The organism is Streptomyces sp. NPDC046985, from assembly GCF_040644415.1.
In the GTDB taxonomy this organism is placed as follows: domain Bacteria; phylum Actinomycetota; class Actinomycetes; order Streptomycetales; family Streptomycetaceae; genus Streptomyces.
On record NZ_JBEYWK010000016.1, the window covers coordinates 43,520 to 100,413 of the forward strand.

Sequence of the window (56,894 nt, forward strand, 5' to 3'; positions counted from 1 at the left end):
CACGCCCTGGGCGCCGGTGGTGCCGGTCGCGCCAGTGGCACCGGTCGCGCCGTTGATGCCAGGCACGCCCTGGGCGCCGGTGGTGCCGGTCGCGCCAGTGGCACCGGTCGCGCCGTTGATGCCAGGCACGCCCTGGGCGCCGGTGGTGCCGGTCGCGCCAGTCGCGCCGGTGGCACCGTTGATGCCGGGCACGCCCTGGGCGCCGGTGGTGCCGGTCGCACCGGTGGCACCCGTGGCGCCGTCGGCACCGGTGGCACCCGTGGCGCCGTTGACGCCGGGCACGCCCTGGGCGCCAGTCAAACCAGTGGCACCAGTCGCACCCGTGGCCCCGGTGGCACCCGTGGCGCCCGTGGCGCCGTTGGTGCCGTTGACGCCGGGCAGGCCCTGGGCACCGGTGGCGCCCGTGGCACCGTTGGTGCCGTTGACGCCGGGCACGCCCTGAGCGCCGGTGGCACCGGTCGCGCCGTTGACGCCGGGTACACCCTGAGCGCCGGTGGCGCCGGTCGCGCCGTTGATGCCAGGCACGCCCTGGGCGCCGGTGGCACCCGTAGCGCCCGTGGCGCCGTTGGTGCCGTTGGTGCCGTTGACACCGGGCACGCCCTGGGCGCCGGTGGCGCCAGTCGCGCCGTTAGCACCCGTGGCGCCGGTCGCGCCGTTGGTGCCCATGGCGCCGGTCGCGCCGTTCTGACCGTTCATCCCCTGGGGGCCGGTCGCACCCGTCGAGCCTGCCGGGCCGGTGGGACCCGGCGTGCCGGAGCCCCCTCCGCAGTAGGGAACCCCCCTTGCGGCGACGTAGTAGGAGGACACCCACCCGGAGTGGTTCGACAGTCGGTACCAGACGGTCTCTCCGTTCACTGGCGTGCCCACGTCCCAGCACTCGATGCTGACTTGAGCGTGGTACGGGTACGAGCCCACGATCGCCGAGTTGGTCGACGGGTACTCGCGGACGTTGACGCCGATGCGGGCCGTGACCGTGCCCGTTACCGCCGCTCGCGCCTTTTTCACCTCCACTTCGGGAGCGATCTGAGCAGCCCGGGAAGCGGCGGCCCTGGTCTGCGCGATGCCGGCGACGGACTGCGCCTGCGCAGAAGCGGGGGCGCACAGCCCCCAGGTAAGGCCGAGACTCACGGCTCCGAGGACCAGCGAAGAGATCCCGCTGGTTTTAACAGCCCCACGCACTAAACCCACCGTGCCTTTCTCAAGGGAACTGCGAGGAATGACGTCGGAGCAATGACACCGCATGTGCCAACGACATGCCCCGCAACACGACCGGGTTTTCACGGAGTTTTTTTAAGTCAACCAAAGAGTCTAAGAATAGTCTGACCATCCGCTCGGTCGGCGGCTTGACGGATGCGCGGCCCGATGAGCCAGGACGACCGCTTTTCCGTCAACACAACGCGTACTTTCAGGAGTTGAAAGTGCTCGCACAAAGAACGGCGGCGGGCCGACCAGCACCTGGTCGGCCCGCCGCCGTCGGTCCCTCCCGCGTCAGCAGGGCTGCATGCGCGTCTGCCGCGTGAGCCGGAAGGTGGCCGGCACGTCGCTGAGCGAGGCGTCGGCGAGTCCGCGGACGGCGAACTCCCGGTTGGCCACCGTCTGGCTGCGATAGGCGGCGGGCAGGTCAGGCAGGGCCAGCAGGCGGTCGCAGGCGTCGAGCGAGGCCCGGTAATCGCCCACCCAGTAAGCCGTGATGGAGAATTCCGCCAGCAGTCCCCATCGGTACACCCAGGGCTGCGTGAACAAGATGTCATCGGGCTGCTCGGCGTTCAGCACGGTGGACACGAGCGCGTGCGCCGCGTGATAGCGGCCCATGGTGCGCAGTCGCGACACCAGCTCGTAGCAGGCTTCCAGCCGCCGGGGGCGGCACTCCCAGGCCCGGGTCAGCGTGTCCATTCCGTTCGGCCAGTCACCGGTGTCGGCGCGCAGGACTCCGGCTTGCAGCAGGGAGACGTAGACCTCCTCCTGCCAGCCGCCCATGGCGGCACGCTGTTCGTACAGCTTGACGGCCTCCTTGCTGTCGCCCATGTCGCGCATGGTCTGGGCCAGGTAGAAGACGGTGCGCGCGTTGGCGGGATCGCGTTTCCTCTCGGCGCGCAGCAGGCGGGCGTCCCGCTCGAACTTGTCGTGGCGTGAGCCTCCGTCGGCGTGGTCCTCGATGACCAGGGCGTCGAAGTTCTCCTGCGTGTCGTCCCGGTCGGCGGTGAGGTATTCGTGGGTGACGCCCTCGTACCGCCACGGCAGGTCGCCTCGGACCAGCCGCTTGATCCGGTACTCGGTGGAGAGGGCGTGCCGGAGCATGTACGAGTCCGCGGTGAGTCGCGGAAGCGCGCCGGCGCGTCTGAGGACGTGGTCGGCGTCGAGGAGCAGGAGGTAGTCGGCCCGCCCGCGTGCCTTCTGGATGTTCAGCGTGCGGTTGTGCCCGAAGTTCACCCAGGACTGCTCGTCGAGTTCCCCGGGGATTCCGTCGAGCGCCCGGCGGATCGCGTCCTGGGTTCCGTCGGTCGAGCCGGTGTCCGTGATGACCCAGGTGTCCACCAGATCGCGCACGGACGCGAGGCATCGCTCGATTACGTCTGCCTCGTTCTTGACGATCATGCAGAGGCAGATCGACTGCTTCATGAGGGTGCCGCCTTTCGCTTTTCTCTCCGGTGTGAAGCGGCTGCTCGCGCCCGCGGGGCGGCCTCGGCGCTCGTCACCGTTCGTGCCCGACGGAGCTGTGGTAGCCGCCGAGGCCGGTGAAGCCGGCGCCGGAGCCGTGCGTCAGATGGAGGAGGACGAAGCCGCTGCGCTCGGCCGCGGTGTCGTATCCCTGGCGATGGGCCAATGCGAGGGCGTCGCGCTCGGCCTCGTAGCTCAACGGCCAGCGCAGGCGCTCCGGCACCCAGGTGTCCACCATGATCCACTGCGGACTGGGGCGGCTCGCCGGGAAGCCGAACAGGCTCACACTGGTGCGGTCGGTGAGCTGGGGGACCAGGTACGTGGAGGCCTGGACGGTGGCCCCGTCGGGGATGGTCCGCATGACGCTGTGGGCCACGGCGACGCGTGGATCGGTCCGCCAGGCGGCCGGGGAGACGAGCTGCCAGAAGGGGAAGTTCGGCAGCGTCAGCAGGGTGACCGCCGCTGCCCCGGCCAGATACCGGCGGACGCTGCGCGGCGCCGTCCCCCGCCGGACCAGAGCGTCGATGAAGGCGCAGAAGACCATCGGCATCAGCACCAGGGAGTAGTGGTAGCCGGTCCCCCAGTGCACGTAGTCGTTGGAGAGGAACCGCCACACGAGAGTCGGCAGCGCGGTCAGCAGCAGCGGAGACCGAAGGGCGAGGAACAGCGACGGCGCCAGGACGCAGACGAGCGTCTGCATCTTGGCCTGCGGGGAGAGGAGGCCGACCGTCCCCTGGTACAGCACGTCCAGCACTCCGCCGCCGTGCGCGCCGACAGCGCCGGTGGACCCCCCGAGGAAGGACCAGTAGGCGAACGATCCGCTCGGACTGAAGGCCGGCAGGATCACCAGCAGCGCCAGCAGGGCGCCCGTCAGGCCGACCGCGGCGGTCACGAGCCCCAGCGTGCGGGCCCCGCGCCAGGCGATGAGCAGGCCGATCACCAGGACCGTGAGCCCGAGGTCTTCCTTCACCAGGAGCAGCGGATACGCCCAGACCGCCGCGGCGGTCAGCCGGTCCTGTCCGAGGGACGAGAGCGAGAAGGCGAGCAGCGGCACGGCGAACGCGACTTCGTGGAAGTCGAAGCCGACAGCGCTCGCGATGCCCCAGGACAGGCCGTAGCAGACGCCGATCACCGCGGCTGCCCTGGAGCCCAGCGACCGCCGCGCCCAGAGTGCCACCGGGATCACGCTGGAGGCGATCAGCGCGGCTTGCACCACGAGCAGCGTCCCAGCCGATCGCCAGATCAGGTAAAAGGGCGCGATCAGCGCCAGGACCGGGGAGAAGTGGTCCCCGAGAACGGGGAAGCCCGGTCCTTTCAGCTCGGAGACGGGCAGGTGTCCGTCCGCGTAGGAGCGTACGACCTGATCGAAGATTCCGAGGTCGTAGCTGTTGGAGAGCAAGCGGTGATGGATCCGCAGGGACAGGGTCGCGTAGACGCAGAAGAAGGCGCCGGACATCGCCCAGATCCACCAGGCGTCGTGAAAGGGTCTCTTGGTGCGGTGGTCGTCAGCGGAGTGAGCGTCGGCAGGCCGCCGCTGCGATGAAATGGTCACGTCTTGGCTGGCGGAGGTGAGGGGCATGGGCGCCTTCCGGCATGGCGGTACACGGTCGCCCTCAAGATGGCAGCAGCGTCCGTCGCGCGCGCATGCCGAAACTCCGAAGCACCGACAATCCACCGAATGGCCGAGCGCAGGGACCGGCGTGCCGGATCAGACCCGTTCGAGCCTAGAACGGACTCGCGAGAACGGAGTATTCGGATCAGCGTCCAAATCGTGGCCGCGACGCTCCCGAGGAGGGGAGTCAGGGCGCCCAGCGGCCGTCGGTCTGGCGGTGGTCGTGCTGCTGACGGCGGTTCGGGAGCTGGCTCTTCGCCTGCCGGGCGGCCGCCTGGGGGATCTGCGTGTGGTAGTAGAGCAGCTTGCCCTGTCCGCGGGCGCCCAGACCGTGATGCCCCTTCACGGGCGAGTTCTTCCGCATGGCACGTCTCCTTGCCTCAGGTCTGCGCCGTCGGCCGGCCGCGCGTCGGCCCGCCAGGCCGTCCGTGGCTGTCCGTCCACCGTACGCCGGGCGGACCTGGGCGGCGACCGGCCTGCGGCGGCCGCGACCGGGCCTTGACGCACCGCTTCTCCGAGGTGCGTGCGCCTGGGCGCGATGCGACGCTGACTTGGTGCATACCTCCGACATGTCTCCCGAAATCCGCGCTGACCTGAGCGAGCCGCGGCCCTACCCCGCCGTCACGCTGGTCATGCCCACCGATCCGGACTTCCCCCACGGCGAGAAGGACCGCATCCTGCTGCGCGACCTCGTCACGGAGGCCAAGCGGCGGCTCGCGGAGGACCCGGACGTGGCGCGGGAGACGAAGCTGGAGTTGCGGGACCGGCTGCTGGACCCCGCGGTGATCGAGCGGTCGATGGACTCCCTCCCGCCCGACGACGCCATGGTCGTCTACCTGGCGGTGAACGAGCCGGTCCAGGTGTGGCAGATGACCTCGCTCGCCCCGGTGAAGCCGCGCGTGGAGTTCGCCGCGTCGTTCCTGACGCGGTACCTGGTGGCCGCCGAGCAGCGGTCCCGGCCGTTCCTGGTCCTGGTCCTCGACCAGGAGATGTGCCGCTTGTACCGGGGTTCCGCGCGGCGGCTGACGCAGGTGGAGGAGCACGGCTTTCCGTGCGCCCCGCAGATCCCCTCGCCGGAGGACGCGATTCCCGGTGCGATCCCTCGTTCGGCGCCCTACGAAGGCCACAAGGAGCGGGTCGAGCAGTACCTCCGCACAGTCGACAGGCGGCTCGGCGAGGCGCTTCCCGAGCACTCCGGGCTGCCGCTGTTCGTCATCGGCGGCGACAAGATCTTCTCGACCTTCAAGACGATCACCGCGCACGGGAACACGATCGCGGGCACCCTGCCGCTGACCGGCATGGACAAGGACGCGCCGCGCGACCTCATGAAGCGGCTCCAGCCCGTCGTGGCCGAGTTCCACGCCCGGCAGGACGCCGACGCCGTGTCCGAGCTGAACGCGGCGAAGGGGCAGGGCAAGTACGCCGGAGGCCCGGTCGACGTGTGGACCGCCGTCACCGACAAACGGGTGCGGCGACTGCTGGTCGAAGAGGGCCTGGTGCTGGGCGGCCGGATCACCGGCGAGGGGCGGGAGCTGGAGATCGCCGAGGCGCCGCAGCCGGTCACCCTGCCCGACCCCAGGAAGGACATGGCGCCGACCGCCGACACGTACGGCGTGGCCACCGACATCGTCGAGCAGCTCGTCGACCGGGCGATCGACGCGGACTCCGACGTGCTGTTCGTGCCCGAGGGGACGCTGGAGGAGGCCGGCGGCGTGGCCGCCGTGCTGCGCTACTGAGCCGCCGTCCAGCGATCCCACGGTCCTGCGATCCGCGGGCGCCTCCGCCGGGACGTCCGTCCTGTCCCCGGGGAGCACCGGCGCCCGCCCCGACCGTCCCGTTCGTCCCCTCAAGCCGCCCCGAACGCCGAGAACGCCCAGCCCGTCGCCCGGTGCGCCGCGTCCCCCGGCAGTGCGGACCGGGCGTCGCGCAGCGCCTCGGCCAGGGACAGACCGGCGCCGAGTCCCTTGTGCAGCGCCAGCATCAGCGGCACCACCGCCTCGTCGTTGACCGGCGCGCTGCACGCCACCACGCCCGCCGTGCCCAGCGGAAGCAGCGCCGTGACCAGACCGAGGAGCTCGTCGGCGCCGACGGAGGCGAACCGGGCGGTGTCGCAGCAGGAGAGGACGATCCGGTACGGGCTGCGGTCCAGCCGCTCGAAGTCGTGCACGATCAGCGGACCGTCCGCCATCGCCAGCGACGAGAACAGCGGGCTGTCCGCGCGGAACGTGCCGTGCGCCGCGAGATGCGCGAGCGCCGCCCCGTCCAACTCCCGCAGCACCCGCGCCACATGGGCGTCCCCGCCCTCCAGCACGGTCGGCGCGGCGTACCGGTCGGCCAGCCGCGGCACCTCCGCGCCGCCGGTGGCCAGCCCCGGACCCCGTACGAGCACCTGGCGGCTGTCCGGCGGCGGCGCCGTCTCCCGGGCCCGCAGCCAACTGCCCGCCGACGGCGACACGCTCAGCACCCGGTCGCGCAGCGACGGCAGCAGCGCCCACGGCACCCGGTGCAGCGAGCCCGGCGGCACCACCACGACGGGCCCCGCGCCCAGGCGCCGGGCTGCCGGACCGAGCAGCAGCTCTTCCAGACGGCGCCCGGCCGCCTCCACCAGCGGCAGCCGGGCCGCCGCGCCCGGATGCGCCAGCCGGCGCAGCCCCGCCTGCACGTACTCGGCCTCGGCCACCGCGTCCGCCAGCCGCCCGGCCTCGAAGCGCCGCACCCGGCCCTCGCCGCACAGCAGCACGTGCACCCGCCCGTCCAGCACGGCCAGCTCCACCAGCCACCCGTCGGCGAGCCGTTCCAGCAGGCGGCCCGGCTCGAACCGGTCGCCGCCGCCGGGGGCCGTACCGCGCAGGCGCAGCGTGCGGGAGCGGATCTCCCGCTCCAGCCGCCGCTGCTCCCGCTCCAGCGCCGGCACCGGGCGCCCGTCCCGGCGGGCCTCCTGCGCGCGGGCCGCGATCTCCCGGAACGCGGTCAGCGCGCTGACCAGCGCCGGATCGGCGGGCGGCCGGGCAGGCGGCGCGGACAGCACCGTCGCCCGCCACCGCTCGCTCCACACCAGCAGCCGCCGCGGCCGCCCGGACGCGAGAGCCGCCTCCTGCGCCAGCGCGGCCAGCTCGGCGCCCTGCGCGGTGGCCCGCGCGCGCAGCTCCGAGGCGCCCAGCGTCATCCGGTGGTCGTCCAGCAGGTCGAGGCCGCGCCGGCACGCCTCCAGCACCCCGCGCCCCGACCCGGCCGCCCGTGCCCGCAGCGCCTGCGCGGCCCACCCGGTGATCCGCGCCAGCGGCGGCCCCGCGCTCCGGCTGCGCGCGGCGACCGCCAACTGCCTCTCCGCCTCCGCCGTCCGCCCCAGGGCCAGCGCGATCCGGCCCGCGAGCAGCGACGCCTCCGGCGCCGCGGGGGCGCCGAAGGCGGCCAGCCGCCCGGCCACGTCGGCGGCGTCCGCCACCAGCCGCCCGGACCGGGCGCCGGCGGCGGCCCGTGCCTCGATCAGCACCAGCCGGGCGTGCGCCTCTCCCCAGGGCCGCCGCTGCCCCGCGAACAGCTTCACGGCGGCGGCCGCGCGCGCCGCCGCCGTCGGCGCGTCCCCGGCCGGCCGCGCCGCGCGGGCGGCGGCCAGCAGCAGCTCCGCCTTGCGCGTCGGCTGACCGCCGAGGCGGTCGAGTGCGGCGATGGCGCCGTCCGCCTCCGCCAGCGCCTCCGGAGCGAGCCCGGCCGCCATCAGCACCTCGCAGCGGCGCACGCTCAGCATGAACGTCGGCGTGCCCAGCTCGGCGTACCGCTCCTCGGCCTCGCCCAGGAGGCGCAGCGCCGCCGGGATGTCGCCGCGCCGGTACGCCGCCAGGCCCCGGCTCTCCACCGCGTCGGCCTTGTCGTGCTCCTGGCCCGTGGTGTCCCACAGCTCCTCGGCGGCCGCGAAGTCCGCGTCCGCCCGCTCCACCGCGCCCAGCGCCAGGTGCACGGTGGCCCGCAGGGTCAGCGCCCGCGCCGTCCAGATCACGTCGCCGGCCCGCCGCAGCACCGGCACCGCCCGCCGCACGTCCGTCAGCGCCTCGTGGTGCCTGCCCAGCACCCACCACACGTACGCCCTCCGGTACAGCACCCGGGCCCTGGTGTGCCCGCTGCCGCGCGCCACACCCCGCTCGAAGGCCGCGAGCCCCTGCGGGGTGCGGCCCGCGTGCACCAGCGCCACCCCGAGCGTGGCCAGCACGTCCGCCTCCCGCTCGGCGGAATCGGCCCGCGCCGCCAGGTCGCGCGCCCGCCGCAGATGCCGCAGGGCCAGCCGCAGATCGCCGAAGTCCCGCTGCCAGATGCCGATCACCTGGTGCGCCACGCAGGCGTGCGACGGCGGCGGACCGGAGTCCAGCAGTGCGCGGGCCCGCGCCAGCGCGCCGCCCGGATCGGCGAACACCATCGGCAGCAGTTCGAGCACCGACTCGCTTCCCGACGTCACCTGCTGGATGGTAGTGGCGCCGAAGTGCCCCCGGAACAGCGTCACATGTCCGGTGCTGTATCAACCGGGGGCGCGGGGGCTCTGACTGTACGACCACCCGTCCCAGGGGAGGACGCACGCCATGGCGCCGCAGCGATTCCACGAGCAGTTCGGCCAGACCCAGCGCTCGATGCCCGACGTCCCGCTGGCGATGGGCCCGGACGACTCGGCCGAGTTCTTCTACGAGAAGGGGGTCGTCCTCGCCCGCGACGGCGAGGAGGCCCGGCTGGTGGAGGACGCCGTGCGCGCCCACTTCACCGAGGCCGACGACCTGACCCCCGACCACGTCCGCCGTGCGGGCCCGGAGACCAACCGGGGCGGCGCCACCCGGATCCAGGTCGGCGACCCCGGCCACGGCGACCACCGCGGCGACCTGTCGGTGGCGCACGCCCTGCGCGCGCTGCGCCCGCACGAGCAGCGCGCCGGACGGCGGCTGGTCAGCCGCAACCACGTGGTGTCCCTCGCGGTCAACGCCTGCCCCGGCGACGAGCCGGCGCCCGTCCCGCTCAGCCAGGGCGCCAACCCCGCGCCCGACGGCGCCGCGTACGACGCGGCCACCGCCGTCGGCGTCCTCGTCATCGACACCGGTCTGACGCACGACTACCGGGCGGCGCCGCTGCTCGCCCACACCGCGGGCGACGGCCAGGTCCGCGAGAGGGACGAGCACGGCGTGCTCCAGCAGTACGTCGGACACGGCACGTTCATCGCCGCGCTCGTCGCCGCCGTCGCCCCGAACACCGACGTCACCGTGCGGGGCGCCCTCGACGACGCCGGCGCCGTCCTGGAGTCGGACTTCGGGCGCCTGCTGAGCGAAGCCGTCGAGCGGGACGGCTGGCCGGACGTCATCAGCCTCTCCGCCGGCACCTCCAACGGCCGCGCCGACGGCCTCCTCGGCCTCGACGCCTTCATGCGCGAACTCCGTTCCCAGAGAACGCTGTTGGTGGCCGCCGCGGGCAACAACGCCAGCGCCGCCCCGTTCTGGCCCGCCGCCTACGCCGGGCTGTCCGAGTACGCCGACTGCGTGCTGTCCGTCGGAGCGCTGCGCGGCGACGGCGAGTTCGGCGCCTGCTTCACCAACCACGGCCCCTGGGTGCGCGCCTACGCCCCCGGCGAGCGGCTCGTCAGCGTCCTCACCGGCTTCGGCGCCCCGATGCCCTACGTCTACCAGCACTCCACCTACGACGCCTGCCGGTACGGCTTCCGCTACGCCTGCACCTGCCAGTCGCCCCGGCACACCGGCGCCCTGAGCGAGGGACGCGACGGCGACGGCAAGGCGGACCAGGTGATGTTCGACGGGTACGCGCACTGGAGCGGCACCTCCTTCGCCACCCCCGTGGCCGCCGGGATGGTCGCCGCCCGCATGACGGCGCACCGGGAGCGCGACCCGCGCGCCGCCGGACGCCGGCTCCTCGACACCGCCGCCTACGCGGAGGTGCGCGGGGCGCATGTCACGGCGCTGCGGCCGCCGACCTGGCGGCCGGTTCCCGTCGTCCTGCCGGAGTCGCCCGCATGAGGACCGGCGCCCTCCCCCGCACGGCGTACGATGACCTGCCGTACGCGAGGGGTGAGTTCGTGGAACGTGCAGATGTCGGCGCCCTCGTCCGGTCCGCCGTCGACGGCGACGCCGCGGCCTGGAAGGCGCTAGTCGAGGGGCTGAGTCCGCTGGTGTGGTCGGTGGTGCGCGCGCACCGGCTCTCCGACGCCGACGGGCACGAGGTGTGTCAGACGGTCTGGTACCGCTTCGCCCAGCACCTGGGCCGGATCAGGGAACCCGAGAAGGCGGCCTCGTGGCTGGCCAGCACCGCGCGCCACGAGTGCCTGCGGACGCTGCGCGGCCTGAGCCGGCTGACCGTGACCGACGACCCGCGGCTCCTGGACCGGGTCAGCGAGGAAGGCTCCCCGGAGCAGTCGCTGCTCGACTCCGAGGAGGCGGCCGAGCAGAGCGAGCGGACCCGGCGGCTGTGGCAGGAGTTCGACCGGCTCGGCGACCGCTGCCGCCAGTTGCTGCGGGTGCTGATGGCCTCTCCGCCGCCCAGCTACCAGGAGGCGTCCGCCGCGCTGGGCGTCGCCGTGGGCAGTATCGGACCTCTGCGCCAGCGCTGCCTGCGGCGGCTGCGCGCACGACTCGACGCACAGGGGATGTCATGACCGGCCACGACCGCGCGCACCACGACGGCGACCGCGCCCCGGGCGGCGACGGGTTCGACGACGCGGCGCTGGAGGAGGAGCTGCGGCAGGCCGCCGCCGTCCTGGACCCGGTCCCCGCCGCCCTGCGCCGACTGGCCCTCGACGCCTACGCGTTGCACGACCTCGACGCCGAGATCGCCGAGCTGACCTTCGACTCGCTGCTCGACGCGCTCCCGGTCCGGGGCGCCGCGGACGTCCCCAGGATGCTGACCTTCCAGGCCGGTGACCTGACCGTCGACGTGGAGCTGGGCGAGGACGGGCTGCTGGGCCAGCTCATGCCGCCGCGACCGGCCCGCGTCGAAGTGCTCCGCGGTCCGCGGCCGGACTCCTGCCTCACCGCCGACGACCTGGGCCGCTTCACCGCCCCGGCGCCGCCCGCCGGGCCGTTCGCGCTGCGCCTGCGCACCGACGGCGCCGTGGTGGTCACCGAGTGGCTGCGGGCCTGACGGCGGCCGATCTCGTCGTCCGGGCCTGACCGTGGCCGATCCCGCCGTCCGGGCCTGACCGTGGCCGATCCTGCCGTCTGGGCCTGACCGTGGCCGATCTCGTCGTCTGGGCCTGACTGCGGCCGACCGCGTCGTGTCAGGTGACGCATGCGCTCCGCGGGCCGCGGAGCGGCGTTCCGCCCCGCCGGGCGCTCCGTGCGGCCTGTGCGGCCGGGACGGCCGCGCCCCGGTCGGCGGGAGGCCGGCCGGGGCGCAGCGGGAGCGGGCCGTCAGGCCCGGGGAGCGACCGGGGTCAGCTCAGGTCGGCCAGCGCCTGGTTCCAGGTGGCCGACGGGCGCATGGCCTGGGCGGCCTTGGCCGGGTCGGGCTGGTAGTAGCCGCCGATGTCGGCCGGCTTGCCCTGGACGGCGTTCAGCTCGTCGACGATGCGCTGCTCGTCGGCGGCGAGCCTCTCGGCGAGCGGCGTGAACGCCTTGGCCAGGTCGGCGTCCTCGCTCTGGCGGGCCAGCTCCTGCGCCCAGTACAGGGACAGGTAGAAGTGGCTGCCGCGGTTGTCGATGCCGCCGACGCGACGGGTGGGGGACTTGTCCTCGTCGAGGAAGGTCGCCGTGGCCCGGTCGAGGGCGTCGGCGAGCACCTTGGCGCGGCCGTTGCCGGTGGTCTGGGCGTACTGCTCCAGGGACGGGACCAGGGCGAAGAACTCGCCGAGGGAGTCCCAGCGCAGGTAGTCCTCCTTGACGAGCTGCTGCACGTGCTTGGGCGCGGAGCCGCCCGCGCCCGTCTCGAACAGGCCGCCGCCCGCCATCAGCGGGACCACCGACAGCATCTTGGCGCTGGTGCCCAGCTCCAGGATCGGGAACAGGTCGGTCAGGTAGTCGCGCAGCACGTTGCCGGTGACGGAGACGGTGTTCTCGCCGCGGCGGATGCGCTCCACCGACAGCTTGGTGGCCTCCACCGGGGACAGGACGCGGATGTCCAGGCCCTCGGTGTCGTGCTCCGCCAGGTACCGCTCGACCTTGGCGATCAGGTGGGCGTCGTGCGCGCGGGTCTCGTCCAGCCAGAACACGGCCGGGTCGCCGGTGGCGCGGGCACGGGTGACGGCCAGCTTCACCCAGTCCCTGATCGGGTCGTCCTTGGTCTGGCAGGCGCGGAAGACGTCGCCCGCGGACACGGCCTGCTCGATCACCACGTCGCCGGCCTGGTCGACGAGGCGGACCGTGCCGGTGACCGGGATCTCGAAGGTCTTGTCGTGGCTGCCGTACTCCTCGGCCTTCTGCGCCATCAGGCCGACGTTGGGCACCGAGCCCATGGTCGACGGGTCGTAGGCGCCGTTCGCCCGGCAGTCCTCGATGACGGCCTGGTAGACGCCCGCGTAGCTGGAGTCCGGCAGGACGGCGAGGGTGTCGTGCTCCTGGCCGTCCGGGCCCCACATGTGGCCGGAGGTGCGGATCATGGCGGGCATGGAGGCGTCGACGATGACGTCCGAGGGGACGTGCAGGTTGGTGATGCCCTTGTCGGAGTCGACCATCGCCAGCTCCGGGCCCTCGGCCAGCTCGGCGTCGAAGGACGCCTTGATCTCGGCGCCCTCCGGCAGGCCCTCCAGGCCCTTGTAGAGGCCGCCCAGGCCGTCGTTCGGGGTGAGACCGGCCGCGGCGAAGGTCTCGCCGTACCGCGCGAACGTCTTCGGGAAGAAGGCGCGCACCACGTGACCGAAGACGATCGGGTCGGAGACCTTCATCATCGTGGCCTTCAGGTGCACGGAGAACAGCACGCCGTCGGCCTTGGCGCGGGCGACCTGCGCGGTGAGGAACTCGCGCAGCGCGGCGACGCGCATCACCGAGGCGTCGACGACCTCGCCGGCCAGCACCGGAACCGACTCGCGCAGCACCGTGGTGGAGCCGTCGTCGCCCTTCAGCTCGATGCGCAGCGCACCGTCCTCGGCGATCACCGTGGACTTCTCGGTGGAGCGGAAGTCGTCGGCGCTCATCGTCGCCACGACGGTCCGCGACTCGGGGCTCCAGGCGCCCATGCGGTGCGGGTGGGTCTTGGCGTAGTTCTTCACCGAGGCGGGGGCGCGGCGGTCGGAGTTGCCCTCGCGCAGCACCGGGTTCACCGCGGAGCCCTTGACCTTGTCGTAGCGGGCGCGGATCTCGCGCTCCTCGTCGGTCTTCGGGTCGTCCGGGTAGTCCGGCAGCGCGTAGCCCTGCCCCTGAAGCTCGGCGACGGCGGCCTTGAGCTGCGGGATGGACGCCGAGATGTTCGGCAGCTTGATGATGTTGGCCTCGGGCGTCTTGGCCAGCTCGCCCAGCTCCGACAGCGCGTCGGGGATCCGCTGGTCCTCGCTCAGGTACTCCGGGAAGACGGCGATGATGCGCCCGGCCAGCGAGATGTCGCGGGTCTCCACGGCGACGCCCGCCTGCGAGGCGTACGCCTGGACCACCGGCAGGAAGGAATACGTCGCCAGGGCCGGGGCCTCGTCAGTGTGTGTGTAGATGATGGTCGAGTCAGTCACCGGGTGCTCCGCTCCACGTCTGCAACATTGCTCGACATCAAGATATCTCGTGAGCGGGCCGGGCTCGACAGGGGTCCGCACCGGATCGCGGCGGGCCGCGCGCGGGCCCGCGCCGGGGCGCCCGGATCGCGAGGATCGCGCACGGGCCGCGCCCGCTCGGGCGAGGGCGCGAGCGGCCGCGCGGGGCGCGGGGGGCGCGGGGAGCGCGCGGGGGTCAGCCGCCGGACGCCTCGGGCCTCGCCGCCCGCCTCCTCCCGGATCAGCCCGCCGCTGCCCGGTCGGCGGCTTGGACGTCGTCGCCGCCGCGCTGCTGCGGGATGACGATCTGCCCCTGCTGGAGCGAGACGTTCCGGATCGGCGCCGGGACGCTGATCCCCTCCGCGCGGTAGCGCCGGTGCAGCCTTTTGACGAACTCGTGCTTGATCCGGTACTGGTCGCTGAACTCGCCCACGCCCAGGATGACGGTGAACCCGATCCGGGAGTCGCCGAAGGTGTGGAAGCGGACCGCGGGCTCGTGCTCCGGGAGGGCGCCGGTGATCTGGGTCATCACCTCGCCGACGACCTCCAGCGTCACCCGCTCCACGTGCTCCAGGTCGCTGTCGTAGCCCACCCCGGCCTGCACCAGTACCGTCAGCTCCTGCTCGGGCCGCGAGAAGTTGGTCATGTTCGTCTTGGCGAGCTGCCCGTTGGGGATCACGACCAGGTTGTTGGAGAGCTGGCGGACGGTCGTCTGCCGCCAGTTGATGTCCTCGACGTAGCCCTCCTCGCCGGTGCTCAGCCGGATGTAGTCGCCGGGCTGGACGGTGCGGGAGGCGAGGATGTGCACCCCGGCGAACAGGTTGGCCAGGGTGTCCTGGAGCGCCAGGGCGACCGCCAGGCCGCCCACGCCCAGGGCGGTGAGCATGGGCGCGATGGAGATGCCCAGCGTCTGAAGCACCACCAGGAAGCCGAGCGCGAGGACCAGGATCCGGGTGATGTTCACGAAGATCGTGGCCGATCCGGCGACCCCGGAGCGGGACTGCGTCACCGAGCGCACCAGACCGGCGACCACCCGGGCCGCCGACAGGGTGATCACGAAGATCAGCAGCACCGTCAGAACCTGGTCCAGGTGGTGCTGGACCGTCCGGGTCAGCGGCAGCACGGCTCCCGCCGCCGCCAGGCCGCCCGCTGTGGCCGCCCACGGCACGACCGTGCGCAGCGCGTCCACGACGACGTCGTCGCCGCTCCAGCGGGTCCGCTTGGCGTGCTTGGCCAGCCAGCGCAGCAGTCCTCGGGAGAGGAACGCCGCCGCCAGGCCCGCGGCCACGGCGATGCCGGCGAGCACGAGATCGTCCAGGGTCACGGCGCGGTGCGTCACCGGTCGCCTCCGGGAAGACGAAGGGCGGCGCGGGGGGCCGCCGACGGCCGGACGGGGAGTTGCGTCACGTGGTCACCTGCTCGATTCCGTACGGTGCGAACGCCCCGTCCGCCCGGCCCTCGCCAGGGAGGACCCGCATCCGGCGCGAGCGCTCATCCTGCCTTACGGCGCGGGGCGGTTCGCGCGGCGGACCGAGGCGCCGGACGGTCTCGCGGCCAGTCCCGCCCGCGTCCCGCCCGGCGGTGACGGCGCCCGGTCGCGGCGCCCCGGCGGCTCCTCACCCCTCCGGGAACGCGCCGTGCCGTCCCGCGCCCGCCGCGAAGCGCGCGGCGCCCTCCAGGCTGTCGGACAACACCCCCATGCCGTGCCGGAGTTCAGCGCGCAGGGCGTCCTCCTCCGTCAGCCCCTCCTGGTCCAGCACCGACGCCCGGTCCGAGCGCAGACACCCCTGCGGGAACCGGGCGATCGCGGCGGCCAGCTCCTCCGCCTCGGCCCGCGCCCGGCCCGGCGCCACCACCCTGCTCGCCAGTCCCATCTCCAGCGCCTCCCGGGCCGGGACCGGCCGCCCGGTCAGGATCATGTCCAGGGCGCGGCCCACGCCGATCAGCCGGGGGAGCCGCACGGCGCCTCCGTCGATCAGCGGCACGCCCCAGCGGCGGCAGAACACCCCGAACACGGCGTCCTCCTCCGCCACCCGCAGGTCGCACCAGAGGGCCAGCTCCAGGCCGCCCGCCACGGCATGTCCGGCGACCGCCGCGATCACCGGCTTCGACAGCCGCATCCGGGTCGGCCCCATCGGGCCGTCGCCGTCCTCCGCGACCCGGTTGCCGTGCGGGGCGCCGATCGCCTTCAGGTCCGCGCCCGCGCAGAACGTGCCACCCTCCCCCCAGAGCACCGCCGCCCTCGCCTGCTGGTCCGCCTCGAAGTCCCGGAACGCGGCGGCGAGTTCGGCCGCGGTCGGGCCGTCCACCGCGTTGCGGGCCTCGGGCCGCGAGAGGACGACCGTGGTGACGTACCCCTGACGCTCGACGCGCACCGGCATGCTGAAGGGCCCCTTCTTCTCGATCTTCTCGATCGCTTCCCCCGCCGCTCCCACGCCCCACCGCTCCCGCGGCACGACGGGAACCGCAGGGTACCCGTCCGTCCGCGGCCGCGGGGGCCGCGCCCGCCCGACGCGCGGTCCCACAACAACCCGCTCGCGCCGCCGGGTTGCTTTTGCCGCCGGATTCGCCGATAACACTGTCGTCGGACCGAGGGCCGAGCCAGGCGCGACCCGAGGCCCCGCGCGACGGCAGGGGAGGCAGATGTCACAGCGCAGTGACCTCGCGCGCCGCCGGGCCACGCTGGAGAACGCGTGGTCCCGCTGGGTGCCGCGGATGAGGGACGCGGGGCCCGCGCCGCAGGCGGCTGAGGCGCTGCGGGACGAGGTGGCCCAGTCGTGGAAGCGCTCGCTGACCAGCGTGGACCCGGGCCGGGACAGCGCCCCCGGCGCCGACGGCGGTTCCGTGCACCGCCGTTGGGCCGCCTCACCGCTGCGCGGCCCCGTCGACGACCTGGCCGACGAACTGCACAGCATCGCCGACGACGCCGGCTTCGTCATCGCGGTCACCGACGAGTCCGGCACCATCCTGTGGACCCAGGGCGGCGCGACCATGCGCCGCCGGGCCGAACGCGTCAACTTCGCGCCCGGCGGACGCTGGGAGGAGCAGGCCATGGGCACCAACGCGCTCTCCCTCGCGCTGCGCACCGGCCGGCCGCACGCCGTCTTCTCCGCCGAGCACCTGGTGACCGCCCTGCACGGCTGGGTCTGCTACTGCGCCCCCGTGCACGCCCCGGACGGCCGCGTCCTGGGCGTACTGGACCTGTCCACCACCTGGGACCGCTCGCACCCGCTGGCCATGGCCACCGTGCGGTCGCTGGCGTCGGCCGTCGAGGCCCGCCTCGGCGCCGGACCCCTCCCTCCCGCCGCGGGCCCGCGCGGCACGGTACGGGTGCGGTGCCTGGGGGCCGGGCAGGCCGAACGCGACGGCCGCCCCCTCTCCGTGCGCCCCCGGCAACTGGAGATCCTCGCCCTGCTCGCCCTGGAGCCGGACGGCTTCTCCCCGGACCGGCTGCGCGCGTCCCTGTACGGCGACCGGGCCGTCACCGCCTCCACCTTCAAGGCGGAGATCTCCCACCTGCGCCGGACCCTCGCGGGCGGCATCACCACCCGCCGCTACGCCCTGACCGCCCCGGTGTCCTGCGACGCCGCGGAGGCAGTGCGCGCCCTCGGCGCCGGCGACGTGGACCGCGCGCTGCGCCTGTACCGCGGCCCGCTGCTGCCCGGGTCGGAGGCGCCGGGCATCGCGGAGTGGCGCACCCAGCTCGAAGTGGCGGTGCGCGAGGCGGTCCTGGCGAGCGCCCGCCCCGAACACGCCCTGCGCTACGGCCGCCGGGCTCCCTACGACGCGGCGGTGCACGAACACGCCCTGCGCCTGCTCGACCCGGCCGACGCCCGCCGCGCCCTCGCCGCAGGACGGCTGACCGCGGCCCTGCGGGACTGACGGCGACGCGGCGGGAGTTGCCGGCTGCCCGGCGGGACTGACGGCGGTCCTGCGCGACGGGTGGCGGCGCGGCGCGCGACGGCGGCGCCCCTCCGCGCCAACCCGGCCCCCCTTCCGCGCCAACCCCGCGCCAACCTTCCGGGAGCAAGGTGGGCCGCGTCACGACGACGTGACCGCGGGACCGCAGGGCCACCGCGAGTCAGCCACCGAGGAGAGCCGCCATGGTGTACGCGCAGCCGGGGACAGAGGGCAGCATCGTCAGTTTCGCCCGCCGCTACGACAACTTCATCGGCGGCGACTGGGTCGCCCCGGTGGACGGCCGCTACTTCGACAACCCGTCGCCGGTGACGGGCGAGACGTTCTGCGAGGTGGCCCGCTCGTCCGCGCCGGACGTGGAACTGGCCCTGGACGCCGCCCACGCCGCGGCGCCCTCCTGGGGCCGTACCTCCGCCGCGGAGCGGGCGGGAGTGCTCAACCGGATCGCGGACCGGATCGAGGCGAACCTGGAGAAGGTCGCCGTCGCGGAGAGCTGGGAGAACGGCAAGCCGGTGCGCGAGACGCTGGCCGCCGACATCCCGCTGGCGATCGACCACTTCCGCTACTTCGCCGGCGTCGTGCGGGCCCAGGAGGGCAGCATCGCCCAGATCGACGAGGACACGGTCGCCTACCACTTCCACGAGCCGCTGGGCGTGGTCGGCCAGATCATCCCGTGGAACTTCCCCGTCCTGATGGCCGCCTGGAAGCTGGCGCCCGCGCTCGCCGCGGGCAACTGCGTGGTCCTCAAGCCCGCCGAACAGACCCCCGCCAGCCTGCTGTTCGTGATCGACCTGATCGCGGACCTGCTGCCGCCGGGCGTGCTCAACGTCGTCAACGGCTTCGGCGTCGAGGCGGGCAAGCCGCTCGCCTCCAGCCCGCGCGTCGCCAAGGTCGCCTTCACCGGCGAGACCACCACCGGCCGCCTGATCATGCAGTACGCCAGCGAGAACGTCATCCCCGTCACCCTGGAACTCGGCGGCAAGAGCCCGAACATCTTCCTGCCGGACGTGATGGCCGCCGACGACGAGTTCCTGGACAAGGCCGTCGAAGGCTTCGTGATGTTCGCGCTCAACCAGGGCGAGGTGTGCACCTGCCCGTCCCGCGCCCTGATCCACTCCTCGATCTACGACGCGTTCATGGCCCGCTGCCTGGAGCGCACCGAGGCCATCGTCGGCGGGAACCCGCTGGACCCGGCGACCATGATCGGCGCCCAGGCCAGCAACGACCAGTACGAGAAGATCCTCTCCTACATCGACATCGGCAAGAAGGAGGGCGCCGAACTCCTCACCGGCGGCGGACCCCGCACCGTGAGCGGCCTGGAGGGCGGCTACTACATCGAGCCCACCGTCTTCCGCGGCGACAACGGCATGCGGATCTTCCAGGAGGAGATCTTCGGCCCGGTGGTGTCGGTCACCACGTTCGACTCGCCCGACGAGGCCCTCAAGATCGCCAACGACACCCTCTACGGCCTCGGCGCGGGCGTGTGGACCCGGGACGGCAGCACCGCCTACCGCCTCGGCCGCGAGATCAAGGCCGGACGCGTGTGGACCAACTGCTACCACGCCTACCCGGCGCACGCCGCGTTCGGCGGCTACAAGAAGTCCGGCATCGGCCGGGAGACCCACAAGATGATGCTCGACCACTACCAGCAGACCAAGAACCTGCTGGTCAGCTACGCGCCGCAGAAGCTCGGCTTCTTCTGATGGCCGCCCGCACGACCCGTGTCGAGCTGACGCCGGCCGCCGAGGACCTCCTCGCGCGGCTGGCCGCCCAGCACGGACCGGTCATGTTCCACCAGTCCGGCGGCTGCTGCGACGGCAGCGCCCCCATGTGCTACCCGCGCGGCGAGTTCCGGGTCGGCGCCGCGGACGTCCTCCTCGGCCGGCTGCCGGACGGCACGCCGTTCTGGATGAGCGCCGACCAGTACGCGTACTGGGAGCACACCCACCTCACCGTCGACGTGGTCAAGGGCCGGGGCGGCGGCTTCTCCCTCGAAGCCCCCGAGGGCGTCCGCTTCCTGATCCGCTCCCGTGTCTTCACCGACGAGGAGTGGCGCGGCCTGACGGCCGAACCGCCGCTGCCCACCGGGGCCGAGACGCAGGCCGCGGACTGAGCGCGCCTCGCGTTCGCCGCTCCCCGGACTGAGCGCGCCTCGCGTTCGCCTTCTCCCGGCCGGGCGGGGCGAAGGCGAGGCGCGGCACGTCCGGCCGGCGCCGGCCCGGCACGCGGCGTCACCCGTGCGAACGCCGACCTGTGGCAGGGGCGACCCGGGGGCGTGAGGGTGGACGGCATGGGCCAGCCACCGAGGAGCGACGCATGATCGTCACCATCGCCGGGGAGGAGGGCATGGGCCTCGGCCCGCCCCCGGCAGCCCACCCCCATGGCTCCTGAGCACCGCGCCCGCGCCATCCTGGCCGGGCTGGACGGCGTCCGGTCCGCACGGGGGAGCGTCTACGCCTTTACGAGGATCTGCACGCCCGCTCCGAGCTGGGCCGCCAGAAGCCGCGAACTGGGTCGCCAGGAGCACCACCGGACCGCGTCCGCCGGGGCGGGGCGCCTGCGCGCGTACGACTCCCGCTTACAGGAGGGAGTCGGCGGGACGGGCGTGGTCGGCGTGCTGGCTGAGGGCGACTGGCCGACGGTCCTGCCGCGCGCCGACAGGGACGCGCCGCAGGTCCGGCAGGCGACCGGACTGCCGTGCGCCGACGCGGTCCGCGACAGGGACGCCTCCGGGCGGCTGGTTTCCGTGGCGTACGCGTGCGGTCATGGTCTGCGCCTCACCTGGCTGCTGGGGGCGGCCCGTCCGGTGGCCGGGGCCCGAGAGAAGTCGCAGGGCACTGCGCTGACCGTGCTCCCGTCCGCCGAGGAGGCCCCCCGGCGGTGCGGCGCGGTGGCTCAGGACGTCCCGGTCGACTACAGCCCGCGCTGCACACCGGTCGTGCAGCCGATGCATGCGCTGCGCACCGGTCGTGCAGCCGACAGTGGACTCCGGCGTGCGGGCCCTGGTGGCGACCGCGCTGACCCGGCTGGCGAAGCCGGACCCGGGGCGCCGCGCGGCCGGTGAGCGCCGCTGACTCCTCTCCGCGCGGTCGACGGCGCCGCGGGCAAGCGGCTGCGCAGTCGCTCGGGAACGTCTTCCAGCCGCCGATCGTCTACTGTCTTGTAGACCTCTTCATCGAGCACGCACGGGTCCGGCGGGGGCGACGGACCGAAAGGTAGGCGCACGTGATCCTGGCCTTCGACGGATCCTCCATCGACGGGTCCCTCTACACCCGCGTCGTGACCGACGCGCAGCGATCGCCCGCGTGGCTGGACGGCGCCGTGTCGGCCTGGTCGACGTACGGGCTCGCGGTGTTCGTGCTGCTCATGGCCGTCGGCTGGTGGCGGGGGCGGCGGTCGGGGGCGGCCGCTGCGGTGACGGCGCTGGCGGTTCCGCTCGTCGTGCTGCTGGCCTTCGGCGCGGACATGGTCCTGAAGCTGGCCGTGCGGGAGCACAGACCGTGCCAGAGCCTGCGCATGGCGACGCTGGAGGCGTGTCCGGCGCCGGGCGACTGGTCGTTCCCCAGCAACCACACCGCCATCGCGGCCGCCGCCGCGGCGGCGCTGGTGTTCGTCTCGCGGCGCCTCGGCGCGGTCGCGGTCGTCGCGGCGCTGGCGATGGCCGTGTCCCGCGTGTGGGTGGGGGCCCACTACCCGCACGACGTGCTGGCCGGAGCGGTGGTGGGCGCCCTGGTGGCGCTGACGGCGATGGTCGTGCTGCGCCAGCGGTCCCAGGCGCTGGCGCGGTGGCTGACCTCCAGGCGTCTGGGCGCGCTGCTGCTCACGTCATGAGGCGCGCCGAGGCCGCCGACCTGGCGGGCGGCGGGGGCTCGGCGCATGGGCGGCGTCCGGAGTCGTCGGCGCGGCGGCGCCTGGCGGCGGCGCCTTCGCTCTCCTCGGCGTGGCGCCGCCCTGCGCGGCGGGTCTCCCGTCCCGGCTCGCGCTCGTCTCCTCACGGCGTGCGGCGCGCGGCGCGCGGTCTCGGCGGCGGCCGGGCGGCGCGTCAGCCGTCGGCGCCGCGGCGGCTCATGCGTCGGGGCTCTCGCCCTGGGCGACCTCGACCCCGCGGTGCAGCCAGACCGCCCCGGCCAGCGAGGAGGCGCCGGCCGCTGTGCACAGCAGGGCCATGGCCAGCAGCGCGGGCGCCATGCGCCGGACCGGGGCCTGCCGGAGCAGCGCCTTCACCCGGGCCGGAACGGGGCCCGTGGCGGCGCCCGGCGCCAGCGCCGGGCGATCGCCCCTCGCGCGGCTGCGGCTCGCGGCCAGTGCGGCCCGTCCCACGGCCTGCGCCGTGACGTCGCGGTCGCCGCACTGGCGGGCGGCGGCCTCGTCGGCCGCCCGCTCGGCGGCGAAGGACACGTGCGGGACGACGGCCGCCAGGGCGGGATGGCACCATCCGGCGAGCTGGGCGGCGGAGAGGAAGAGATGGTGCTTCGCGCGCAGGTGGGCGCGTTCGTGCGCGAGCAGCGCCTCGCGCTCCACAGGCCGCAGCGCGCGCAGCATGCCGGTGGTCACCACGATCCGGTGCGCCCTGCGGAAGCCGCCGGGCAGGGCGAAGGCGTCCGGGTGCGGATCGTCCAGGACGCACAGTCCCCCGGCGTCCGGCAGGCCGGCGACGCGGCCGTGCGCGGCGCGCAGGCGCGTCGCCTCGGAGACCGCACGCCGCAGCACCCGGCAGGCGGCCAGCGCGAGCGCCCCGGCGGACAGCGCCGAGACGCCGAGCACGAGCAGGCGCGGGCCCGCATGGAGGGGCTGGACCAGGTGCGTGAGGGTGGCGAGCGGAGGGAGGGCGAGGGCGAGCGGCAGGAGGAGCACTCCCAGGCAGGCCACGACGCCCACGGCCAGCGCGACGGTGGCGCAGGTGACCGTCCACAGCGCGATCTCGGGCCGCACCCGTAAGACGGTGCGGCGGGCCAGCGGCGGCAGGATCCACGGGAGAGCGAGCGGGATCAGCAGCAGGGCGATCACCGGCGCCCTCCCTCCAGCAGCCGCTTCAGCTCCGCCTCGTCGGCGGCGCTCAGCCCGTCGACGAACCGGGCCAGCACCGTGCTGCGATCGTCGTCCTGGTCCAGCTCCCGGTGCATACGGCGGGCGGTCAGGCCGTGGGAGTCCTCCACCGCGAAGTAGACGAACCCGCGCCGCCCCGGAGCGCGGTCCACCGCGCCCTTCTCGTGCAGCCGTGCCAGCAGCGTGGCCACCGTGGTGCGGGCCAGTTCCTGGGGTATCGCCGCTCTGACCTCCGCCGCCGACTGCGGCCCAGCCGCAGCCCACAGGGCCGCCAGCACGCTGGCCTCCAGTTCGCCGGCGGGCCTGCGCTCGCCCTCCGTGTCCGCCATGCCCTGTCCTCTCCGCCCGTCGCCTACGGTGAAGTAGACCGACCACCGAACAGTAGACGCAAGGGGACCGCCTCCTGCCGCGCCCGAGCGCCGCCGTGGTCCGTCCGCGTTCGGTGTCACCCGACAGCCCATTATCGAGGGGCCGCCCACCGGCTCGACGGGCGGGCGCGGCCCGCGGCGCCTGGGGGCGCCCAAGGGGAGCGTACGGCCGTGGAGCGGCAGCCGTACTCAGCGGCGGCCGAGCCGGGAGCGCGGGCGGCCGCGCTGGGCGCCGACCGCGACCCGCTGCTCCCGCGACGGCCCGGCGGCGCGGCGCTCCCGGGATCAGGCCGCGCGTCGCTCCGGTCCGGCGACGTGCGCCGCGGCGCCCCTGTCAGCCGGGGTGCGGGCGGGTCAGGCCGTGGTCGTAGGCGAAGATCACCGCCTGGATCCGGTCGCGGGCGCCGATCTTGGCCAGGACCCGGCCGACGTGCGTCTTCACGGTGGACTCGGACAGCACGAAGTGGGCGGCGATCTCGCCGTTGGTCCACCCCTTGCCGACGGCGACCAGGATCTCGCGTTCGCGCTCGGTGAGGCTGTCCAGTCTCCGGTCCTCCGGCGAGCCGTCCGAGCGGACCGGGACGAGCCGCGCGAACTCGTGCAGCAGCCGCCGGGTCAGCGCCGGAGCGATCACCGCGTCGCCGCAGGCGACCGCGCCGATGCCGGCGAGCAGCTCCTCCGGGCGGGCGTCCTTGAGGAGGAAGCCGCTCGCACCGGCGCGCAGCGCCGCGTACACGTACTCGTCCAGGTCGAACGTGGTCAGCACCAGCACCCGGGAGCGGCCGCCCGCGGCGGTGATGCGGCGGGTGGCCTCGATGCCGTCCATGCCCGGCATCCGTACGTCCATGAGGACGACGTCGGGGCGCAGCTCGGCCGCCTTGCGGACCGCTTCCGCGCCCTGCGCGGCCTCGCCGACCACCTCCGTCTCCGGGACCGAGTCCAGGAGCATGCGGAAGCCGTAGCGCTGGAGCGGCTGGTCGTCCACGATCAGCACAGTGGTCACCGGCGGCCGCCCGAGGACGCCAGATCGAGGGCCGCCTCCACGGTCCACCCGCCGCCGCTCGGACCGACGCGGAGCGTCCCGCCGTACAGCGCCGTCCGTTCCCGCATGCCCACCAGACCGTGCCCTTCCTCGCTCTCTGGGTTCTCTGGGTTCTTCGCGTTCTTCGCGATCTCCGGGTTCCGTGGACGCCGGCGCGCGGTCGCGGTGCCGGGCGGGCCGGTGTCCTGGACCCTGACGGTCAGCCGCGCGTCCCGCACGATGATCGCCACGTTGACCCCGGCGCCCACGCCCGCGTGCTTCAGCGTGTTGGTCAGGGCCTCCTGGGCGATCCGGTAGGCCGTCAACTGCACCCCGCTGTCGAGGGCGTCCACGTCGCCGGTCGTCCGGTAGACGACGTCCAGTCCGGCGGCGCGCACCCCCTCGCAGAGCGCGTCGACGTCGCCCAGACCGGGCTGCGGACTGAGGTCCGGCCCGTCCTGCGGGCTCCGCGACGCCTCCCGCAGCACGCCGAGCACCCGCCTGAGTTCGCCGAGGGCCTGGCGGCCGGTGTCCGCGATCAGGCGCAGGGCCTCGCCGCCCTGGCCCGGAGCGGCGGCGGTGGCGTAGGCCCCGGCGTCGGCGAGCGTGATGATCACGGACAGGTTGTGGCCGACGATGTCGTGCATGTCGCGCGCCATCCGGGCGCGTTCGGCCGCGGCGGCGAGCCGGCTGCGCTGGTCCCGTTCGATCTCCAGACGCGCCGCCCGGTCCCGCAGGCCCGCGAGCTGGGCCCGGCGGATGCGCACCATGAGCCCGAGCGCGAGGGCCGCGGTCGCCGTGCTGAGAAGGAAGAACAGCGCGTCCCAGACGGGCGCCGCCGCGGCCGCCCGCACCGCGACCAGCGCCAGCACCCCCGCCGTGACCGCGCAGGCCCACGGCAGCTCCCGCGTCCGCCCGTGCAAGGCCAGGCTGTACAGGGCGAGGAACAGGGCGACGTCCGCGCGCAGCGCCGCGCCCAGCGACCACTGGAGGACCAGGACGGCCGCGACGGCGCCGAAGGCAGCCGCGGGCCGGCGGCGGCGCCACAGCAGGGGCGCCGTGAGCCCGACCTGCACGGCGAGCATGGCCGCCGGCGGCAGCCGGGTGAACGCCGACCGGAACCGGCGCGGCCGGTCGGCGTCGCCGCCGACCGCGTGCGCCAGGTCCGGCACGCAGAACATCAGGAAGACCAGCAGCACCACGGCGGCGTCCAGCGCCCACGGACGCGCCCGGTCGGCCTGCCTCAGCCGCTGGCCGGCCCGAGACAGCCGGGCGACCAGCGGACCCATCCCGCCGATGTCCTGGGCGGGCGGGGCGGCCTGTGAGGTCACGGAGGTCACCTGGTCATCATGCGGCGTGTCACACGTCGCTGCGCAGCAGCCGGCCCGCCGCCCCGGCCAGCGCGAGCGCCGTCCAGCCGAGGAAGACCAGCAGACCGTTCCCGGGGGACAAGGCGCCGGTGTCCTGCGTCAGCGCGAACATCGACTCGCCCGCGTTGCTCGGCAGATAGGGACTGATGTCGTCCTGCCAGGAGCTGGGCAGCAGGGAGATCAGCCCCGGCACCAGCATCAGCGCGGCGATCAGCGTCGAGACGCCGCCGGCCACCGAGCGCAGCAGCGCGCCCAGGGCCACGCCGATCACACCGACCAGACCGAGGTAGAGCCCGGCGCCCAGCAGGCTGCGGACGACACCGGCGTGCGAGAAGTCCATGGCCGCCGAGGTGCCGGAGACGATGCGGCTGCCGAAGAAGAAGGCGACGAACGCGCCGAGCGTCCCGACGACCAGGGCGACCAGGCCGAACACGGCCGCCTTGGACCACAGCACCGGCAGCCGGCGCGGCACGGCCGCCAGCGTGGAGCGGATCATGCCCGTCGAGTACTCGCCCGCGGTGACCAGCACGCCGAGGACGCCCAGGGCCAGTTGGGCGAAGTTGGCGCCGAACAGCGACAGGCTGACGGCGGTGGAACGCGCGAAGCCCCCGTCCATGCGGGCCGTGCCGACGCTGGACGCGAACCGGCTGGAGGCGATCACTCCGAAGGCGACCAGGAACACCAGCCCCAGCCCCAAGGTGATCCAGGTGGACTTCAGAGACCACAGCTTGGCCCATTCGGAGGCCAGCACGCGCCGCCCGGTCACCCGGTGGGCGGGACGCGCGGCGGCGGCCTCGGCCGGCTCGGCGGTCGCGGTCAGGGCGCTCATGCGGTCCTCCTCACGGGCGCGACGCTCTCGCCGCCGCTCGACGAGCCGTGGTACTCCACGGCGTCCCTGGTCAGGTTCATGAACGCCTCCTCCAGGGAGACCTGGCGCGTGCTCAGCTCGAACAGCGGGATCCCGTGCTCGGCGGCCCTCAGGCCGATCTCGCGCGCGCTCAGCCCGGTCACCCGCAGTTCCTCGGAGCCGATCCGCCCGGTGACGTCGACGCCCGGCCCCGCGAGGACGTCCCGCAACCGCGCCGGGTCCTGCGTGACCACCCGCACGGTGTCCCCGCCCGCCTCGCGGACCAGCTCCCGCACGGTCGTGTCGGCCAGCAGCCGGCCGCGCCCGACGACGATCAGGTGATCGGCCACCAGCGCCATCTCGCTCATCAGGTGCGACGACACGAACACCGTGCGCCCCTGGGCGGCCAGCGAGGTCAGCAGGTTGCGGATCCAGAGCACTCCTTCGGGGTCCAGGCCGTTGACGGGCTCGTCCAGCATCACCGTCTGCGGGTCGCCCAGCAGCGCCGCGGCGATGCCGAGCCGCTGGCCCATGCCGAGGGAGAAGGCGCCGGCGCGCTGCTTCGCCACGCTGCCCAGTCCGGCGAGTTCGACGACCTCGTCGACGCGGCGGCGCGGGATGCCGTGGGTCAGGGCCAGCGCTCTGAGATGGCAGTAGGCCGAGCGGCCGGGATGGACCGACTTGGCCTCCAGGAGGGCGCCGACCTCCTGGAGCGGGGACCGGTGCTGGGCGTAGGGGCGGCCGTTGACCGTCACCGTGCCGCTCGTGGGTGCGTCCAGGCCGACGATCATCCGCATCGTCGTGGACTTCCCCGCGCCGTTCGGTCCGAGGAAGCCGGTCACCGTGCCCGGCTTCACGGTGAAGTCCAGGCCGTCCACGGCCAGTTTCTCCCCGTACCTCTTCGTCAGCTTCCGCGCTTCGATCATGGGCGCTCTCTCTCCTGGGGGCGGCGTCCGTCGCTTCCGACGTGTCTTTCACAACGTATGACCGGAAACGCCCGGATCCGGTGGTACCGGGGGCGGAAGCGGACCATGCGGGTGGTACCGCGGTACTACGCGCCCCGGGGCGGCCGCCTCCAGCGTCCGCCGCTCCCGCCGGACGGCGCCTGCCGCATGCCGCGTGTTCGTCCTCAACGACCGGGATCCGCGGGCGCGCAGTCCTGCGGCGGCCCGTCAGGGGCGGGTGCGGCGCCTATGGTGATCGAGGCGGGAAGCCACCGGGCCGCCGACCACAGGCACACCCCGAGCCAGGCCACGGCGAACAGCCAGCCGCCGACGACGTCCGTGCACCAGTGCACCCCCAGGTAGACCCGGGTCGCGCCGACCGCCGCGCCCCAGCAGCCGATGACGACCCGCAGCGCCGCCGTCCCCGCCCCGCGCGGCGCCCGCAGGGTGACGGCGAGGATCAGCAGCCCGGCGGCGAGGGCCGCGCTGGTGCTGTGCCCGGAGGGGAAGGCCCAGCCGGAAGGGTGCGCCGCCCAGTCGGCGCGCGGCGGCCGGGGCCGGTGGATCAGCTCCATCAGCTCGTACCGCAGCGCCTGGCCCACGGCCAGACAGGCGACGCACAGCGCGACGGCGCCCAGCCGCCGCCGCACGGTGCGTGCCGCCACGAGACCGGCCGCCGCGGCCGCCGCGTAGGGGACGGCGCCGGTCCCGGTGGCCGTCACCGCGCGCGCCAGAGCCGCGGCGGCCTGCGGACGGTGCCCCACCGCCCAGGACAGGAGGGGGCCGTCCGGCCCGAGCGGCGCGCCGCCCGCGCCGACGATCAGCGCGGCCAGCGCCCCGACCAGAAGCGACGCGCCCAGGGCGGCGCGACCGGCCGGGCGGGACAGATCGCGGCGGCTCATGCGGCGGGCAGGGGGGAGGCGGGGGGCCGCGGCATCTGGCGTGCCGCGTCCGTGGAGACGCCGGTGAGACGCGGTCCGGCGAGGGCTGGTCCGATGAGGGGCGAGCCCGTGAGGGCTGGTCCGGTGAGGTGGGAGATCACTGGCGTCCTCCGTCGGCCTTGGCGGTCCGCCGGCCGCGCAGGACCTCCAGGGCGACCGGGAGCAGCGACGCGAGGAGGATCAGCGCCACCAGCGGCAGCAGGTAGCGGTCGACGTTCGGCACCGAGGAGCCCAGCGCGTACCCCGCCAGGATGAGGCCGATCGTCCAGACCAGGCCGCCGATCGCCTGCCACACCGTGAACGTGCGCACCGGGACCTCCAGGGCGCCCGCCAGCGGGTTGAGCACGGTGCGCACCACGGGGACGAACCGGGCCAGGACGACCGCCTTCGCGTGCCCGTACCGCTCCAGCAGCTCCTCGGCCCGCTTCGTCCCCTCGTGCAGACGCGGCGACCGGCTGCGCGAGATCAGGGCCGCTCCCGCCTTCCGGCCGATCAGGTATCCGCACTGGGCCCCGGCCAGCGCGCCGACCGCGGCCGCGACGGTCAGCGGCGCCAGGGACAGCTTGACGGGCCGGTCCGCGGCGCCCGTGCACAGCAGACCGGCCGTGAACAGCAGCGAGTCGCCCGGAAGGAAGAACCCGATCAGCAGTCCCGTCTCGGCGAACAGCACCACGCCGACGCCGAGCACCCCGAAGGCGGTCAGCAGGGACCGGGCGTCGAGCACGTTCACGGCGAGCTGCGACGCGAGGTGAACTGATGTGGTCATGCGAACCCTGGACCTTTCCCCGGCAACGATGCGATGGTGGACGAGCGCGAGCGCGACGACTACAAAAGAGTAGACACTGCGGAGAACGATAGCCGCACGAGAAGCGTTCCCGGCGCACCCGATCTCCCGGAATCCCGCGCCGCGCCCCTCGGCGCACCCTTCGCGCCGCACCTAGCCGCCGGTCCCGCGGCCCGTTCTCCCACCGTTCGCCGTGCCCCATGAAGGTCGCTTCGCAGCAGCGTACGATCGTACGTTCGCAGAGTGTACGATCGTACGCATGCCGACCGACTACTTCGCCGACGACCCGCGCACGCAACTGGAGCGCATGCTCGCGGGGGATCTCTACATCTCCGACGACCCGGAGATCGCCCGCCGGCAGCAGCACGCCATGCGACTGGCCGCCCGCTACCAAGCCGCCTACGTCGAGGCGCCCGACGCCGCCCGGCCGATCCTGTCCGAGCTGCTCGGACACGTCGGCGAGGGCGTGGACGTACGGCCGCCGCTGTACGTCGACTACGGCAGCAACATCACCGTCGGGGCGCGCACCTTCGTCAACTACGGCCTCACCGCGCTGGACGTCGCACGGATCACCATCGGCGAGGACTGCCAGATCGGGCCCCATGTGCAGCTCCTCACGCCCACCCACCCCGTGGAGCCCGAGCCCCGCCGCGACAAGCTCGAAGCCGCGCGGCCCATCGTCATCGGCGACAACGTCTGGCTCGGCGGCGGGGCCGTCGTGTGCCCCGGGGTGAGCATCGGCGACAACTCCGTCATCGGCGCGGGCGCCGTGGTCACCAAGGACGTGCCCGCCGACGTCGTCGCCGTCGGCAACCCCGCCCGCGTCGTCCGCGCCCTCTGACGGCACGCCCCCTCCCGGCAGCACACCTGCGATGGCCACCGGACACGCCGACCCGCGGCGGCGCGAGCGGATCGTCGCCGCCGCCCTCGACCTGATCGCCGACGAGGGAGTCGCCGGCGTCTCGCACCGCAAGGTCGCCGCTCGGGCCCAGGTGCCCCTGGGCTCGATGACCTATCACTTCGCCGGTCTGGACGACCTGCTGCGCCAGGCGTTCGCCGCCTTCGCCGACCACGTCGTGGCGCTCTTCGAGCACCACCTCAGCCGAGCGACCGACCGGGAACAGGCACGCGAAGCCGTCACCGACCTCGTCCACGTGCTCTCGCGGAGCCCGTCGCGCGACCTGGTCCTCACCCAGGAGCTGTACACCCTCGCCGCGCGCCGCCCGGAGTTCCGGGAGCTGACCCACCAGTGGATGCGCCGCAGCCGCTGCCTGCTGGAACGGCACTTCGACGCGGACACCGCCCGCCAGCTCGACGCCCTGATCGAGGGCATGAGCCTGCACCGCGCCCTCGACACCCGCCCGCACGACCGCGCGCTGACCCGGCAGGCCGTCGCCCGGATCACCGCCGACCAGCGACCGCCCGACGGGCCAATGTGAACGCGGGGCGCGACGCGGCGCGAGTGCGCCCGGCGCCCCCGAGCCCGGTCACACGACGTCGGAGAAACGTCTCCTCGGCGTAGCGCCACCCCAGGGTCACCCTGGGGTGGCGCTACGCCAGGGGAGCACCACGCACAACGGGTTGGCGCCCAGCGCTGCGCCCACGGCCCGCGCGGCCCGCGGCCGCCCCAGGGCCGCGGGCAGTTCCCCGTATGTCGCCGTGGCCCCGTACGGCGCGAAGCCGTCCAGGCTCGTGGCGGTCGTACGGCTGAACGGCGTGGCCAGGCGCAGAGCGGACGGCACGGCGAACGTCCGGCCGCTGCCGTCCAGATACGCGTCCAGCTCGTGCACGGCCTGGTCGATCACCCGCCGCTGAGGAGTTGCTCCTCAGTCGTCGAGCGCGCTCATGAGCCGGCGGGCGGGGTGCGGTAGCCGTGGGCGACGATGCGTTCGGCCATCGCCTCGTAGGCGGCGGGGGCTTCGGGGGCCACGGCGCCCAGACCGTCGACGTACCGGTTGAACATGCAGAAGGCCGCGGCGATGAGAACGGTGTCGTGGATCTCCGTGTCGGTGGCGCCCGCCGCGCGGGCGGCCTTCACGTGCCGTTCCTCGACCTCCCGCCCGCCGCGTTGGACGGCGTCCGCGAGGGGCAGCAGCGCCGCGAGCTTCGGGGAGACCGGGGCCTGGGCCGGGTCGGCGCGCACCTGGTCGACCAGGGCCATGCCCTCGGGCAGTTGCGCCGCCGCGAACGCGGCGTGGGAGGCCGTGCAGAAGCGGCAGCCGTTGAGGTGGGAGACGCGGGCGGCGATGAGTTCGCGCTCTCCGCGGCTGAGCGCGCTGGGGCCGCGCAGCAGGACCTCGGCAAGCTCGCCCAGGGGCTTCGCCGTCTCCGGGCGGAAGGCGAAGAGCGCCGAGATGCCGGGCAGTTCGGCGTTCAGGGGGATGTGCGGCATGTGGATGACTCCTTTGGTGGGCCGAGGCGCCGGGGGCCAGGTGCGGCGCCCGGAGAGATCCCGGCGACTGCGAAGGTTCTCAGGCTGGCCCAGTGCGGGACGGCCCGTCGTGAAGATCCGTACGGCGCCGGGTCAGCCGCTGATCTCCTCCAGCCGCCGCTGCTTCGTCTCGGGGCCGAACCACACGAACGCGAGCGCCGCCGCCAGCAGGGGGACCGCGCCGAACAGCGCCGTCGCGGCGATCGACGGCACGGTGGCGGCTGCCAGCGTCGCCGCCAGGATCAGCACCCCGCCCGCCTTCGTCATCCCGGCCGCCAGCCCCGCGCCCCGTGACCGGACAGCGGTCGGATAGACCTCGGCGGCGTAGCCCGAGACGGCCGCCGCCACCGAACTCAGCCCCGACAGCGGGACGATGAGCAGCAGCGAGAGCAGCAGGTGGTGGTCCGCGATCGAGTTCCCCGCCAGCACGAAGCCGAGGAGCGTGACGCCGGTCAGACCGCTCAGGGTCACCAGCGTCACGCGGCTGCCGAACCGTCCGTACAGCCACGCCGTCAGCACCGTCAGCGGGATGCCCAGCAGGGCGGCGTTGCGCACCACGTACGCTGAGTTGACCGCGGAGAAGCCGAGCCGGGCCAGGTTGGTGGGGATCCACTGCTGGAAGCCGTAGGTCGTCAGGCCGACGCCGACGCTGAGCACGGTGATGGCCGCCGTGGGCTTCAGGTGGCTGCCGCGCAGCAGGGTGACGAAGCCCGGGGTGCCGGAGGGGGCGGGCGTGAACGGGGCGGGAACGGCGGCTTCTTCGTCCGGTACGACGGCGGCCCCGTAACGCGCCATCACCGCCTCGGCCTCCGCCCCGCGGCCCTGCGCCATCAGGAAGCGCGGAGACTCCGGGATCCACCGGATCAGGGCCAGGAACAGCAGCCCGGTCGGGAGCCCGATCAGCCACAGGATCCGCCAACTGTATTCCGGCGTCAGTCTCGCCGCCAGCCAGCTCGTGATCACGTACGCCCCCGCGACGTCGCCGCCCACCAGCACCATGAGCCAGCCCCGGTGACGCGCCGGGATGGTCTCGGCGAGCAGCGTGAAGGTGATCGGCAGCATTCCCCCGGCGCCGATGCCCATGATCAGGCACATCGCGACGTTCCACGCGAAGCTCGGCATGGTGCCGCAGATCGACGTCGTGACGAACAGCATCCCGGCGAACACGATGGACGCGCGCCGCCCGATGCGGTCGCCCAGCCAGCCCCACAACCAGGATCCGAGCACCGTGCCGGTGATCCCCGAGAACGGCAGCCACACGACGCTGACGTGCCCGCCGGGGTTCGCGGGCGAGCGCAGCCCGTACTCTGCCGCCGCGCCCGGGGCGACGAAGGCGAGCGACGTCGGCTTCATGACGTCGATCGTCACCGCGACGGCCATCACGATCAGCAGGAGCACGTGCTGGGTGCGGATCGGCGCGTCGTCCAGGGCGCGGACGGGGGCGACGGTCCGCGTCGGCCTCGGTCCGGGCGCCGGGACCAGCCCGTACAGCGACGCGGCCAGACCGGCCACGATGAGCGCCATGCCGGCGATCATCCCCGGGCTGGTCCCCATGCCGGCCAGCCGGTAACCCATGTCCCGGGCATGGACGTACATCGGGAGGTGCAGCACGACGCCGGCGGTGCACGCCGCCGCGCCGAGCCAGAAGACCAGGGGGTTCCGGAAGCCGCGGGCTGCGACGCCGTGCGGGCCGTGAGTGGGAGGCATGCCGTGCCTTACCTCTCGTCGGGATTGAAGGAGAGCGCGACCCGGGCGCTGAACAGGCCGCGCGGGTCACCACATTGGGGGGAGCCGGGATCGCCTGGCTACTCGGGTCTTGCTGTCTTCTGCGGCGTCACGGCGTCACGGCGTCATGGCGTCATGGCGTCACGGGGCGCCGGCTCGCCGGGGCCGTCCGCGGCGCCGGCCCGGGGGCGGTGCCGGGGGATCAACGGCGTCAGCAGGGCCCCCGCCCACAGCACCGCGGCCACCAGCCACAGCGCCGGGCGGGACGCCGACAGCAGCGCGGCGGCCAGCTCGGCGCGCGCCCGCGCCGGCAGACCGGCGGGCGCCGTCCCGGCCGCCGCGGCGCCCAGCCGGTGGTCCAGCACGGCGCCGAGCACGGTCGCCCCGAGCACGGCGCCTGTTTGGCGCGCGGTGTTGAGCAGACCCGAAGCGGCTCCGGAGAGCTGGGGCGCGACGTCGCGCAGCGCCTCGGTCGTCGCGGGCGCCAGCGCCAGGCCCATGCCCCCGCCGAGGACGGCCAGCGGAAGGAAGAAGTCCGTGGCGTGCGCGGTCCGTTCGGCGACGAGCGCCGTTCCGGCGACGCCGCACCCGAACAGCACCAGGCCTGCACCGAGCAGGGGACGCCCGCCGAGGCGGTCCGCCAGACGCCCGGCGAGCGGCGCCACCGCGCCGATCATCAGCGTCATCGGCAGCGCGGTCACGGCCGAGCGGAGGGCGCTCATGCCCAGCGCGTCCTGGGTCAGCAGCACGAACACCAGCAGGAAGCCGTAGAGCGCGAACGAGCTGAGCAGGGTGAGCACGGCCGGCACGGCGAACCGGCGGTCCGTCAGCAGCTCCGGGGGAATGAGCGGTTCGGGCTGGCGCCGGTCGCGTCGAGTGAGCCAGCCGAGCAGCAGCACGGCGACCGCCAGCACCGCGGCCGTGGCGGCGGCGCCGTGGCGGCGGCTTTCTACGACGCCGTACACGAGGCCGAACAGGCCGAGCGCGGCGAGGACCACGCTGACGGCGTCGAGCCGGCGCGCGCCCCCGGTGCGCAGGTCCGGGACGAACCGGACGGCGAGGACGGCGCCGGCCAGCCCGAGCGGGAGGTTGATCCAGAACACCCACCGCCAGCCGTGTCCGGTGACGAGCCAGCCGCCGAGATTGGGCCCGCAGACGGAGGCGAGTCCGGCCACGGCGGTGAAGACGCCGAGCGCGGCGCCGCGACGGCGCGCGGGGAAGAGCCCGGCGATCAGGGCCAGCGCCTGCGGGACCAGGGCGGCGGCCCCGACGCCCTGCGCCACGCGCGCGGCGATCAGCTCGCCGGGGGAGCGGGCGGCGCCGCACAGGGCGGAGGAGGCCGTGAAGGCGACGAGGCCGAGGACGAACATCCGACGGGGGCCGACGACGTCGCCGAGCCGCCCGAGCGGGAGCAGGAGGGCCGCGAAGGCCAGCAGGAACCCGTCGAGCACCCACACCATCGCCGACAGGTCCGTGCGAAGCGACGCCATCATGGCGGGGACGGCCGTGTTGACGATGGTGGTGTCGAGCACGATCAGGAAGTTGGCCAGGCACAGAACGGCGAGCGCGTGCCACGGGCGGACGGTCCCCGCGCCCACGTCAACGGCCCCGCCGGTCGTCGGACGCGGACCCGGAATTGGGCGTGGACCCGGACCCGGATCCGGAGCGGGACCCGGGCGCGGGGGCGGACGCGGACCCGGGTGACGGGGCGGACCCGGAGCCTGGCCTGGGCGTGGAGCCGGGCGTGGGGGCGGACCCAGAGCCGAGCGCGGGCGCGGGTGTGGACCCGGATCGGGAGCGGGACCCGGGCGCGGGGGCGGACGCGGACCTGGGCGTGGACCCGGGTGACGGGGCGGACCCGGAGCCTGGTCTGGGCGTGGAGCCGGGCGTGGACCCGGAGCCAGGTGCGGGTGCGGATCCGGACCGGGACCCAGGCGCGGGCGTGGACCTGGGCGCGGGGGCGGGCGTGGACCTGGGCGCGGGGGCGGACCCGAGGCCGGGCGCAGGCATGGAGCCGAGCGTGGGCGCGGGCCCGGACCGGGACCCGGGTGCGGGTGCGGGTGCCGAGACCGTGCCCGCGCCCCTCGCCAGCAGCGTTCCCGCGCGGCGCGCGGCGGTGAACGCGGACCACGCGATCAGCGCGACCATGTCGCCGTCGCCGAACCCGGCGGCGCGCAGCGGCGCGACGGACGACTCCTCGACCCGGTAGGAGGCGAGCGCGGTCGACAGCGCCACACGGGCGGCGGCGCGCTCGACGCGGGGAAGTCCGGCGACGGCGTCCTCGATCCGGCGGGCCCCGTCGAGCCCCGGTGCGCGACCGTCCCAGTCCGCCAGCTCCTTCTCCAGCAGGGCGCGGACCGGCGCGGGGACGACCCGCTCGCCCGCCTCGCCGATCGCCGCCGCGGCCCTGGCGAACGCCCCCGCGACGGTCGGCACGGCACGCGCCCAGCCCAGGTCGTCGGGCAGCGCCGCGGCGGGCAGCAGATCCAGCGATCGGCCGGGTTCGCGGTGGGCTCGGGCGCTCTCCCCGAGCGCCCGGCCGAGCAGCCGCAACGCGGTCGCGCGCACGGCCGCCGGAGTCCGGGGCGGGATCGGCGACGAGTCCAGGAACACGTTCACCACGCGGTTGAGGTAGTGGAAAGTGACCGCCACCCCGGTGAGTTCGGCGCTCTCGTGCGGTCCGCGGTCCGCACCGCCGTCGAGACCGTCCGGACCCGCTCGTCCCGCGGCCCACAGCGCCGCGGACCGCAGGGCGGGATCCGTCACCGCCTCGAACCGCCCCCGGGAGATCGCCGCCGCGTCCCGGCCGCCCCGCATCCCGAGCAGCGTGGCGCCGTGCACCTCGACGCAGTAGGGGCAGGCGTTCGCGAAGGAGACCGCCGCGGCGACGGCCTCCTTCTGCTCGCGGGGCGCGCTGCCCGTCGCCACCAGCGTCTCGCGCAGCATCGTCCACGCCGCCGCCAGCACCGGCGGCTGCGGCGCGTGCAGGACGACCGGCGGTGCGAGCAGGCCGAAGTCGCGCCGGACCTCCTGGAAGACGGCCGCTGCCGGGCCGCCCGCGCGCGGCGGCGGAACGGCGCGGATGTGCCGCAGCCGGGCGAGCGAGTGCCGCACCGCGGGACGTAACAGCATGCGCACCACTGCGTTTCCCCTCTCTCGTCGGTCGTGGTCCCCGGCGTGCGGAGGTCCCGGGCCCCTCAACGACGGGTCAGATAGGGCAGTTGGCCGCGGACGCCGCGGCGGCCCCCCGTCCCGCCGTCCGGCGTCGGCGCGCCGTAGGTCACGTCGACGCCCCGTTCCCGGGCGGCCGCGACGATGCCGGGCATCGCCCGCTCGGCGAGCGCCGAGACGGTCATCGCCGGGTTGACGGTCAGCGCGCCGGGCACCGCCGAGCCGTCGGTGACGAAGACGCCGGGGTGACCGCGCAGTTCGTGGCGGTCGTCGAGGGCGGACGTGTGCGGGTCGTCCCCGATCCGGCAGGAGGCCAGCGGGTGCACGGTGTAGGCGCCCACCACGTCGTTGGTCCACGGCATGACGCGTGCCAGGCCGTCCCGCTCCAGGATGCTCCTGATCGCGGCGTCCGACTCCGCCCAGCCGCGCTGGGTGTTGGCGCTCGGCCGGTACCGCAGCGGGCCGCGTCCGAGCATCTGCTGCGAGATGCGCTCCGCGTTCCCGGTGGGCGGCGGCGGCCCGAACTCGCCCTCGTTGTCGTCCTCGACCATGGTGAACACGGTCAACCACGACTGCCACCGCTCGACGAGCTTCTTCTTCTCCGCGCCGAACCACGAGGGGCCGTGCGCGTCCGGCACTTGGGCGAGGATCGTGCCGAACCCCGGCGGGAAGTAGAGCTGTTCGAGGGAGTAGCGGGAGTGCTCGGGCAGGCTGCCGTCCAGGTTGTCCCAACTGGCCACCACGGGGCCCTTGCCGATCTGGTTGGCGTGGTAGGCGGCGCCGTCGCCCCGGTCCAGTCCGAGCAGGTCTCGGGCCTTGTCCTCGTCGATGACGGCGGTGTTCAGGCGCTCCCCGTTGCCGGAGAAGTAGCGGCCGACCGCGTGCGGCATCGGGCCGAGGTCGGGCGCGGAGCGTTGCAGGACGGCGGGCGTCGCCCCGGCGCCGGCGGCCAGCACGACGATCTTCGCGTCGATGGCGCCGCTGCCGGTGTGGACCCGGTAGTCGACCTCGTCGACGGTCGTGTAGTGGACGCGGTAGCCGCCGTCGTCCGTGCGCGTCAGCCGCTGCACCTCGTGCAGCGGACGGATCTGCGCCCCGTACGCCCGTGCCGCGGGGAGGTAGTTGAGCAGCAGCGAGCGTTTGGCGTCGAAGCGGCAGCCGGCCATCATCCAGTTGCAGTTGGTGCACTTGGACGTGTCGACGGCCGTGGGGACCGGGTTGGCGGTGCGGCCGGCGTGGTCGCAGGCGGCGGCGAAGAGCCCGCCGGCGTACGAGACGTCGTCCCAGCTCTGGGTCCGCACCGGGAGCGCCTCGCTGACCACGTCGTACCAGGGTTCGAGGGCGTCCCGGTCGATCGCGGCGGGCCACATGCGGCGTCCGATGGAGCCGCGCCGCTCGAAGACGAACCGGGGCGCGCGGGGCATGGCGGCGAAATAGACGACGCTGCCTCCGCCGACGCAGTTGCCGCCGAGCAGGCTCATGCCGTCGCCGACGACGAAGTCGAAGATGCGGGTGAAGGAGGCCCCGAGGAGGAAGTCGTGCTCGAAGTCCTCGGACTCGAGCCAGGGACCGCGTTCGAGCACGGTCACCTTCGCGCCGCCCGCGGCGAGGTGGTAGGCGGCGATGGCGCCTCCGAAGCCGCTGCCCACGACCAGGACGTCGGTGCGTTCGATCTCGTTCATGCCAGGCTCCCGGAGGGCGCGGTGTCCGGATGGAGACGGGCGAGCGGCCGGCCGTAGGAGAAGGCGGGGAAGCGCCACAGGCCGTCCGCGTCCGGTTGCGTGAAGCCCAGGGCGACGAGCCCGGGATGGCCGTCGGCCATGGCCTGGGCGGTGGGCAGGTGGGCGCCGGTGTCGAACGCCATGTTGCAGAAGATCGTCAGCAGCACCCACAGATCGCGCTCGGGGTGGCCAGGAGCGACGAGCGCGGCGACGAGGGCGACGCGCTCGTCGTGGGGGAGGGCGGTGAACGCGGAGACGCCGGGGTCGAGCGGGATGCCCTGGCGTTCCGCGTGGGCGCCGGCGTGCTCGTCGAGCGAGCGGGCGTAGTCGTCCAGGGCCGGGGTCAGCCCGGTGGCGGGGGTCTCCAGCAGGGCCATGGCGCCTGCCGCGACGGCCCCGGGCCCCTTCGCGGCCCCCGCCACCGCCCGGTCTTCCGAAAACCGCTTCTCGCCAGGGACGATGGTGTCCGCGAACGCCTCCAGAGTGCTCGTTCTGTCTGGATTTCCGCCTGTGTGAACGGGCTGCACGACGGCTCCTTTTCGACATTCAAGCGCGGGTGTATGCCGAGGGCGCTAGATCGTTTACCGAATGCGGTAGTGCGCCCTCGTTGTCGATCGTCCGCCATTCGCGGAGATAGGACATCTCTGGGATTGCCGACGCAGAGTGGCCGAATGTGCCCGCTAGATATGGCCAGCATGCGTGATTGAGTCGCTCGCCGGGATGGGTAGAGACGTTCGTGGCCCGTACTGTCGCGGCGCCGTGTCGCATGATCGCATATCGTTTCAGGTTCAATCAGGGGACCGGGATCTCAAAGCTCTGGAGGCTCACATGAGTGACGGCAATCATGCGATCAGCAGCATAGAATTAGCGGTGGAGCGTGCCGCGGCGGCGATGCGGGAGAATTTCAGAGACGCGCTGAGCCTCGGTGACATGGCAGAATGCGCCATGTACAGCAAGTATCATTTCTCGCGTGAGTTCCGTCGGGTCACCGGAGTGTCGCCCGCGCGCTTTCTCTCCGCCCTGCGTATTCAGGAGGCTAAGAAACTGCTGTTGACCACCGATATGACGGTCACCGCCGTCAGTCACACGGTCGGCTACAGCAGTGTCGGAACATTCAGTGCGCGATTCGCCAGCAGCGTCGGCATCCCGCCGACCGAATACCGGCGCCGACAGGGTTTCGTCGAATCCGTGGATCCCGCGGACTATGCGCCGATCGGCGGCACGGTGAGCGGCACGGTGATCGCACCGCCGGATGCGGATCTAGGGCTGGTGTTCCTCGGCCTGTTTCCCAGCAGGGTGCCCGAGGGGCAACCCGTGCGATGCACCGTCCTGCGGAAGCCAGGACCTTTCGAGATAGGAAACGTCCCGATGGGTTTGTGGTATCTTCTCGGCCACTCGGTGCCCACCGCGGCCCGTGAGGCGCTGACCGACGACCAGGCCGTCCACGTCGGCAACTTCGGACCGATCGACATACGGTCCGGGGCCACGGCGGTCCGCGTCGACTTCCCTCTGAGGGGCATGCGGATCCTCGACCCCCCGGTGCTGCTCGCGCTCCAGCGCGTCCGGTCCGACGCCTTCGAGGGAGGGCTCGTCCCCGAGGCGAACTGACGCGGGCGGCGCGCCGGACGGCTCGCCCGGCGGCCGACGGACCGCCTCACGGCGCGCGGTGCACCGTCACCGGCAGCCCGCCGCGCACGCCCAGCGACAGCATGGGCTCCGGAACCACCCGGTGGCCCGGGACCTTGACCAGCCGCAGCTCCCTGCTCAGCAGCGCCACGGTGAACACCGCCTCCAGCAGACCCAGACTGCTCCCTATGCACACCCGCGGACCCGCTCCGAAGGGGATGTGCGCGTACCGCGGACGCCCCCCACGCCGCTGCGCCGTGAACCGTTCGGGCAGGAACTGCTCCGGCGCCTCCCAGAACGCGGGGTGGCGGTGCAGCGTGTACGGGCAGATCAGGACGTCCGCACCGGGCGGCACCCGCAGTCCGTCGATCTCGTCCTCGGCCTGAGCCTGCCGCGGCAGAATCCACACCGGCGGATACAACCGCATCGCCTCCTCGACGACCAGTGCCGTGTAGGAAAGCCGGTGCAGGTCCTCGTACACCGGCAGCCGGTCCGCGCCGAGCACCGCCACGGCCTCCTCGTGCAGCCGGTCCCGCACCTCGGGGTGGCGGTCGATCAGGTGACACGTCCAGCCGAGCGTCGACGCCGTGGTCTCGTGGCCGGCCAGCAGAAGAGTGATCAGCTCGTCGCGCAACCGCCGCTCCCCGGTGCGCTGATCGGGCTCCGCGCGGACCGACGCGATCAGGCGGGACAGCGCGTCGTCGGCGTCCGCCAGCGGGCCGCGCCCGCCGCGCTCGGCCGCCAGTCGCTCGACCACCTGCTGCAACCGCGCGCGGGCCCTGCGGAAACGCAACTGCTTGGGCAGCGGCGCCCACATCGGCAGCGCGCCCATCGTCACCATCTCGAACATGGCCTGGTCCTGGACGGCTTCGAAGGCGTGCCCCAGGTCGGCGAACGCCCCCAGGTCGGCGTCCAGCAGGGTGCGGCCGAGCACGCCGAGCGTCAGCCCGGTCAGCTCCTCGGTCAGGTTCACCGGGCCCCGGCCCTCACGGGCGCGCAGCCGCTCCACCAGCGCCGCCGCCTCCTCGGCGACCACCCCGGCCTGCCGGGCGATCCGCTGGTGCTGGAACGCGGGCTGCACTGCCTTGCGCTGCCTGCGCCACAGCTCGCCCTCGCTGGTCAGCAGACCGTCGCCGAGGGCCCGTCTGGCCTGGGCGAGCCCGATGCCCTTGTGGTAGTTGGCGGCGTTGTCGGCCAGTACGTGCTTGGCGTGGTCGGGGTGGTTGAAGAAGTACAGGGTCTTCGGGCCCAGCGAGAGCCGGACGGCGTCGCCGTAGCGCGCGGCGGCCGTCATCATCGCCAGCCGGTCGCCCGCGAGCAGCCGCACGAAGGACGGCAGGGTCCGCAGCGGCGGGCTCGCGTAGGCACGGCGCGGGGACGCGGCGGTCGCCGCGCGCGCACCGGCGGCGGTCACCGGGGCTCCGTCGCGCCGGTGATCCGCGCGGCGATGGCGCGCCGCCAGACTTCGTACGCGGGCAGCGGCCCCGCCGACGTTCCCCTCGGGCGCACCTCCTGGGTGACGGCCGCGGCCTCCTCCGGTTCCATCCCGCACAGCACCCGCGTGGCCAGGGCGGTGTGCGCCACGTGCAGACCGGCGCGCAGCCTGGCCTCGGCCGCGAACGCGCTGCCCTGCGCGAGCGCCCCCCGGTGCTCGCCGCCGCGTTCCCGCAGCACCGTCAACTCCCGCTCGGTGCAGCCGCCCGCGTACGTGGCGGCGAGCCCGACGCCGCTGTACAGGTCGCGCCGACGGGACGCGGGGAATTGCGCGACGGCGGTGGCGACCAGGTCGGCGTCGGTGCCGCAGACGAACCACAGCGCCCGGCCGACGCCCTGGTCGACGGCGTTCGCGGCGTAGTCCGGATGGTCGTGCGCCGGCCAGGGGAAGCGCGGGTCGCGGTACTGGCCGCCGACGTACCGCTCGGTGCGGAAGTACGCCTGGTGGAAGCCGTATCCGTCCAGCACCAGCCAGCGCAGCAGCGGGTCGAGCGCGCCGACGTCGGGCCAGCACGCGCGCGGCAGCCGGGCCATGGCCCACCCGACGCCCACGTACACCATGTACTCATGGGGGCCGCCCCGGCCGGCGAGCAGCCGGTCGACATGACCGCGGCCCAGGCCGGGCAGGCCGTCGAGCATGGCCGCGCCCATGCCCGCCCCTTCGTAGGCGAAACCGCGGAACCGCTGCTCGATCGCCTCCAACCGGTCCTCGGCCTCGGTCGTCGACCGGGCGCCCACGGCATGGCCGTAGCCCTCGAGGAAGCGGCGGCCCACGGTCTCCAGCAGTTCCTGGGCCTCGGGCGACTTCCGGTGGAAGCCGCGCTCGTCCAGTGAGGTCGCGGTGACACTCGGCGTCAGGACGCGTGCGCGTAACCTGCCCAGTGCGGTCGGCATCTGTAACCCCTTCTCAGCGTCGGACGGCGGTGCCGGGGGTGAGGCGCTCGCGGACGGCCTGCCTCCACTGCTCGTAAGGAGGGACGGCGCCGGACCGGTCGTCCCGGACGGCGCAGGCGTCCGCGAGGGAGGCCGCCGCCGCGACCGAGAGCCCCGTCAGGGCTTGCGCGGCGACGTCGGTGTGCGACGGGACGTGCCCGGCCAGCACCCGGGCCCGGACGGCGAACACCGCGCCCTGGCCCAGTTCCGCGGCGTGCTGACCGGCGTCGCGGCGCAGCGCCGCCAGGGCCTCGCCGCCGCATCCCCCGGCGAAGGCGGCGGCGAGCCCCACGCCGCTCCACAGATCGGCGTGACGGCGGGCGGCGAACGCCCGGACGGCGGCGTCGACCCGGTCGGGCCGGGCGCCGTGGATGAACCACAGGGCCCGGCCGATGCCCTGGTCGACCGCCCGCGGGAAGTACGCGGGCGCGTCCAGCCACGGGTACGGCTCGGGAACGCGCTGTTCCTCCACCCAGCGGCGGGTGTGGAAGTAGGCGAGGTCGAAGCCGTAGCCGTCCACGGCCAGCCAGCTCATCACCGGGTGGTAGGGAGAGCCGTCGAGGTCGGGCAGCACCTTCTTCCACAGCACGCGCGGCAGCCGGGCCATGGCGAAACCGACGCCGATGTAGGCGAGCAGCAGATGGGGACGCCCCGGTCCGCGGAGCAGGTCGTGGGTGCGCCGGCCCCGGCCCATGGCGTCCAGGACGGTGAACGCCATCGTCGCGCCCTCGTAGGCGAAGCCGCGGTGCTTGACGTCGACGAGGTCCAGCCGGCGTTCGATCTCCCACAGACTGCGGCTCTCCATGCCCCACTCGAACCCGCAGACCACCGCCTGCGGGATCGCCTCCAGGCGGGCGGCGGTCCCGTCGTCGGGCGCCGGCGGGAATCCACGCCGGGCGAAGGACACCTCGTGCAACTGCGGTGCGAGCAGCAGTCGGCGGAGCGATCCCAGTGGCGTCGCCACGTTTCCTCCCGGTGACTCGGCGGCCGACCCATCGTGGTCCGCCGTGTTCGCACGCGGCCACTCGCAGATTGCGGGGACCGGGCCGACGGCACGCCGCGAGAAGCGCGATCCGCGGCCCCCGGCACAGACTGGGTCGAACCGTCATCCGACCGAAGGGCGTACGCATGCCAGCGCAACGCGACGTCGTCGCTGATCTGACCGAAGAGGGAAACGCAGTCGAGGATCTGGTGGCCGGACTCGACGACGACGGGTGGAAGACGCCGACGCCCGCCGAAGGCTGGACGATCGGCCACCAGATCGGCCATCTGACCATGGTCTTCGGCATGGCCGAGAAGGCGGCCGCCGATCCGGACGCCTTCAGGGCGTTCCTGGGCTCTCTCCCCGCCTCCTTCGACGAGGCGGTGAACCAGGGGCTGCGGCCCTACCTGAACCGGGACGCCGCCGCACTGCTGGACGCCTGGCGCACCCAGCGGGCGGCCACCGAGCGGGCGTTGCTCGCCGTCCCCCCGGGGCAGATCGTGCCCTGGTTGGTCCGGCCCATTCCGGCGAAGGTGCTCGCGGCGGCCGGCATGATGGAACTCTTCGGCCACGGACAGGACATCGCGGACGCCCTCGGCACGTCACGCCGGTTCACCGACCGTGTGCTGCACGTCGCCGAATTCACCGTGCTGACCTGGGAGTTCGGCTACCAGTCGCGGGGTCTCCCGGTACCGGCCCGCGGCTTCCGGTTCGAACTGACCGCGCCGTCGGGCGCGTCGTGGCGACTGGGCGACCCGGAGGCCGAACAGTCGGTCACGGGACCGGCCGTGGACCTCTGTCTGCTGGCGACGCGTCGCCGCCACCGGGACGATCTGGCGCTCACGGCCTCGGGCGCCGACGCCGATCACTGGCTCGACGTCGCGCAGGCGTACAGGGGTTCGGCCGGACCGGGCCGCAAGCCCGGTCAGTTCACCGCCGCCGCCCGTCAGTGAGCGGTCGGCCGCCGGACCGGTCCCGCCCTCCGGCCGGCCTCGGCCGGAGGGCGGGACCGCTGTCCCGCCCTCGTCCCGCGCCCGCTCCGGACGTCACGGGTCCGGATGTCACGGGTCCGGACGTCATGAGTCCGGATGTCACGAGCGCGATCCCTCGACGCACAGCGGGGCCTCCGGGAGCGCCGGGGCGGAGAAGACCGGAAGGACGGCGACGCCGTCGACGGCCGCCCTTTCGGTGAGTCGCCAGAAATCCCGCTCGGACGTGCGGTCCGCCGACATGATCACCACGATTCCGGAGCCCTGGGCGGCCATCCGCTCGGCGACCATCCCGGCTATCGCCAACTGGGCGTCGGCCTCCTCGTCCGCGACGGCCACGACGGCGACGTCGATGCCACCGGTCCACTCCGCCAACTCAGCCGTGTACTCTTCCAGTTCATTCTGGTCGAGCAGGTCCACGAGAGCGGACTGAGCCACCCCGCCGGCGTCGTTCACACGACGCGCCTCCGTCTCCGCCCGGTCCTGGGAGGAGTCCGCGAGGAACACCAGCGCGCGCTGGCCGGAAAACGCCCGGACCACCGCGGCGCTGTGCGCGGCCGCGGCGCCGTAGACAACCATGGTCTTTCCCTCAAGAAGCACGTAGAAATCCCCATCCGCACCCTGCAGCCACCGCCTCTTAGCGGGGAGCGGTCGCCATCTTCCCACATAGGCCGGGGTGCCTTGTGTCTTTTCAGAGGACTCGACTTGGGACTTGACGTGGCTGAAACCCGCTTTCTCGGGGCGCCGGAAAAAGCCAAGGCTGTCGGACTTATCGGCTCCGCAAGGCGGAAGATGCTGGCTACATATGGAGCTGGCATCGTCTAGTGGGGGCACGCCTGCATGGGCACGGCAGGCCGGAGTCGCAGTGCAGGAGAGAACACGTCAGCCACCACTGTGAATCGAGGATCCGTTGCAAGCTCGGACCGAGCAGGCGATATTACGCGCCATCGACCTCATGCAGAGGAATTTGGGCGAGCGGCTCACTCTGGATGACCTGGCCGACGCGGCGATGTTTAGCAAGTACCATTTCTCCCGCACTTTCCTGCGTGCGACCGGCGTACCTCCCGGCAGATTCCTCTCGGCCTTACGTCTGGAAAAAGCCAAGGAGCTGCTGCTGACCACCGACTGGAACGTCGTCGACATCGGCACGGCCGTCGGATACAACAGCGTCGGCACGTTCAGCACCCGGTTCAGCCGCAGCGTCGGGCTGTCCCCGACGAACTACCGGCGGTTCCGCGGGTTCGCGCCTCACCTCCCCGACGCCGAGCCCTGGGGATACGCGTCCCGCGGCCTGCGGATCCGCGGCACGGTGTCGCTCTCCCCGCACGAGGAGCCGCGCGGCGTGTTCGTCGGGCTGTTCCCCGGTCCCATCCCCGAGGGCAGTCCGCTGGCCGGCACGCTCATCCCCGGCCCCGGCCCGTACGAGCTGGTCACCGCCGACGCCGTCTCCGGCCATCTCGCGGCGTTCTCGCTGCCGGCCGCGGAGGAGAAGAGTCACGCGCTCGCCGACGCGGGGGCGTGGCGCGTCTGCGGCCGGCAGTTCACGACGCACGGGCCGGGAACGGGCGAGGCCGTCGCCCACCTGACGCTCGCTCCGCGCAGCCGCCTCGACCTGCCGGTCCTCATGGCGGCGCCGCGCTGCTCCATGCCGTTCGGCGCGGTGTCCCCGGCGCACCGCAGATGTGTGCCCGCCTGAGCCGGGACCCGGGCCCCGCGCCGCCGGCCGGCGCGGGGCCCGGCGCGCTGCCGGGCGGCGCTCCGCTCGCCCGCGCCGGCCGTCCTCCCGCCGCTCGCGAGGACGGCGCGGTCTGCCCGGCCGCCCGTCGCCCGCCCGCCCGCCGCCGCGCGTGCGCGCCCGCGCGCGCTGACGCCCCTGGACGAGGTCCTTCTTCTGTCCCGCCGCCGCGTGTGCGCGTCCGTGCGGCGGCGGGCGCACGGTGCGAGGAGACCCCGGCTCGACGACGGCGGCTGAAGCCGCCGCACCGTCGGCCGGGGTCTCCTCGTACGCGCCGCGGCTCCAGGGCTCTCGCGAGGCCGTGCACCCCGGCCCGTGCGGGGGCGAGCGGGCAGACTGTGCCAGCGTGAGCGGGCAGGCCGTGCCGGAATGAGCGCGCGGCCCGTGCCGCTACCCGGTCACCGCACCAACTGGGCCGCCCTGGGCGCGGTGCGCTCCAGCCACCAGTGGGCGATCACCAGGTTGATCACCCAACTGCCCCAGTTCGACAGCTCCAGGATGAACCCGAGGCCGACGTGGACTCCCGGATAGGTCTGAAGCAGTTCGGACAGCACCCGGCCCCAGGTGGTGCCGAGGGAGATCGCGAAGCTGTAGACCATCCAGCGGCGGTGGTCGACATAACGCCGCGCGCGTGCGGCCCGGAGTCCGATCAGAGTGGTGGCGATCCACAGCACACCGGTGAGCGCCAGGCCGAACTCACCGAACGGGGCGGTGTCGTAGGGCAGCAGGACGAAGGCCAGCGCCGTCGACGGAAGGACCGCGGCGAAGACGTAGACCCGGCCGCTGACCCGGTGCACCCGCGGGTGGTGGCGGCGTATCCAGGGCAGCAGTTGGAGGAAGACCGTCACCAGCGCGAGGTTGCCGAAGAGGACGTGCGCGACCAGGACGGTGAAGTGCGCGGGGAAGCCCGGATCGAGCGGAATCCGGGACCGCTTCGGGTCGCCGGACAGATAACGGGGCAACGCGTACAGGAGATTGAACACCACCACGACGCCGAGGCCCGCCAGCCATGGACTCTGCCACCAGAGCGGGCCCCCGCCGCTCGCCGGCCGGGTCCTCGGTTCCCGGGGTCCCGCTCCGGCCGCCGGGGCGCCGGTCCCCTCCGCGTGCTGTGTCACTGTGCTACCTCGACTTCCTTGTGGACGGGGGGCAGTGCGCGGTTCACGGACAGCACCGTCAGTGGTGGAACTCACCGGCGTTGACGTCCAGGCAGTGGCCGGTGACGGCGCGGGACATGTCGGAGACGAGGAAGAGCACCGCGTCCGCGACCTCGTTCGGCTCGGGCAGCCGGCCCAGGTCCAGGGTCGCCGCCACCTCGTCGTAGAGGTCCTGCGCGGTGCCGCCCCGCTGCTTCGCCATCTGGCCGAAGCCCTCGCGCAGGGCGTCCGCCCAGATGTAGCCCGGCGCCACGGAGTTCACCCGGACGCCCCGGGCGCCGAGTTCGGTGGCCAGGCTCTGGGCGAGCGACAGCAGAGCGGCCTTGCTCATCTTGTACGCGCCGAAGGGCTGCTTGGAGTGGCGCAGCACGGCGGAGTTGATCATCACGACCGATCCGCGGTTCTCCGCCAGCTCCGGCGCGAAGAGCCGGGTGAGCCGCAGCGCGGCGTACACGTTGGTCTCGAATCCGCTGCGCACGTCCGCCAGGTCGACCTCGGTGAGACCGACCAACGGGGGCACGGCGAAAGCGTTGTTGACGAGGGCGTCGACCCGGCCGAAGGCGTCCGAGACGGCCTTCACCAGGGCGGCGGCCGACGCGTCGTCGGTGATGTCGGTCGGCACGGCGAGAGCCCGCCGCCCGGTCCGCTCCACCTCGGCGGCGATCTCGGTCAGACGGGACTCGGTCCGGGCGGCGAGCACGACGTCGGCCCCGGACCGCGCCGCGCCCAGGGCGATGGCGCGCCCCAGGCCCGGTCCGACCCCTGACACGACGACGACCTTGTTCTCCAGCACGTGGACCTCCAGTAGGGGATTCAGTCGTCGGGGAGTTCGATGGACAGCCGGTGGCGGAAGACGTCGCGGGGGTCGTACCGCCGCTTGACGTGCTGGAGCCGGGAGTAGTTGTCGCCGTAGTAGATCCGCTGCCAGGGCACGCCGGAGGTGTTCCAGGCCGGATCGGCCAGGTCGACGTCGGGGTAGCCGATGTACGCCCCGTCGTTGACCTCGTCCGGGACGGGGACCCCTCCGCTGCGCGCGTACACGTCGCGGTAGAAACGGCGCATCCACGCGAGGGCGGCCTCGTCCTCCTCCTCGGAGAGCCAGACGCCGGCGCTGTAGACGACCTTGAGGATCGAGTCCCGCTGGGCCGTGGCCGTCGCCTCCGGAAGGACGGTGTTGACCTTGCCGCCGTACCCGGCGACGACGACGCAGCTCGTCGGGTTGCTCTGCGCGGGATCGGTCAAGTAGCGATAGACGACCTGCCGTTGGTACGCGGTGAGACCCTTGCGGAAGTTGCCCGACTTGTCCTTGTACCGGCCCTTGGGATCGCTGGGGAAGCTGTACGAGGGCAGCCACGAGCTGAACCAGGGGACGACCTCCGCCGTGTGCGTCACGGGGTCGACCCCGACGTCCTTGGCGACCTGGGCGAAGTGCTCGGCGAAGACGCGCTCGGCGTCCGGCCCGTCATGGTCGATCACCGCCGTCATCCCGAACACGCCGGACGAGCGGTGGGTGGCGATCAGGTTGCTCCACAGTCCCGCCGACGGCGCCCCGGCGTCGTCGTTGCGCTCGTACCAGGAGCAGTAGTTGCGCAGCAGGGTGTCGAAGGCGCTCTCGGTCATGCCGTCCCAGGGCCACATGACGACCCGCTTGAACACCCGGGCCGGCGCCCGGGGCAGCAGCGCGCCGGGGTCGTCGGAGTCGGCGCCCGGCGACCGCAGCCAGTACCGGGTCACCACGCCGAAGTTGCCGCCGCCGCCCCCGGTGTGCGCCCACCACAGCTCGCGGTGCGGATCGTCGGGGTGGGCGGTGGCCACCACGGCGCGGGCCTCGCCGTACTCGTCGACCACGACCACTTCGACGGCGTGCAGATGGTCGACGACGAGGCCGTCGCGGCGGGAGAGGTGGCCGTAGCCGCCGCCCAGGATGTGCCCGCCGACGCCGACCTCGAAGCACGTGCCGCCGGGAACGGTCACGCCCCACCGCTTGAACAGGGTGGCGTAGACCTGCCCGAGCGTGGCGCCCGCCCCGACCTCGATGGCGCGGCGGCGCCGGTCGTACCGGATGCCGTCGAGCTGGGACAGGTCCAGCAGCACGGCGATCTCCGGTGAGGCGGTGAAGTCCTCGAAGCAGTGCCCGCCGCTTCGGACGGCGATCCGCTCGCCCGCCGCCACCGCGCGCCCGACCGCCGCCACCACCTCGTCGGTTCCGGTGGGCAGGCACACCCGCTCGGGACGGCCGGTGAAGCGGTGGTTGTAGCTCTGCACCAGGTTCTCGTAGCGGGCGTCCCCCGGCTCGATCGCCAGCAGGGACGTCGGTTCGACGGCCGCGTTCGTCATGCTTGTCCGTGCCTCTCTGTGTCCGGCGCCGCAGCAGACGGTCGCATGGGGGCGCCGCGGCTCACATCTCGCGGATTGCGAAGCTTCTCGCCCGGCGCCCCTGGCGGGCCGAGGCGGGGGGCCGGGCCGCGGGTCAGGGTTCGCGGCGCCCGGCCGGCGGGCGGGCCAGTGCCGCGGCGTCCGCGCGCACCCGCCCGCCGAGGCGAGGCCGTTGACCGGCGTCCGAGTACCGCCTCGCCGTGACGCCGCTGGTGCGGCGCAGCACGGTCATGCTGTTCTGCCGCAGTTTGTGGCTCTCCAGCAGGCTCAGCACCTCGAACTCACCCGGGCGCAGCCGCTGGCTCTCGGCGATGTACTCGAGGATCGCCTCCCCTTCCGGGTAGGTCATCAGGTAGTGCATGACGACGATGCCGCCGTCGGGATCGATCAGGTCCCAGCAGTGCTCGAAGAACCAGAGGCAGTCCCAGGCGTCCACCCAGGCGAAGTCCACGGGCCGGAAGTCGCCGGGCAGGCGGTCGACGGCACTGCGCATGTCCGCGTTGACCACGGTGACCCAGCGGTCCAGGCCGAGTTCGGCCAGCACCCGGTTCACCTGCGGGGCGGAGGAGGCGGCGTCGGAGAGGTCGTCGACGGCGACCAGCCGGGGCCGGAAGGGCTCGCGGTACGAGGACGGGACCAGCAGGGCGGGCTCGCTCTCCAGCCACTCCTCGTCCAGTTCCCTGCCGTCCGCGAGATACGGCCGCGTCTTGCGGGCGAGTCCCACGGCCTCGGCCTCGGCCAGTCCCTCGGTCTCGGCGAGCGCGCGCGCCAGGTACGGCGTGGTGTGGCCCATGCCGATCTCCAGCACCCGCCGGGGCCGGACGAGGTGGATCAGCCCGGACAGCAGCGGCGCCACTGCCTCGGTCCCCATGCCCGGGACCCGCAGCCCTTCGACGGCGGCCCGGAACTCCTGGTCCCTCGGCGTCTCACCGCCCACTGCCGGTCCCCCTGCCCTGCTCGTACTCGACGGCCTGGTAGAGCGCCTTGATGTTGCCGCTGCCGAACGAGCGGGCCCCCATCCGTTCGATGATCTCCAGGAAGAGCGTGCCCTTGGGGTGCACGGACCGGGTGAAGATCTGGAAGAGCTGGCCGTCGTGGTCCTCGTCGATCAGGATGTTCAGGCGTTCCAGCTCTGCTGTGGAGTGCCTCAGCGGCGTCAGGCGCTCGGGCAGGATGCGGTAGTAGGCGGCCGGGGTGGGCAGGAAGTCCACTCCGCGGGAGGCGAGCGCGTCGACCGAGCGCACGGCGTCGTCCGCGGTGAAGGCGATGTGCTGCACACCGGGCCCGTCGTGGCTCTTGAGGAACTCGTCGAGATGACCGGTGGCCTTGTTCGGGTCCGGTGCGATCAGGGTGAAGGTGACCGCGCCGGACCGGCTCTGCACGACCTTCGTGATCATGGTCTGGGCGTCGACCTCGATCCGCTCGGTGAAGATCAGCTCGAAGTCCAGGGCCGTCCGGTAGAAGTCGACGGTCGCGTCCATCGCGCCCGGCTCGACGCAGACGGCGAAGTGGTCGATCGCCCCGAGGCCGCAGTCCGGTCCGGTCGCGGCGGTCTCTGCGGTCTCGGCGGTCTCGGCGGGCACCAGGCGGGCGAGCGCGTGGTCGTCGGCGCCGGCCGGACGGTGCACGAACGTGTGGGTGATGTCGCCGACGCCCCCGATGGTCGCGGTGACCAGTCCGCCGTGGTCGGCGGGCTCCGCCACCGGACGGGCGCCGCGGCGGACCGCCTCGGCGAAGGCGGCGCCCGCGTCCGGGACGCGCAACGCGATGTCGGCCACCCCGTCGCCGTGCCGCTCGACGTACTCCGCCCCGGGATGGGCGGCCGCCAGCGGCTGACTCAGCAGCAGCCGGATGTCACGGCTGCCCAGCGCTGCCGAGCGCGCCCCGGCCGAGCCCCCCGTCCCGCCGTCGGACCTGGCGTACACCGTCAGGCCGTACCCCCCGGTCAGCCACTCGGTGGCCTTCGCCAGGTCCGCGACGTAGAAGGCGACGTGGTCGACGGCCATGTCCGCGAAGGTCTCCGCGCTCCCGGCGGCCGCTTCCGCGCGTCCGCTCGTTCCTGCCTCTCCGCGTCCGCTCGTCCCCGCTTCCGCGCGTCCGCTCCTCCCCGCCTCCTCGGCGTCCCGTGTCCGCCGCACGAGGCTGCGGGGCCTCAAGTCCGTCCAGTGCTCCTTGACATAGGCCAGCGCCGTGGCGCGGTCGGCCGAGGGGAGGACGGCGGTCCACCCCGGCGGCGCCGACGTGGCGGCCGGCCAGAGCGAGTACTGGCCCTCGTCGTTGACCAGGACCGAGAGCACCGCGTGCTCGCTGTCGAAGGGGTCGGTCATCGGTGTTCTCCTTCCGTGCGACTCTCGTCAGGCGCCGTTCCGGCGGCCCCCAGGAGGCCGTCCAGCCCGAGCACCGTGGGCGTGTCGAAGAACTGAGTGATCGTCAGGTCCGTTCCGAACCGCGACCGGATGCGGCTGACCAGGCGCATCGCCGCCAGGGACTCCCCGCCCAGGTCGAAGAAGCTGTCGTCGGTCCCGACCTCGGGGGCCGCCAGTGCCTCCGCGAAGAGCGCGCACAGCTCCCGCTGGCGGTCGCTGGCCGGCGCCCGCCCGGCGGGGGAGCGGTCGGGGCCGGGGTCGGGCAGCGCCCGCCGGTCCAGCTTGCCGTTGGGGGTCAGCGGAAGGTACGGCACGGCCATCAGGGCGGCGGGCACCATGTAGTCCGGCAGCAGCTCCGCCAGGTGCGCGCGCACGGCGGCCGCCTCGACGTCCTCCCCCTGGGGCACGTAGTACCCCACGAGGCGCCGGTCCCCGGTCTCCGACTCCTTCGCGGCCACCGCGGCGTGGCTGACGCCCGGGAAGAGCGCCAGCGCCGCCTCCACCTCGGCCGGCTCGACCCGGAAACCCCTCACCTTGAGCTGCTCGTCGGCCCGGCCGACGTACTCGATCCGGCCCCGCCGGTCGCGGCGTACGAGGTCCCCGGTCCGGTACATCCGCTCGCCGGGGCCGCCGAAGGGATTCGCCACGAAGCGCTCGGACGTCAGCTCGGGCCTGTTGAGGTATCCGCGGGCCACACCGCGCCCCGCGATGTGCAGTGCGCCGACCTCGCCGGCCGGCACGGCCCGCAGCTCGGCGTCCAGGATGTGCAGGCGTACGCCGTCCATCGCCCGCCCCACCGGCACCGGCCCCTCGGGCGTGAACGGGGCGGTCATCGGCGAGTGGGTGCTGAACAGCGTCGCCTCGGTCGCGCCGTACATGGCGCGCACCACCAGGCCCGGGTTCCGCGCCAGCACCCGCTGGACGGCTGTGGGCGCGATGACGTCGCCGCCGGTGAGCACTTCACGCACACCGGCGAGGCACTGGGGGGCCTCCTCGGCCAGCACCCGGAACAGGCCGGCGGTCAGATGGACGCCGGTGATCCGCTCCTCGACGATCAGCCGGTGGATGCGGGCCACGTCCAGGTCGCCCGCCGGGGGCGCCACGAGCCGCCCGCCGTGGGTGAGGGGGACCCACAACTCGTAGGTGGAGACGTTGAAGGCGTACGGCGCCAGCATCAGCACCCGCTCGTGCCGGCCGCCCTCCCAGATCGCGTCGCGGGCCAGGCCCACCGCGTCCCGGTGCGCGACGGCGACCCCCTTGGGAACGCCCGTCGAGCCCGAGGTGTGGATCACATAGGCCAGGTGCTCCGGGTCGACGGGCACGCCGGGGTCGCTGTCCGGGTACCCGGCGAGTCCCTTCTCGCCCTGGACGGTGACGACGGCCGCCACCTCGGGCAGCTCGCGTTCCCGGGTCGCCGGGTCCGTCAGCAGGACCGGCACGGCGCAGTGCCCGACGATCTGCCGCATGCGCGCCGCCGGGTAGGCGCTGTGCAGCGGGAGGTAGCATCCACCGGCCTTGAGCACCGCCAGGAGGGCCGCCACCAGGTCCACGGACCGCTCCATCAGCACCGCGACGGGCGTCTCGGCGCGCACCCCCAGCTCCGCCAGTCTGTGGGCGAGCCGGTTCGCGCGGGCGTCCAGCTCCCGGTAGGTCAGACGGTCCTCGCCGCAGGAGACCGCGATCACGTCCGGTGTCCTGAGCGCCTGTTCGGCGAAACTCCCGTGCAGGGAGAGGGAAGCCATGGTCTTCTCCGATGTGTCGGGTCAGCTCTCGAAGAGCCGGTGCACGGACTGCCGCAGGCCGGTGAAGGACGAGAGGTCCGGAACCGTCCAGCCGCCGAGGTCGTACTCCGCCAGGCACTCGTCGACCATCGCCTTGCAGGAGTCCATCTCTCCGTCGGCGAGCTGCGAGAAGAGCAGCTCGACCCGCGTGTTCTCGTGGTTTCCGGCGTAGTTGCGCTCGTACAGCTCGTGCCGCCCGCCGAACTCGCTGCCCACGGCGTCCCACAGCAGTTTCATCAGCTTGACCCGCTCGACCGCGTCGACGCCGCCCGACCCCCGGACGTACTTGTCCAGGTACGGCCGGATCGCCGGATTGCCGAAGTCCTGGGCGCCGGAGTTGACGTAGATCAGCCCGCTGGCCACGTCCTGGAGCACGATCTCCCGGATCCGCGGGTATCCGATCTGCATGAACCAGCGGTAGGCGAGGCCGTAGCGCGGGTTGGGCAGCACGGCGCCGTTCCGCCAGGCGACCGGGTTGCGGGCGGCGGCGTCGGACAGGCCCCAGAAGAGGTTGCGCCAGGCCAGCACCTCGCCCAGCCGGCTCTGCACACCGCGGAAGTCGCTCGTCCCGGTGATCTCCAGGGCCTTGGCCAGCAGCCCGGCGATGAACTCCAGCTTTACGGCGAGCCGGGTGCAGCCGTGGAAGGTGAACCGCTCGACGAAGCCCGACTGGCCGGTGAACATGCGTATCTTCTCGGGCTGTCCGTAGACGAAGACGTTCTCCCAGGGCACGAGCACCTTGTCGAGCACCAGGATCGTGTCGTTCTCGTCCAGCCGGGAGGAGAGCGGGTAGTCGAACGGGCTGCCCATCGCCGCGGCCGTCGCCGTGTAGGACGGACGGCAGATCAACTTGACCCCGGGGGCGTGCATCGGGATGGTGGCGACCAGCGCGAACCTGCGGTCCTTGATCGGCAGCCCGTAGTGGGCGATGAAGTTGTAGTGCGTCAGCGCCGACCCGGTCGCCACGACCTTCGCGCCGGAGACCACCAGGCCGGCGTCCGTCTCCTTCTCCGCGTGCACGAAGACGTCGGCCACCTGGTCCGGCGGCAGACCGCGGTCGACCGGCGGGTGCACGATCGCGTGGTTCCAGTACAGGACCTTCTCCTGCGACTCGGCGTACCAGCGCCGGGCGTTGTCCGCGAACGGCTCGTAGAAATCGGCGTTCGCGCCGAGCGTGCCGAGGAACGACGCCTTGTAGTCGGGACTGCGGCCCATCCATCCGTAGGTCAGGCGCGCCCAGGCGGCGATGGCCCGCTGGGCGCCGACCAGGTCCTCGGGGCCGCGCGGCGTGGTGAAGAACCGGTGCGTGTAGCCGCCGCTCCCGGTGTCCGTCGGCGCCGTCAGCACCGGCCTGTGCCGGGGGTCGTGCAGCGCGTCGTAGAGCCGGGCGACCATCCGGGCCGGGTTGTGGAACGCGGGATGCCGGGTGACGTCCTTGACGCGTTCTCCGTAGAGGTAGATCTCGCGGTCGTCCCGGAGGCTTTCCAGATATTCCTCTCCGGTCAGAGGACGGGTGGTGCGACCGGCCTCCTGGCCGGTGTTCCGGCCGTCCTCCATCTGTCGTCTCCCGTCGCCGCCGTTTCCAGGAACACACCAGAGCGTGGCGCCCGAACGGCGGTCGAGGTTCTTTCAGCATGCGCGTCCTTCCGCTGAGCCGCTGAAGTCCGGCAATTCCAGAGGTGCTTGCACACATGTGCCCGCACATCATGTGCGGCAGGGCCGTCCGGAACAGACCGCTGAGGAGACACCTGAATGAGGAACCGCATCGATATCGGCATCTGGGTGCCGCTCTATCCGTTCATGCCGTACTTCCTCGACCGGACACGGGAGTTGGCCGACAAGTTCACGTCCGCGCATCCGGAGTACCGGATCGAGGTCACCGGCGTGGACTGGCTGGGGCTTCCGCAGGCCGTGCACGACGCGGCCCTCCGGGGCGCCGCGCCGACCCTCGCGCAGTACTTCTACACCTCCGCCCAGGACGCCCGCGACGCCCAGGGGCCGGACGGGAAGCCGCTGTTCACCTCGGTGGAACGGGCGGTCGCGGGACGGACCGAGATCCTCGGCGAGCCGGTGGTGCTCGGGGACGTCACACCGGCGGCCAGCCGGTACTACACCTTCGACGGCGAGGTCGCGGCCATGCCGCCGCTCACCTCCACCACCCTCCTCTACGCCAACCTCGAACTGCTGGAGCGGGCCGGTGTCGAGGAGACACCGGGCACCTGGGCCGAGTTGGAGGCCGCCTGCCGGGCCGCCGTCGCCCTGGAGGACGGCCCGACCCACGGGATCTGCTGGCCCAACCACGGCTGGCTGTTCCAGCAGTCGGCGGCCCAGCAGGGCGCGCTGCTCGCGGACCACGACAACGGGCGCTCCGGCAGGGCCGAGACGACCTTCCTCGACTCGGACGCGATGCTGGCGTACTTCCAGTGGTGGCGGCGGATGCACCGGGATGGCCTGTATCTCTACCGCGGCCGGCCCACCACCGAACCGAGCGACTGGGACGCCAACTTCCAGGCGTTCGCGGACCAGAAGGTCGCCTTCACCATCACCACCTCGGTCGAGGCGGAACGGATGATCGGCGCCGGGCGCGAAGGCGGCTTCACGGTGCGGGCCTGCCGGATGCCCCACAACGGACAGGCGCCCTACGCCGGCAACGTGATCGGCGGGGACGCGCTGTGGCTGGCCGACGGCCTCGACCAGGAGACCCTGGACGGGGCGCTTGCCTTCATGCAGTACCTCAACGCCCCCCGGGCCGCCGCCGACCGCCATCGGGACACCGGCTTCATCGCGGTCACCGAGGGCGCGTTCGACCTGTTGGCGCGGGAGGGGTGGTTCGACGCCAACCCGCACTTCCGCACGGCCCTGGACCAGCTCGCCGCCAACGACGGCACCCCGGCCGCGCAGGGCGCGGTCCTCGGGGAGTTCGCCGCGATCCAACGGACCCTGACCCAGGCGATGCACGACGTCCTGGTCACCGACGTGGACGTGCGCGAGCGGCTCTCCCGGGCCAACGCCGAGGCCCAGCGGCTGCTGGACGACTACAACGCCGCCGTCCGGGGCCTGCGTCCCCGGGGACCGATCGCCGTCGGCTGAGCCAGCCGGAGGCCGCGGGGACGCGACGCGTTCCCGCGGCCTCCGCGCCCGCCACTCGCGCGGGCCGTCGCGACCGGTCCCGCCACGTGCGCGGGCCCTCGCGCCCGGACCCGCGCCGTGCGCGGGCCGTTACGCCCGGTGCTACGACGTGCGCGG

49 protein-coding genes and 1 pseudogene (1 of these 50 cut by a window edge) are annotated in these 56,894 nt (G+C 73.6%); 15 read left to right on the forward strand and 35 right to left on the reverse strand.

All coding sequences use genetic code 11. The features are described from left to right. The 4 genes from ABZ861_RS21165 to ABZ861_RS21180 form a co-directional block, all read right to left on the reverse strand. A partial coding sequence (locus tag ABZ861_RS21165) for an SH3 domain-containing protein (RefSeq protein ID WP_361632282.1) occupies positions 1-1,128 on the reverse strand: 1,128 nt, incomplete at its 3' end. A gap of 360 nt (positions 1,129-1,488) precedes the next feature. Next, positions 1,489-2,619: a glycosyltransferase gene (locus tag ABZ861_RS21170; RefSeq protein WP_361632284.1), complete on the reverse strand. Its 1,131-nt coding sequence runs from the start codon at positions 2,617-2,619 to the stop codon at positions 1,489-1,491. Between the two features lie 73 nt (positions 2,620-2,692). After that, positions 2,693-4,237: a DUF2079 domain-containing protein gene (locus ABZ861_RS21175; protein WP_361632286.1), complete on the reverse strand. Its 1,545-nt coding sequence runs from the start codon at positions 4,235-4,237 to the stop codon at positions 2,693-2,695. 220 nt (positions 4,238-4,457) lie between these two features. Further along, entirely contained in the window at positions 4,458-4,634 is a 177-nt protein-coding gene (locus ABZ861_RS21180) for a hypothetical protein (RefSeq protein ID WP_361632288.1), read from the reverse strand. Positions 4,635-4,839: 205 nt separating this feature from the next. Between ABZ861_RS21180 and ABZ861_RS21185 the strand changes: the two genes are divergently transcribed. After that, positions 4,840-6,006: a hypothetical protein gene (locus tag ABZ861_RS21185; protein WP_361632290.1), complete on the forward strand. Its 1,167-nt coding sequence runs from the start codon at positions 4,840-4,842 to the stop codon at positions 6,004-6,006. Between the two features lie 110 nt (positions 6,007-6,116). Here ABZ861_RS21185 and ABZ861_RS21190 read toward each other — a convergent pair whose 3' ends face one another. Next, positions 6,117-8,681, reverse strand: a complete 2,565-nt coding sequence (locus ABZ861_RS21190) for a CHAT domain-containing protein (RefSeq protein WP_361632502.1) — start codon at positions 8,679-8,681, stop codon at positions 6,117-6,119. A 160-nt stretch (positions 8,682-8,841) separates the two neighbouring features. Between ABZ861_RS21190 and ABZ861_RS21195 the strand changes: the two genes are divergently transcribed. The 3 genes from ABZ861_RS21195 to ABZ861_RS21205 are packed head-to-tail and all read left to right on the forward strand — an operon-like array spanning position 8,842 to position 11,392. Next, the gene (locus ABZ861_RS21195; protein ID WP_361632292.1) at positions 8,842-10,272 is read left to right on the forward strand and encodes a S8/S53 family peptidase; all 1,431 of its coding nucleotides are present in this window, start codon (positions 8,842-8,844) and stop codon (positions 10,270-10,272) included. 59 nt (positions 10,273-10,331) lie between these two features. Next, the gene (locus ABZ861_RS21200; protein WP_361632294.1) at positions 10,332-10,907 is read left to right on the forward strand and encodes a sigma-70 family RNA polymerase sigma factor; all 576 of its coding nucleotides are present in this window, start codon (positions 10,332-10,334) and stop codon (positions 10,905-10,907) included. Continuing rightward, complete coding sequence (locus tag ABZ861_RS21205; protein WP_361632296.1) at positions 10,904-11,392, forward strand: hypothetical protein; 489 nt, start codon at positions 10,904-10,906, stop codon at positions 11,390-11,392. The genes ABZ861_RS21200 and ABZ861_RS21205 overlap by 4 nt, the downstream gene beginning before the upstream one ends. A 292-nt stretch (positions 11,393-11,684) precedes the next feature. Here the strand turns inward: ABZ861_RS21205 and ABZ861_RS21210 are convergent, their stop codons facing one another. From ABZ861_RS21210 to ABZ861_RS21220, 3 genes are all read right to left on the reverse strand, one after another. Continuing rightward, a complete protein-coding gene (locus ABZ861_RS21210) occupies positions 11,685-13,904 on the reverse strand; it encodes an NADP-dependent isocitrate dehydrogenase (protein ID WP_361632298.1) in 2,220 nt (739 codons plus the stop codon). A gap of 259 nt (positions 13,905-14,163) precedes the next feature. After that, positions 14,164-15,261 carry a mechanosensitive ion channel family protein gene (locus ABZ861_RS21215; RefSeq protein WP_361632300.1) on the reverse strand — a complete coding sequence of 366 codons (1,098 nt, stop codon included), beginning with the start codon at positions 15,259-15,261 and terminating at the stop codon, positions 14,164-14,166. A gap of 277 nt (positions 15,262-15,538) precedes the next feature. Further along, positions 15,539-16,303 (reverse strand): crotonase/enoyl-CoA hydratase family protein, encoded by a 765-nt coding sequence (locus ABZ861_RS21220; protein ID WP_361632504.1) that lies wholly within the window; start codon positions 16,301-16,303, stop codon positions 15,539-15,541. Between the two features lie 262 nt (positions 16,304-16,565). Here ABZ861_RS21220 and ABZ861_RS21225 point away from each other — a divergent pair, with 262 nt between their 5' ends. From ABZ861_RS21225 to ABZ861_RS21245, 5 genes are all read left to right on the forward strand, one after another. Continuing rightward, positions 16,566-17,804, forward strand: coding sequence for a GAF domain-containing protein (locus ABZ861_RS21225; protein WP_361632302.1), 1,239 nt, complete (start codon positions 16,566-16,568; stop codon positions 17,802-17,804). 221 nt (positions 17,805-18,025) lie between these two features. Then, positions 18,026-19,543, forward strand: coding sequence for an aldehyde dehydrogenase (gene adh, locus ABZ861_RS21230; protein WP_361632304.1), 1,518 nt, complete (start codon positions 18,026-18,028; stop codon positions 19,541-19,543). After that, the gene (locus tag ABZ861_RS21235) at positions 19,543-19,953 is read left to right on the forward strand and encodes a DUF779 domain-containing protein (RefSeq protein ID WP_361632306.1); all 411 of its coding nucleotides are present in this window, start codon (positions 19,543-19,545) and stop codon (positions 19,951-19,953) included. Before adh ends, ABZ861_RS21235 begins: the two co-directional genes overlap by 1 nt. Positions 19,954-20,220: 267 nt before the next feature. Beyond that, on the forward strand, positions 20,221-20,904 hold the full coding sequence (locus tag ABZ861_RS21240) for a hypothetical protein (protein ID WP_361632308.1): 684 nt from the start codon (positions 20,221-20,223) through the stop codon (positions 20,902-20,904). Between the two features lie 161 nt (positions 20,905-21,065). Continuing rightward, complete coding sequence (locus tag ABZ861_RS21245) at positions 21,066-21,671, forward strand: phosphatase PAP2 family protein (RefSeq protein WP_361632310.1); 606 nt, start codon at positions 21,066-21,068, stop codon at positions 21,669-21,671. A 234-nt stretch (positions 21,672-21,905) separates the two neighbouring features. Here the strand turns inward: ABZ861_RS21245 and ABZ861_RS21250 are convergent, their stop codons facing one another. The 8 genes from ABZ861_RS21250 to ABZ861_RS21285 all read right to left on the reverse strand — a co-directional run bounded on the left by ABZ861_RS21250 (position 21,906) and on the right by ABZ861_RS21285 (position 29,143). Further along, positions 21,906-22,847: a M48 family metalloprotease gene (locus tag ABZ861_RS21250; RefSeq protein ID WP_361632312.1), complete on the reverse strand. Its 942-nt coding sequence runs from the start codon at positions 22,845-22,847 to the stop codon at positions 21,906-21,908. After that, a complete protein-coding gene (locus ABZ861_RS21255) occupies positions 22,844-23,215 on the reverse strand; it encodes a BlaI/MecI/CopY family transcriptional regulator (protein ID WP_361632314.1) in 372 nt (123 codons plus the stop codon). The genes ABZ861_RS21250 and ABZ861_RS21255 overlap by 4 nt, the downstream gene beginning before the upstream one ends. Before the next feature lie 373 nt (positions 23,216-23,588). After that, positions 23,589-24,257, reverse strand: coding sequence for a response regulator transcription factor (locus ABZ861_RS21260; RefSeq protein ID WP_361632316.1), 669 nt, complete (start codon positions 24,255-24,257; stop codon positions 23,589-23,591). Continuing rightward, positions 24,254-25,564, reverse strand: coding sequence for a histidine kinase (locus ABZ861_RS21265; protein WP_361632506.1), 1,311 nt, complete (start codon positions 25,562-25,564; stop codon positions 24,254-24,256). Before ABZ861_RS21265 ends, ABZ861_RS21260 begins: the two co-directional genes overlap by 4 nt. A gap of 70 nt (positions 25,565-25,634) precedes the next feature. Further along, entirely contained in the window at positions 25,635-26,474 is an 840-nt protein-coding gene (locus tag ABZ861_RS21270; RefSeq protein WP_361632318.1) for an ABC transporter permease, read from the reverse strand. Beyond that, positions 26,471-27,418, reverse strand: coding sequence for an ATP-binding cassette domain-containing protein (locus ABZ861_RS21275; protein ID WP_361632320.1), 948 nt, complete (start codon positions 27,416-27,418; stop codon positions 26,471-26,473). Before ABZ861_RS21275 ends, ABZ861_RS21270 begins: the two co-directional genes overlap by 4 nt. 203 nt (positions 27,419-27,621) lie before the next feature. Then, positions 27,622-28,338, reverse strand: a complete 717-nt coding sequence (locus ABZ861_RS21280) for a phosphatase PAP2 family protein (RefSeq protein ID WP_361632322.1) — start codon at positions 28,336-28,338, stop codon at positions 27,622-27,624. A 136-nt stretch (positions 28,339-28,474) separates the two neighbouring features. Continuing rightward, positions 28,475-29,143, reverse strand: coding sequence for a DedA family protein (locus ABZ861_RS21285; protein WP_361632324.1), 669 nt, complete (start codon positions 29,141-29,143; stop codon positions 28,475-28,477). A gap of 277 nt (positions 29,144-29,420) precedes the next feature. Here ABZ861_RS21285 and ABZ861_RS21290 point away from each other — a divergent pair, with 277 nt between their 5' ends. Next, positions 29,421-30,002, forward strand: a complete 582-nt coding sequence (locus ABZ861_RS21290) for a sugar O-acetyltransferase (protein ID WP_361632326.1) — start codon at positions 29,421-29,423, stop codon at positions 30,000-30,002. A 31-nt stretch (positions 30,003-30,033) separates the two neighbouring features. Beyond that, complete coding sequence (locus tag ABZ861_RS21295) at positions 30,034-30,600, forward strand: TetR family transcriptional regulator (RefSeq protein ID WP_361632328.1); 567 nt, start codon at positions 30,034-30,036, stop codon at positions 30,598-30,600. A 120-nt stretch (positions 30,601-30,720) separates the two neighbouring features. Here the strand turns inward: ABZ861_RS21295 and ABZ861_RS21300 are convergent. From ABZ861_RS21300 to ABZ861_RS21330, 7 genes and pseudogenes are all read right to left on the reverse strand, one after another. After that, positions 30,721-30,834, reverse strand: a pseudogene (locus tag ABZ861_RS21300) (MGMT family protein); the annotation flags it as partial. A 170-nt stretch (positions 30,835-31,004) separates the two neighbouring features. Further along, a complete protein-coding gene (locus tag ABZ861_RS21305) occupies positions 31,005-31,553 on the reverse strand; it encodes a peroxidase-related enzyme (protein WP_361632330.1) in 549 nt (182 codons plus the stop codon). 132 nt (positions 31,554-31,685) lie between these two features. Next, positions 31,686-33,299 (reverse strand): MFS transporter, encoded by a 1,614-nt coding sequence (locus ABZ861_RS21310; RefSeq protein WP_361632332.1) that lies wholly within the window; start codon positions 33,297-33,299, stop codon positions 31,686-31,688. A 143-nt stretch (positions 33,300-33,442) separates the two neighbouring features. Next, positions 33,443-34,915, reverse strand: a complete 1,473-nt coding sequence (locus ABZ861_RS21315; RefSeq protein WP_361632334.1) for a DHA2 family efflux MFS transporter permease subunit — start codon at positions 34,913-34,915, stop codon at positions 33,443-33,445. A gap of 1 nt (position 34,916) precedes the next feature. Continuing rightward, positions 34,917-36,449, reverse strand: coding sequence for a carboxymuconolactone decarboxylase family protein (locus ABZ861_RS21320; protein WP_361632336.1), 1,533 nt, complete (start codon positions 36,447-36,449; stop codon positions 34,917-34,919). A gap of 65 nt (positions 36,450-36,514) precedes the next feature. Beyond that, on the reverse strand, positions 36,515-38,170 hold the full coding sequence (locus ABZ861_RS21325; RefSeq protein WP_361632338.1) for a GMC family oxidoreductase: 1,656 nt from the start codon (positions 38,168-38,170) through the stop codon (positions 36,515-36,517). Further along, a complete protein-coding gene (locus ABZ861_RS21330; protein ID WP_361632340.1) occupies positions 38,167-38,736 on the reverse strand; it encodes a DUF5987 family protein in 570 nt (189 codons plus the stop codon). Before ABZ861_RS21330 ends, ABZ861_RS21325 begins: the two co-directional genes overlap by 4 nt. A 301-nt stretch (positions 38,737-39,037) precedes the next feature. Here ABZ861_RS21330 and ABZ861_RS21335 point away from each other — a divergent pair, with 301 nt between their 5' ends. Next, positions 39,038-39,817: an AraC family transcriptional regulator gene (locus ABZ861_RS21335; protein WP_361632342.1), complete on the forward strand. Its 780-nt coding sequence runs from the start codon at positions 39,038-39,040 to the stop codon at positions 39,815-39,817. A 46-nt stretch (positions 39,818-39,863) separates the two neighbouring features. Here ABZ861_RS21335 and ABZ861_RS21340 read toward each other — a convergent pair whose 3' ends face one another. The 3 genes from ABZ861_RS21340 to ABZ861_RS21350 form a co-directional block, all read right to left on the reverse strand. Next, positions 39,864-41,132: a cytochrome P450 gene (locus ABZ861_RS21340; protein WP_361632508.1), complete on the reverse strand. Its 1,269-nt coding sequence runs from the start codon at positions 41,130-41,132 to the stop codon at positions 39,864-39,866. 113 nt (positions 41,133-41,245) lie between these two features. After that, positions 41,246-42,223, reverse strand: a complete 978-nt coding sequence (locus ABZ861_RS21345; protein WP_361632344.1) for a DUF1702 family protein — start codon at positions 42,221-42,223, stop codon at positions 41,246-41,248. A 13-nt stretch (positions 42,224-42,236) separates the two neighbouring features. Continuing rightward, complete coding sequence (locus ABZ861_RS21350) at positions 42,237-43,226, reverse strand: DUF1702 family protein (protein WP_361632346.1); 990 nt, start codon at positions 43,224-43,226, stop codon at positions 42,237-42,239. Between the two features lie 164 nt (positions 43,227-43,390). On the opposite strand from ABZ861_RS21350, the gene ABZ861_RS21355 reads away from it, so the two are divergent. Further along, positions 43,391-44,197 carry a TIGR03084 family metal-binding protein gene (locus ABZ861_RS21355; protein ID WP_361632348.1) on the forward strand — a complete coding sequence of 269 codons (807 nt, stop codon included), beginning with the start codon at positions 43,391-43,393 and terminating at the stop codon, positions 44,195-44,197. Between the two features lie 138 nt (positions 44,198-44,335). Here ABZ861_RS21355 and ABZ861_RS21360 read toward each other — a convergent pair whose 3' ends face one another. Continuing rightward, entirely contained in the window at positions 44,336-44,812 is a 477-nt protein-coding gene (locus ABZ861_RS21360; RefSeq protein WP_361632350.1) for a hypothetical protein, read from the reverse strand. Positions 44,813-45,188: 376 nt separating this feature from the next. Here ABZ861_RS21360 and ABZ861_RS21365 point away from each other — a divergent pair, with 376 nt between their 5' ends. Beyond that, entirely contained in the window at positions 45,189-45,929 is a 741-nt protein-coding gene (locus tag ABZ861_RS21365; RefSeq protein WP_361632352.1) for a helix-turn-helix transcriptional regulator, read from the forward strand. A 437-nt stretch (positions 45,930-46,366) separates the two neighbouring features. Here the strand turns inward: ABZ861_RS21365 and ABZ861_RS21370 are convergent, their stop codons facing one another. The 7 genes from ABZ861_RS21370 to ABZ861_RS21400 all read right to left on the reverse strand — a co-directional run bounded on the left by ABZ861_RS21370 (position 46,367) and on the right by ABZ861_RS21400 (position 55,205). Further along, positions 46,367-47,086 carry a DUF2306 domain-containing protein gene (locus tag ABZ861_RS21370; RefSeq protein WP_361632354.1) on the reverse strand — a complete coding sequence of 240 codons (720 nt, stop codon included), beginning with the start codon at positions 47,084-47,086 and terminating at the stop codon, positions 46,367-46,369. A gap of 58 nt (positions 47,087-47,144) precedes the next feature. Beyond that, entirely contained in the window at positions 47,145-47,918 is a 774-nt protein-coding gene (locus tag ABZ861_RS21375; protein WP_361632356.1) for an SDR family oxidoreductase, read from the reverse strand. 20 nt (positions 47,919-47,938) lie between these two features. Continuing rightward, a complete protein-coding gene (locus ABZ861_RS21380) occupies positions 47,939-49,462 on the reverse strand; it encodes an FAD-binding protein (protein ID WP_361632358.1) in 1,524 nt (507 codons plus the stop codon). A gap of 133 nt (positions 49,463-49,595) precedes the next feature. Beyond that, a complete protein-coding gene (locus tag ABZ861_RS21385; protein WP_361632360.1) occupies positions 49,596-50,438 on the reverse strand; it encodes a class I SAM-dependent methyltransferase in 843 nt (280 codons plus the stop codon). Further along, complete coding sequence (gene hppD, locus ABZ861_RS21390; protein ID WP_361632362.1) at positions 50,428-51,828, reverse strand: 4-hydroxyphenylpyruvate dioxygenase; 1,401 nt, start codon at positions 51,826-51,828, stop codon at positions 50,428-50,430. The genes ABZ861_RS21385 and hppD overlap by 11 nt, the downstream gene beginning before the upstream one ends. Next, on the reverse strand, positions 51,825-53,609 hold the full coding sequence (locus tag ABZ861_RS21395; RefSeq protein ID WP_361632364.1) for a non-ribosomal peptide synthetase: 1,785 nt from the start codon (positions 53,607-53,609) through the stop codon (positions 51,825-51,827). The genes hppD and ABZ861_RS21395 overlap by 4 nt, the downstream gene beginning before the upstream one ends. Positions 53,610-53,630: 21 nt before the next feature. Further along, entirely contained in the window at positions 53,631-55,205 is a 1,575-nt protein-coding gene (locus ABZ861_RS21400; protein WP_361632366.1) for a 4-hydroxyphenylacetate 3-hydroxylase N-terminal domain-containing protein, read from the reverse strand. A 195-nt stretch (positions 55,206-55,400) separates the two neighbouring features. Here ABZ861_RS21400 and ABZ861_RS21405 point away from each other — a divergent pair, with 195 nt between their 5' ends. Then, the gene (locus ABZ861_RS21405; RefSeq protein ID WP_361632368.1) at positions 55,401-56,738 is read left to right on the forward strand and encodes an extracellular solute-binding protein; all 1,338 of its coding nucleotides are present in this window, start codon (positions 55,401-55,403) and stop codon (positions 56,736-56,738) included. A 141-nt stretch (positions 56,739-56,879) separates the two neighbouring features. Here ABZ861_RS21405 and ABZ861_RS21410 read toward each other — a convergent pair whose 3' ends face one another. After that, a protein-coding gene (locus ABZ861_RS21410; RefSeq protein WP_361632370.1) for a condensation domain-containing protein crosses the window boundary here: on the reverse strand, positions 56,880-56,894 show its end. 1,380 nt of this gene lie beyond the right edge of the window; the window shows 15 of its 1,395 coding nt (coding positions 1,381-1,395); the start codon falls outside the window, past its right edge; the stop codon is at positions 56,880-56,882.

Excerpts from the sequence above, each read along its gene's own strand:
- ABZ861_RS21400 (WP_361632366.1), bottom strand. The coding sequence starts at position 55,205 with ATGGAGGACGGCCGGAACACCGGCCAGGAGGCCGGTCGCACCACCCGT.
- ABZ861_RS21325 (WP_361632338.1), bottom strand. The coding sequence starts at position 38,170 with ATGAACGAGATCGAACGCACCGACGTCCTGGTCGTGGGCAGCGGCTTC.
- ABZ861_RS21265 (WP_361632506.1), bottom strand. The coding sequence starts at position 25,564 with ATGGGTCCGCTGGTCGCCCGGCTGTCTCGGGCCGGCCAGCGGCTGAGG.
- ABZ861_RS21345 (WP_361632344.1), bottom strand. The coding sequence starts at position 42,223 with ATGCCGACCGCACTGGGCAGGTTACGCGCACGCGTCCTGACGCCGAGT.
- ABZ861_RS21395 (WP_361632364.1), bottom strand. The coding sequence starts at position 53,609 with ATGGCTTCCCTCTCCCTGCACGGGAGTTTCGCCGAACAGGCGCTCAGG.
- ABZ861_RS21340 (WP_361632508.1), bottom strand. The coding sequence starts at position 41,132 with ATGATGACGGCCGCCGCGCGCTACGGCGACGCCGTCCGGCTCTCGCTG.
- ABZ861_RS21355 (WP_361632348.1), top strand. The coding sequence starts at position 43,391 with ATGCCAGCGCAACGCGACGTCGTCGCTGATCTGACCGAAGAGGGAAAC.
- ABZ861_RS21170 (WP_361632284.1), bottom strand. The coding sequence starts at position 2,619 with ATGAAGCAGTCGATCTGCCTCTGCATGATCGTCAAGAACGAGGCAGAC.
- ABZ861_RS21285 (WP_361632324.1), bottom strand. The coding sequence starts at position 29,143 with ATGACCACATCAGTTCACCTCGCGTCGCAGCTCGCCGTGAACGTGCTC.
- ABZ861_RS21255 (WP_361632314.1), bottom strand. The coding sequence starts at position 23,215 with ATGGCGGACACGGAGGGCGAGCGCAGGCCCGCCGGCGAACTGGAGGCC.
- adh (WP_361632304.1), top strand. The coding sequence starts at position 18,026 with ATGGTGTACGCGCAGCCGGGGACAGAGGGCAGCATCGTCAGTTTCGCC.
- ABZ861_RS21240 (WP_361632308.1), top strand. The coding sequence starts at position 20,221 with ATGGCTCCTGAGCACCGCGCCCGCGCCATCCTGGCCGGGCTGGACGGC.
- ABZ861_RS21190 (WP_361632502.1), bottom strand. The coding sequence starts at position 8,681 with ATGGTGTTCGCCGATCCGGGCGGCGCGCTGGCGCGGGCCCGCGCACTG.
- ABZ861_RS21365 (WP_361632352.1), top strand. The coding sequence starts at position 45,189 with ATGCAGAGGAATTTGGGCGAGCGGCTCACTCTGGATGACCTGGCCGAC.
- ABZ861_RS21225 (WP_361632302.1), top strand. The coding sequence starts at position 16,566 with ATGTCACAGCGCAGTGACCTCGCGCGCCGCCGGGCCACGCTGGAGAAC.
- ABZ861_RS21290 (WP_361632326.1), top strand. The coding sequence starts at position 29,421 with ATGCCGACCGACTACTTCGCCGACGACCCGCGCACGCAACTGGAGCGC.
- ABZ861_RS21205 (WP_361632296.1), top strand. The coding sequence starts at position 10,904 with ATGACCGGCCACGACCGCGCGCACCACGACGGCGACCGCGCCCCGGGC.
- ABZ861_RS21270 (WP_361632318.1), bottom strand. The coding sequence starts at position 26,474 with ATGAGCGCCCTGACCGCGACCGCCGAGCCGGCCGAGGCCGCCGCCGCG.
- ABZ861_RS21305 (WP_361632330.1), bottom strand. The coding sequence starts at position 31,553 with ATGCCGCACATCCCCCTGAACGCCGAACTGCCCGGCATCTCGGCGCTC.
- ABZ861_RS21180 (WP_361632288.1), bottom strand. The coding sequence starts at position 4,634 with ATGCGGAAGAACTCGCCCGTGAAGGGGCATCACGGTCTGGGCGCCCGC.
- ABZ861_RS21280 (WP_361632322.1), bottom strand. The coding sequence starts at position 28,338 with ATGAGCCGCCGCGATCTGTCCCGCCCGGCCGGTCGCGCCGCCCTGGGC.
- ABZ861_RS21335 (WP_361632342.1), top strand. The coding sequence starts at position 39,038 with ATGAGTGACGGCAATCATGCGATCAGCAGCATAGAATTAGCGGTGGAG.
- hppD (WP_361632362.1), bottom strand. The coding sequence starts at position 51,828 with ATGACCGACCCCTTCGACAGCGAGCACGCGGTGCTCTCGGTCCTGGTC.
- ABZ861_RS21380 (WP_361632358.1), bottom strand. The coding sequence starts at position 49,462 with ATGACGAACGCGGCCGTCGAACCGACGTCCCTGCTGGCGATCGAGCCG.
- ABZ861_RS21235 (WP_361632306.1), top strand. The coding sequence starts at position 19,543 with ATGGCCGCCCGCACGACCCGTGTCGAGCTGACGCCGGCCGCCGAGGAC.
- ABZ861_RS21360 (WP_361632350.1), bottom strand. The coding sequence starts at position 44,812 with ATGGTTGTCTACGGCGCCGCGGCCGCGCACAGCGCCGCGGTGGTCCGG.
- ABZ861_RS21295 (WP_361632328.1), top strand. The coding sequence starts at position 30,034 with ATGGCCACCGGACACGCCGACCCGCGGCGGCGCGAGCGGATCGTCGCC.
- ABZ861_RS21320 (WP_361632336.1), bottom strand. The coding sequence starts at position 36,449 with ATGCTGTTACGTCCCGCGGTGCGGCACTCGCTCGCCCGGCTGCGGCAC.
- ABZ861_RS21175 (WP_361632286.1), bottom strand. The coding sequence starts at position 4,237 with ATGCCCCTCACCTCCGCCAGCCAAGACGTGACCATTTCATCGCAGCGG.
- ABZ861_RS21405 (WP_361632368.1), top strand. The coding sequence starts at position 55,401 with ATGAGGAACCGCATCGATATCGGCATCTGGGTGCCGCTCTATCCGTTC.
- ABZ861_RS21220 (WP_361632504.1), bottom strand. The coding sequence starts at position 16,303 with ATGCCGGTGCGCGTCGAGCGTCAGGGGTACGTCACCACGGTCGTCCTC.
- ABZ861_RS21310 (WP_361632332.1), bottom strand. The coding sequence starts at position 33,299 with ATGCCTCCCACTCACGGCCCGCACGGCGTCGCAGCCCGCGGCTTCCGG.
- ABZ861_RS21275 (WP_361632320.1), bottom strand. The coding sequence starts at position 27,418 with ATGATCGAAGCGCGGAAGCTGACGAAGAGGTACGGGGAGAAACTGGCC.
- ABZ861_RS21195 (WP_361632292.1), top strand. The coding sequence starts at position 8,842 with ATGGCGCCGCAGCGATTCCACGAGCAGTTCGGCCAGACCCAGCGCTCG.
- ABZ861_RS21185 (WP_361632290.1), top strand. The coding sequence starts at position 4,840 with ATGTCTCCCGAAATCCGCGCTGACCTGAGCGAGCCGCGGCCCTACCCC.